The following is a 57,671-nucleotide window of genomic DNA, read 5'->3' on the forward strand; positions in this document are numbered from 1 at the left end:
AACGCAGGTGCTGTTATGGGGGTGGCGCGGCAGGACGCCGCGCCAGCCGCGATGGGCCATGGATGGCCCGTCGCGGCGTGCCCCCATAACAGTGCCGGAGTGAGGGCACCGGCGAGCCTGGGCGAGGCGGCCGTATGGTAGGGCGAGGACTTTTTGGTTCCTTTTTGGTCCTTCAAAAAGGGACTCGCCGTAAGGGCGAAACCACTATTTCAGTTGGACGCGGATGCTGGATATGTACGCTGTGGGTCAGTTGTTTTGCAACGTTTACTTACCGTAACACCGCGCCGTCTGCATCGCAGGCAAGCCAGCTCCCACAGGTTTAGCGTCGCATAGAAATCCTGAGTATTTACAACTTCCACATGATTTGTGGTGCAACAAAAAACCCCGTGAAGGCCAGGCCTCCACGGGGTTTTGGGTACAGCCGCTAACGCTTAGCCAACCAGGCCCAGGGTTGCCTGTTGCACCAGCTGCAGCATCGGCTGCGGGTAGACACCCAGGAAGAACACCAGTACCGAGACCGCCAGCAGCATCACGCCGCCCGCTTTCTGTTCCCAGTTCAGCGGTGCATCGTGGCGATGCAGTTTCGGCTCGACCAGGTACAGGGTCACCATCACACGCAGGTAGTAGAACACGCCAATGGCGCTACCCAGGATCAGGGAACCCACCAGCCACCATTGGTGAGCTTCAACACCGGTGGCAATGATGTAGAACTTGCCGATAAAGCCGGCGGTCAGCGGGATACCCGCCAGCGACAGCATCATCACGGTCATCACCGCAGTCAGGTACGGACGACGCCAGAACAGGCCGCGGTACTCGTACAGTGCGTCGGCGTCACGGCCTTTGTACGGCGAGGACATCAACGTGATCACACCGAATGCACCCAGGCTGGTCAGCACATAGGTGATCAGGTACACGCCGATGGCTTCCATGGCCATGCCTTTGCTCGCCACCAGGGCGATCAGCAGGTAGCCGAAGTGGGCGATGGACGAATAACCCAGCAGACGCTTGAGGTTGTTCTGGGTCAGGGCCAGCAGGTTACCGAACAGGATCGAGGCAATCGCGATCACGGTCAGGACATCGCTCATCACACCGGTGGTTGCCGATGGGGTGATCTGGAACAGACGCACCATCACGGCAAACACGGCAACTTTCGACGCGGTAGCCAGGAACGCGGCGACCGGAGCCGGAGCACCTTCGTATACGTCCGGCGTCCAGAGGTGGAAAGGCACCAAAGACAATTTGAAGGCCAGGCCTACCAGCATCATGCCCAGGCCCAGTTGGGCAATGGCGCTAGGAGCGCCAGTGGCCGCCAGGGCGTGACCGATACCGCTGAAGCTCAAGCTGCCGGCTTCGGCGTACAGCAAGGCCATGCCGAACAACAGGAACGCGGAACCGGCTGCCGACAGCACCATGTACTTGATGCCGGCTTCCAGGGAGCGCTTGTTGAAGAAGGCATAGGCCACCAGGCCGTAAACCGGTACCGAGAGCAGTTCCAGACCGATAAACAAACCGGCCAGGTGTTGCGCGCTGACCAGTACGATACCGCCGGTCGCTGCCAGCAGCATCAGCAGGTACAGCTCTTCGCGGTTGCCCGGGTAGCCCGTGCCGCCTTCACCCAGGTAGGCGTGCGCCAGGGTGACGCAGGCCAGGGTCGCGACCAGGATCAGGCCGATATACAGATAGGCGAAGTTGTCCATCATCAACAGCGGGGTGACAGCCAGTGGAACAACTTTCAACGCCGGGAAGATCGACAACAGGGCCAGGTTAAGACCCGCCACCGAAAGCAGGAAGGTCTGTGAATGGTTGCGGCGCCACGCGATTGCCAGCATCACCACAACAACGGTGAGGCTGGTAATCAGCAGTGGAGCAAGCGCGATAAAGTGTTGGATCGTGAATTCCATAGCGCTCTTACCGGGCCGAAGCGAGTTGAGTGAAGGCGGTGCCGAGCCATTGCTGCACGCCATGCATGGTCGCAGCGGAGGTATCGAGGAACGGTTGTGGGTACACGCCGATAAACACCAGCAGTACCGCCAGACCGAGCACCATGATCAGTTCACGTGCATCCATACCGGCCAGTACATCGTCCGATTTGGATGGGCCGAAGTAGGCACGGTGAATCATGATCAGCGAGTAGACCGAACCAAACACCAGGCCGGTTGTGGCGATCGCGGTGACCCAAGGGAAGCTGGCAAACGAGCCAATCAGGATCAGGAACTCGCCGACAAAGTTGCCGGTGCCCGGCAAGCCCAGGGACGCCGCCGCGAAGAACAGGCTGATGGCTGGCAGGTAAGCGATCTTCGACCACAAACCACCCATTTCACGCATGTCACGGGTATGCAGACGCTCATACAACTGGCCGCTGAGGATAAACAGCGCAGCTGCCGAAACACCGTGGGCCAGCATCTGGATCACGGCGCCTTGCAGGGCCAGCTGGCTGCCGGAGTAGATACCGATCAGCACGAAACCCATATGGGAAACGCTGGAGAACGCGATCAGACGCTTGATATCGGTTTGTGCGAACGCCAGGAAAGCACCGTAGAAAATCCCGATCAGACCCAGGGTCATGGCGATCGGCGCAAACTCGGCCGAGGCATTCGGGAACAGCGGCAAGGCGAAACGCAGCAAGCCATACGCAGCGGTCTTCAACAGGATACCGGCCAGGTCCACAGAACCTGCGGTAGGTGCCTGTGCGTGAGCATCCGGCAGCCAGGAGTGGAACGGTACGACCGGCAGCTTCACGGCGAAAGCAATGAAGAAGCCCAGCATCAGGATGTACTCGGTGGTGAGCGACATCTTGGTTTTCAGCAACTCGGCGTAGCTGAAGGTAATCACGCCGGTGTTGTTGAAGTTGACCAGCACCAGACCCAGGATCGCCACCAGCATGATCAGGCCGGAAGCCTGAGTGAAGATGAAGAACTTGGTGGCGGCGTAGATACGGGTTTTCTTGCCGTCCGACGAGCTATGACCCCAGAGCGCGATGAGGAAATACATCGGCACCAGCATCATTTCCCAGAAGAAGAAGAACATGAACAGGTCGATGGCGAGGAACACGCCAACCACACCGCCCAGGATCCACATCAGGTTCAGGTGGAAGAAGCCCACGTGACGCTGGATTTCTTTCCACGAACACAGCACCGACAGCACACCGAGCAAGCCGGTGAGCAGGATCATCAGCAGCGACAGGCCGTCCAGCGCCAGGTGCACGCTGATACCGAAGCGGGCAATCCAGGTGTGCTGGAACTCAAGGGCCCAGGTCGGATCGGCGCCAGGCGCCGGTGCAAATGAGTAGTTCCCCTGGGACCACAGCCAAAGGCCGAGGGCAAGCTCAAGGGACATGGTCAGCAACGCAATCCAGCGTGGCAGGGTAGAGCCGAAGCGCTCACCCAGCCAGCACAGCAGGCCGCCGATAAAGGGGATCAGGATTAGCCAAGGCAGAATCATGACGGGCTCAATTCCTTTCGCAAAGTCGAAGGTTCATATCAGACCGCTACCAGCACGATGGCGCCCATGACCAGTACAGCACCGGCGGCCATGGATGCAGCGTACCAACGCAGTTGACCGGTTTCGCTGCGGCTCAGGGCGTTATGCCCGGCCTTGGCCATCTTCGGGATCAAACCAATGGTCTGGTCCAGAGGATCTTTGGCCAGCAAGCGGCAGATCAACAGGTACGGTTTGACGAACAGTTTGTCGTACAGCCAGTCGAAGCCCCAGGCAGCGAACCACCAGGCTGACAGGAAGCGACCGATGCCGCTGTTGGCGACGGCGCTTACAAAGCGACGCTTGCCCAGGTACAGCAGGGCAGCTAGCAGGATACCGGCCAGGGCGATGGCACCCGAGGCGATTTCCAGGCTGTGCTTGGCTTCACCGCCAGCATGGCCAACGCTTTGTGGCAGTACACCGGCCAGTGGCGGGGTGATCATGGCGCCGATAAAAGTCGACAGTACGATCAGCACGCTCAGTGGCAGCCAGTAGGTCACGCCGTGGCCTGCATGGGCTTCAGTCTTGGCTTCACCGTGGAACGTGACGAAGATCAGGCGGAAGGTGTACAGCGAGGTCATGAACGCACCGACCAGACCGGCGTACAACAGTTCGTTGTTACCGCTGGCGAAGGCTTCCCAGAGGATTTCGTCCTTGGAGTAGAAACCGGCCGTCAGCAATGGCAAGGCAGACAGCGCCGCGCCACCGACGATAAAGCTGGCGTAGGCCAATGGCAGTTTTTTCCACAGGCCGCCCATCTTGAAGATGTTCTGCTCGTGATGGCAGGCAACGATGACCGCACCGGAGGCAAGGAACAGCAGCGCCTTGAAGAAGGCGTGGGTCATCAGGTGGAAGATCGCGCCGTCCCAGGCACCCACGCCCAATGCCAGGAACATGTAGCCGATCTGGCTCATGGTCGAGTAGGCAAGGATACGTTTGATGTCGGTTTGTACCAGTGCGGCGAAACCGGCCAGTACCAGGGTCACACCGCCGACGATGCCCACCAGGTGCAGCACTTCAGGTGCCAGGGTGAACAGGCCGTGGGTACGGGCAATCAGGTACACACCGGCGGTTACCATGGTTGCGGCGTGGATCAGTGCCGAAACCGGGGTAGGGCCGGCCATCGCGTCTGCCAACCAGGTTTGCAGCGGCAGTTGCGCGGATTTACCGACAGCACCACCCAGCAGCATCAGGGTTGCCAGCACGATCCAGAAATCACCGGCCTGGAACTTCTGCGGTGCCAGCACCAGCAGTTCCTTGATGTTCAGCGTGCCCAGTTGCTGGAACAGGATAAACAGGCCGATGGCCAGGAACACGTCGCCGACGCGGGTCACGATAAAGGCTTTGAGTGCCGCGTTGCCGTTGTTGCGGTTGCTGTAGTAGAAACCGATCAACAGGTACGAGCACAGGCCCACGCCTTCCCAGCCGAAGTACACGAACAGCAGGTTATCGGCCAGGATCAGGAACAGCATGCTGGCGATAAACAGGTTGGTGTAGGCAAAGAAGCGCGAGTAGCCGTCTTCACCGCGCATGTACCACGAAGCGAAGACATGGATCAGAAAGCCCACGCCGACCACGACACCGAGCATGGTGACCGACAGGCCGTCCAGGTGCAGGGCGAAGTTGGGCTTGAAGCCTTCTACCGAGATCCACTGCCACAGTACTTGTGTGTACTCGCCGCCGGGTGGCGGTGCGACATTGAATTGCCAGATCACAAACGCGGCCACGATGGCCGACAGGCCAATGGAGCCGACGCCGATCAGCGCCGAGAGGTTTTCGCTGAAGCGTCCACGGGAGAACGACAGCAGCAAAAAGCCGATCAGGGGGAATACGAAAGTCAGAAAGAGAAGGTTCATCCGCGCATCTCACTGGCAGCATCGATATCAAGCGTATGGAAGCGGCGATACAGCTGCAGCAGGATCGCCAGGCCGATACTGGCCTCGGCGGCTGCCAGGGTGATCACCAGGATGAACATGACCTGTCCATCCGGCTGCGCCCAGCGTGCACCGGCAACGATGAAGGCCAGAGCAGCGGCGTTCATCATGATTTCCAGACTCATCAATACGAAGAGAATGTTGCGACGTACCATCAGGCCAACCAGACCGAGGCAGAACAGGATGCCGGCAACGGCCAAACCATGTTCGAGAGGTATTCCTGGCATGTTATTGCTCCTTCGCCTCAGTACGGCCCAAGTGGAACGCCGTCACAGCTGCAGCAAGCAGCAGCATCGAGGCGAGTTCGACCACCAGCAGATACGGGCCGAACAGGCTGATGCCCACGGCTTTTGCATCAATGGTGGTTTGACCGATTGCCGCACCGCTCGGGTGAGCGAACAGCACGTACAGCAATTCGGCCAGCAGGATGGCGGACAGAATGCTCGGCCCGATCCAGATGCCCGGCTTGAGCCAGTGGCGTTCTTGCGTCACCGAGGCGGGGCCCTGGTTGAGCATCATCACCACGAACACAAACAGCACCATGATGGCACCGGCGTAGGCGATCACTTCGAGCACACCGGCAAAGGGTGCGCCCAGGCTAAAGAACGTCATCGCCACGGCAATCAGCGAAATAATCAGGTAGAGCAGGGCGTGCACAGGGTTGGTGTTGGTGATCACGCGTAGCGTGGACACGACAGCGACACCCGATGCGAAATAGAAAGCGAATTCCATCGTTCTTCCTTAAGGCAGCAAGCTCTTCACGTTGATCGGCTCGGCTTCGTTCTGGGCAGCGCCTTTCGGCTTGCCTTCCACGGCCATACCCGCAACACGATAGAAGTTGTAATCAGGGTTCTTACCGGGACCGGAGATCAGCAGATCTTCTTTCTCGTACACCAGATCCTGACGTTTGAACTCGGCCATCTCGAAATCCGGTGTCAGCTGGATCGCGGTGGTCGGGCAGGCTTCCTCACACAGGCCGCAAAAAATGCAGCGTGAGAAGTTGATGCGGAAGAACTCCGGGTACCAACGGCCATCTTCGGTTTCGGCTTTTTGCAGCGAGATGCAGCCGACCGGGCACGCCACGGCGCACAGGTTGCAGGCTACACAGCGCTCTTCGCCGTCCGGGTCGCGGGTCAGGACAATCCGGCCACGGTAGCGCGGCGGCAAGTACACCGGTTCTTCCGGATACTGCAGCGTGTCACGCTTGCGGAAGGCATGGCCAAACACCATCACCAAGCTGCGAAGCTGGGTGTAGGTGCCATGCACGATGTCAAACAGATACTTGAACATGGGTCTCTATCCTCACTGAACCGCGCCGGCAGGCGTGTTCAACAACACGACTGCGGCGGTCACCAGCAGATTGATCAGGGTCAGCGGCAGGCAGAACTTCCAGCTGAAGTCCATCACTTGGTCATACCGTGGGCGCGGAATGGAAGCGCGCAGCAGGATGAAGATCATGATGAAAAACGCGGTCTTCAGGGCAAACCAGATAAACGGAATCTGTGGCAGCAGACCGAAAGGTCCGTGCCAGCCACCGAAGAACAAAGTCACCAGCAACGCCGAGATCAACACGATCCCGATGTACTCACCCACGAAGAACATGCCCCATTTCATGCCGGCGTATTCAATGTGGTAACCATCAGCCAGTTCCTGTTCCGCTTCCGGCTGGTCGAAGGGGTGACGGTGAGTCACGGCCACGCCAGCGATAAAGAAGGTCAGGAAACCGAAGATCTGCGGGATGATGAACCACAGGTTCTGCGCTTGATATTCAACGATGTCGCGCATGTTGAACGAGCCAACCTGCACCACGATGCCCATCAGCGCCAGGCCCATGAACACTTCGTAGGACACGGTTTGCGCCGAGGCACGCAAGGCACCCAGCAGGGCGAACTTGTTGTTGCTCGACCAGCCGGCGAACAGCACCGCATAGACCGACAGACCGGCCATGGCGAAGAAGAACAGGATACCGACGTTCAGATCCGCCACACCCCAGGTCGGGGTGATCGGGATAATCGCAAAGGCGATCAGCAAGGCACTCATGGCCACAACCGGCGCCAGGGTGAAAATCGCCTTGTCGGCAAACGGTGGGGTCCAGTCTTCCTTGAAGAACATCTTGATCATGTCGGCTGCGATCTGGAACGCACCGAACGGGCCCACGCGGTTCGGACCGTAACGGTCCTGCCACAGGGCCAGCAGGCGACGTTCAACCCAGCTCAGCAGCGCGCCGCACACCACTACGGCGAGCAGGATTACCACGGCTTTGACCACCGAGATAATCACGTCGATCACTTCAGGCGTAAACCAGGTCATTGGGCTGCCTCCTGCAAACCGTCAACGGTAAGGCCAAAGATCGCTGGCGGGATACCGGCCAGGCCTGCTGGCAGTGCTACCAGGCCTGCACCCAGCTCTTCATTGATACGCAGTGGCAGACGCAGGGTCACACCGGCAACGTTGAGGCTGAGCAGGGCGCCATCGTTGACACCCAGGCGGTCGGCTTCGGATTTGGCCAGTGCGATATAAGCGGCTGGAATGCGTTCTTGCACCGGTGCGGCTTTCGAAGAGTTCTCTTCGCTGCCCAGCAGATGGTAGAACGGCACGACTTGCCAGGTGCCGCGAGCCGGGTTGAACGCGCCCGGAATGCTGGCGAACCAATTCAGCGAGTCGCCCTTGCTTTCGATCAGGCGGATGCCCGGGTCGCCCGCACGGATATGACCACCCACTTCGTCCTGGAACTTGTTCCAGGCTTGTGGCGAGTTCCAGCCCGGCGACCAGGCGAACGGCACTTGTTGGCGCGGTTCGACGGAGCCCGAGTAACCTTCCATGGAGAAGGCGAATGCGGTGTCCGGGTCTTGCGGGGTGCGCGGTTCGTGCACGCTGATATTGGCGCGCATGGCAGTACGGCCGCTGTAGCGCAAAGGTTCGCGCGCCAGCTTCATGCCTTTGATACGGAATGCTGCCGACGGTGCTGCATCAACGATGCCGGCCAGTTCTGGCGTGCTTGCCGCTGTTTGCTGTGTCACGTGATCGAGCAGGGTCCAGTCAACCGCCTTGTTCAGCAGGGTGCTGCGCAGGGCGTGCAACCAGCGCCAGCCTTCGTGGATCAAGTTGCTCGAATCGAGGTAGCGCGGCTCGAACACCTGGAAGAAGCGTTGGGCACGACCTTCCTGACTCACCAGCGTACCGTCGCCTTCAGCAAAGCTTGCCGCTGGCAGAACCAGATCGGCACGGTCGGTGGTTGCGGTCTTCTGATGATCGGCAACGATCACCACTTTGGCCGCGTCCAGTGCTGCGTTGACCTTGACCGCATCGACACGGGTAAACAGATCGTTTTCCAGTACCACGATGGCGTCTGCTTTACCGTCGATCACTGCTTGCAATGCAGCGTCTACCGATTCGCCGCCGAGCATGGCCAGACCGAGGCTGTTGGCTTCCGGCACGACCAGGCTGATGGAGCCGGCTTTCTCACGCAGGTGCAGCGCCTTGGCGATGTTACCTGCGGCTTCGATCAGGGCCTTGGAGCCCAGCGAGGTACCGGCAATGATCAATGGGCGTTTGGCTGCAAGCAGGGCGTCGGCGATGCGTTTGGCCAGCTCCAGGGCTTCAGCGTCCAGGCCGGCAACGGCAGGGGCGCTGGCGTCGATGGCGTGAGCCACGGCGAAACCGATACGGGCCAGGTCATCCGGCGCAGCGTGTACGCATTCTTCAGCCACGTCGTCGAGCTTGGTTTCAGCCAGGCTGGCAATAAACAGCGGGTTCAGCGCGTGCTGACCGATGTTTTTCACCGCAGCGTCGAGCCACGGCTGAACGCGCATGGCGTCGGCCATTTCTTCAGCTTTGCCCTTGACCGACTGACGCAGCGACAGCGCCATACGGGCGGCGGTCTGGGTCAGGTCTTCACCCAGTACGAAGATGGCGTCGTGATCTTCGATCTCGCGCATGTTCGGGACGGGCAGCGGGCTGTCTTTCAAGACTTGCAGCACCAGGCGGATGCGCTCCAGCTCACCGGCTTCGATACCCGAGTAGAAGTGCTCGGCACCGACCAGCTCGCGCAACGCGTAGTTGCTTTCGAGGCTGGCGCGCGGCGATCCGATACCGACGATGTTACGACCGCGCAACAGATCGGCGGCTTTATCCAGTGCAGCGTCAACGCTCAGTTTGCTGCCGTCGGCCAACAATGGCTGACGTGGGCGGTCGGTGCGGTTGACGTAGCCATAGCCAAAACGGCCACGGTCACACAGGAAGTACTGGTTAACCGAACCGTTGAAACGGTTTTCGATGCGACGCAGTTCACCGTAACGCTCGCCCGGGCTGATGTTGCAGCCGCTGGAACAACCGTGGCAGATGCTTGGTGCAAACTGCATGTCCCATTTGCGGTTGTAACGCTCGGAGTGAGTTTTGTCGGTGAACACACCGGTCGGGCAGACTTCTGTGAGGTTGCCCGAGAACTCGCTTTCGAGCACGCCGTCTTCAACGCGACCGAAGTACACGTTGTCGTGGGCGCCGAATACACCGAGGTCAGTGCCGCCCGCGTAGTCTTTATAGAAACGCACACAGCGATAGCAGGCGATGCAGCGGTTCATTTCGTGGGAAATGAACGGGCCGAGTTCCTGGTTCTGGTGAGTACGCTTGGTGAAGCGATAACGGCGCTCGTTGTGGCCGGTCATCACGGTCATGTCTTGCAGATGGCAGTGGCCGCCCTCTTCGCACACAGGACAGTCGTGCGGGTGGTTGGTCATCAGCCATTCAACAACGCTGGCGCGAAACACTTTCGCTTCTTCGTCGTCGATGGAAATCCAGCTACCGTCGGTGGCCGGGGTCATGCATGACATGACGATACGACCACGCTTGTCGTTCTCGTCGGTGTACTGCTTGACGGCGCATTGGCGGCAGGCGCCAACACTGCCCAGGGCAGGGTGCCAGCAGAAATACGGGATATCGAGGCCCAGCGACAGACATGCCTGTAACAGGTTGTCTGCCCCATCGACTTCGAGATCTTTGCCGTCTACGTGGATAGTGGCCATGGTTCAAAGGTCTTCGTTGGCCCGGTGTCAGCGGGCGTGGCTAATGGAATCTTGTTATGCGTTCGAAGCAACCCAGCCTTACGGCGTTATCGAACGATCAGAAGGGGGCACGGACCCCCTTCATTCAGAGCGTTACGCGCCGATAACAATCGGGCGTGCCAGAGGTGGAACACCGGGTTTTGCTTGCGCAATACCGGCTTCGAACTCTGGACGGAAGTACTTGATCGCGCTGCCCAACGGTTCCACGGCGCCCGGTGCGTGAGCACAGAACGTCTTGCCAGGGCCGAGGAAACCGACCAGACCCAGCAGGGTCTCGATATCGCCAGGCTGACCTTCGCCGTGTTCGATCGCCATCAGCAGCTTGACGCTCCACGGCAGACCATCACGGCAAGGGGTGCAGAAACCGCACGACTCACGGGCAAAGAACTGTTCCATGTTGCGCAGCAAGGAGACCATGTTGACGCTGTCGTCCACGGCCATGGCCAGGCCAGTACCCATACGGGTGCCAACCTTGGCGATGCCGCCGGCGTACATTTGTGCGTCCAGGTGCTCGGGCAACAGGAAGCCGGTACCGGCGCCGCCTGGCTGCCAGCACTTGAGCTTGAAGCCGTCGCGCATGCCGCCGGCGTAGTCTTCGAACAGCTCGCGAGCGGTCACGCCGAATGGCAGTTCCCACAGGCCAGGGTTCTTCACTTTGCCGGAGAAGCCCATCAGCTTGGTGCCGTGGTCTTCGCTGCCTTCGCGGGCGAGGGATTTGTACCAGTCAACGCCGTTGCCGATGATGGCCGGTACGTTGCACAGGGTTTCCACGTTGTTCACGCAGGTCGGCTTGCCCCATACGCCCACAGCGGCCGGGAACGGCGGCTTGGAGCGCGGGTTGGCGCGACGGCCTTCGAGGGAGTTGATCAGTGCGGTTTCTTCACCGCAGATGTAACGCCCGGCGCCGGTGTGCACGAACAGTTCGAAGTCGAAACCCGAACCGAGGATATTCTTGCCCAGCAGGCCTGCTGCCTTGGCTTCTTCGACGGCACGGCGCAGATGCACCGCTGCAGTGGTGTATTCGCCACGCAGGAAGATATAGCCACGGTAGGTTTTCAGTGCGCGGGCACTGATCAGCATGCCTTCGATCAGCAGATGGGGCAGTTGCTCCATCAGCATGCGGTCTTTCCAGGTGTTGGGTTCCATTTCATCGGCGTTACACAACAGGTAACGGATGTTCATGGATTCGTCTTTGGGCATCAGCCCCCACTTCACACCCGTCGGGAAGCCGGCACCGCCGCGACCCTTGAGGCCTGCGTCTTTCACGGTCTGGACGATATCGTCCTGGGCCATGTCGGCGAAGGCCTTGCGCGCAGCGGCGTAGCCGTCCTTGGCCTGGTACTCGTCGAGCCACACGGGCTCGCCGTCGTCACGCAGGCGCCAGGTCAGCGGGTGGGTTTCTGCCGAACGCTTGATCAGGTTGGCAGGGCCGAATGAAGTCAGGCTCATGGGTAGGCCTCCAACAACGTGGCGACGCCAGCAGGCTGCACGTCACCGAATGTGTCGTCGTCGATCATCAACGCCGGCGCCTTGTCGCAGTTGCCCAGGCAGCACACCGGCAGCAGCGTAAAGCGGCCGTCCGGGGTGGTCTGACCGAGGCCGATGCCCAGCTTGTTCTGGATTTCGCCGACCACGGATTCGTGGCCACCGATGTAGCAGACCATGCTGTCGCACACGCGGATGATGTGGCGGCCGACCGGCTGACGGAAGATCTGGCTGTAGAACGTAGCCACGCCTTCAACGTCGCTGGCAGGGATGCCCAGCAGTTCGCCGATGGCGTAAATCGCGCCGTCCGGTACCCAGCCGCGTTCCTTCTGAACGATCTTCAGGGCTTCGATCGACGCCGCGCGCGGGTCTTCGTAGTGATGCATCTCATGCTCGATGGCCGAGCGCTCGGTTTCGCTCAGGGCGAAACGGTCTGTCTGGATAAGCGTGCTGTTCATGCTTAGCGGTCCACGTCGGCCATAACGAAATCGATACTACCCAGGTACGCAATCAAGTCCGCGACCATTTCACCTTTGATCACCGAAGGGATCTGTTGCAGGTGCGGGAAGCTTGGGGTGCGAATCCGGGTGCGGTAGCTCATGGTGCCGCCATCGCTCGTCAGGTAATAACTGTTGATGCCCTTGGTCGCTTCGATCATCTGGAAGGATTCGTTGGCCGGCATCACCGGGCCCCACGAAACTTGCAGGAAGTGCGTGATCAAGGTCTCGATATGCTGCAGCGTGCGTTCTTTAGGCGGCGGCGTGGTCAGCGGGTGATCCGCCTTGTACGGGCCGGCCGGCATGTTGCGCATGCACTGTTCGATGATTTTCAGGCTCTGGCGCATTTCTTCGACGCGCACGATGCAACGATCGTAGGCATCGCCGTTGGCTGCCAGCGGGACTTCGAATTCGAAGTTCTCGTAGCCGGAATACGGGCGCGCCTTGCGGATATCGAAGTCACAACCGGTGGAGCGCAGGCCGGCACCGGTGACGCCCCATTCCAGGGCCTCTTTGGTGTTGTAGGCGGCAACGCCGATGGTACGACCACGCAGGATGCTGTTGTCCAGAGCGGCTTTCTGGTACTCGTCCAGACGCTTGGGCATCCAGTCGATGAATTCCTTGACCAGGCGATCCCAGCCGTTCGGCAGATCGTGGGCAACGCCGCCGATGCGGTACCAGGCCGGGTGCAGACGGAAACCGGTGATGGCCTCGATCACCTTGTAAGCGCGCTGACGGTCGGTGAACGTGAAAAACACCGGGGTCATGGCGCCCACGTCCTGGATATAGGTACCCAGGAACAGCAGGTGGCTGGTGATACGGAAGAATTCGGCCATCATGATGCGGATGGTGTCGACCCGGTCCGGCACTTTGATACCGGCCAGCTTCTCGACCGAGAGCACGTACGGCAGGTTGTTCATCACGCCGCCGAGGTAATCGATCCGGTCGGTGTACGGGATGAAACTGTGCCAGGACTGGCGTTCGGCCATTTTCTCGGCGCCACGGTGGTGGTAACCGACGTCAGGCACGCAGTCGACGATCTCTTCACCGTCCAGCTGCAGGATGATGCGGAAGGCACCGTGAGCCGAAGGGTGGTTCGGCCCCAGGTTGAGGAACATGTAGTCCTCGTTTTCACCGGAGCGTTTCATGCCCCAGTCTTCCGGGCGGAAGCGCGCAGCTTCCTCTTCCAGCTGCACCTTGGCCAGGGTCAGGCTGTACGGATCGAACTCGGTAGCACGGGCCGGGAAGTCCTTGCGCAGCGGGTGACCTTCCCAGGTCGGCGGCATCATGATGCGCGACAGGTGCGGGTGGCCTTTGAAATCGATGCCGAACATGTCCCAGACTTCACGCTCGTACCAGTTGGCGTTCGGCCAGATACCGGTCACGGTAGGGACACTCAGGTCTTTTTCAGACAGGGCCACCTTGATCATGACGTCGCTGTTACGTTCCAGCGACATCAGGTGGTAGAAGACGGTGAAGTCTGCACCCGATGGCAGGCCCTGACGCTTGGTACGCAGACGTTCGTCCACGCCGTGCAGGTCATAGAGCATGACGTAGGGTTTTGGCAGGTTGCGCAGGAAGGTCAGTACTTCGACCAGTTTTGCGCGGCTAACCCAAAGCACCGGCATGCCGGTGCGCGTGGCCTGGGCGGTGAACGCCTCAGGGCCAAAACGGGTATTGAGTTCGACAACCACATCTTGGTCGTCAGCCTTGTAAGGCGGGATGTACAGAGCGGAGCCTGCAGTCATGGTTTTTTATCGCTTTCGGTCAACGTAAAGAATGAAGCCAGTGATTCGTTCTATTGAGTAGAAACGGCGCTGGATCAGACTTCGTCGGGGCTGCGCAGGTTGGTTACCTGAATACGCTGTTCGCGGCGCTGTTCCTTTTGCGATGGCATCTCGGCGCGGTACACGCCTTGTTCGCCAACGACCCAGGAAAGTGGGCGACGCTCCTGGCCAATCGACTCTTGCAAGAGCATCAAGCCTTGCAGAAAAGCCTCAGGGCGGGGCGGGCAGCCGGGTACGTAAACGTCCACAGGCAAGAACTTGTCGACCCCTTGAACCACGGAGTAGATGTCGTACATGCCACCGGAGTTGGCGCACGAACCCATGGAAATGACCCATTTAGGTTCAAGCATTTGCTCGTAGAGACGCTGGATGATCGGCGCCATCTTGATAAAGCAGGTCCCGGCAATAACCATGAAATCCGCCTGACGCGGCGAAGCCCGGATAACCTCGGCGCCAAAGCGCGCGATGTCGTGGGGCGCCGTGAAGGCGGTGGTCATTTCCACATAGCAGCACGACAGGCCGAAGTTGTACGGCCACAGGGAATTTTTACGTCCCCAGTTGACCGTGCCGTTCAGCACGTCTTCGAGCTTGCCCATGAAAATGTTTTTGTGGACTTGATCTTCTAACGGATCGGCAACGGTTTCCCGTGTGCCGATCGGGTATTGCTCGTTAGGAGCATCCGGGTCGATCCTGGTGAGTTCGTATTGCATCGCCAAAGCCTCATTGTTTCAGCTTGGCCTGCCGCTTACGACGAGCTTCCGGTGCCCAATCAAGAGCACCCACCCGAAATAGGTAGACAAGGCCTGCCAACAGAATTGCTATGAAAACGAGAGCTTCGACGAATCCGGTCCAGCCGCTTTCGCGAACAGACACAGACCAGGCAAAGAGAAAGAGGGCTTCGATATCGAAGATCACGAACAGCATCGCGACCAGATAGAATTTGGCTGAGAGCCGCAAGCGGGCGCCACCGGTAGGTAGCATGCCGGACTCGAACGGTTCATTTTTGCTGCGACCCCAGGCTTTTGACCCAAGGAGGCTGGAGACGCCAAGCATGAAGGCACAGAGGCCGACAACGCCGAGAAGGAAAATGGCAAAGCCCCAGTTGTGGGCTATGAGTCCTGTCGCTTCGGGCATGCTGGAAATCCTTAACAGAGAGCAAAGGTCTCTGAGCTAGAAAAGGTGATAAAGCAGTGACGTTATGTCGCAGTGCTATTGATTGCCGGGATTTTATGGCTAAACACCCAGCAAGTAAATTTTCTAAGATGAATTAATTCAGTCCTTTAGTTGTAGAACCTCCATCAATGTCTATGCAGGCCTTGAACTGTGGGCGTTACAGCGTTTTCCAGTGTTTGTTTTTCAGTGTTCATGTATTCAACAAAAGCAACTCGTAATGATAATTAATATCGTTTGAGTGGTTATTTGTTGTGTCGCTATGTCGCAGGCCTGTAGAACTTGGCTTATATAAGCGCTGTTAGCAAGTTTGGAACTTGGCTTTTTAACCCGGTCTGGCGATCGAAGCATGGATCTGGGTCAGTGTTTTGTCGGATGGGCAGGGCAGCGGGATGTCTTTCTGTGGGAGCGGGCTTGCTCGCGATGCTGATAACTCGGTCCTCCAGGCAGGCGCGGTGATGCCATCGCGAGCAAGCCCGCTCCCACAGGGGAGGGGTGAACAAGTCGCCGGGCAAAAAAACGCCCCGAACCAGTCGGGGCGTCATGGGCATGGCATTGCGTTTGTTCTTTACAGGCTGGGCAATGGCCGTGGTTCCATTATCAGTGGAACTGTTCTTCTTCTGTAGAGCCGGTCAGGGCGGTAACCGAAGACGAACCACCCTGGATCACGGTGGTCATGTCGTCGAAGTAGCCAGTGCCCACTTCCTGCTGGTGCGCCACAAAGGTGTAGCCTTTGGCTGCGTCAGCAAATTCCTGCTCTTGCAGTTTCACGTAGGCGGTCATGTCGTTGCGGGCGTAGTCGTGCGCCAGGTTGAACATGCTGTGCCACATGTTGTGGATACCCGCCAGGGTGATGAACTGGTGTTTGTAGCCCATTGCCGACAGCTCGCGCTGGAATTTGGCGATGGTCGCGTCGTCCAGGTTTTTCTTCCAGTTGAAGGAAGGCGAGCAGTTGTACGACAGCAACTGGTCCGGGTATTCCTTTTTGATTGCTTCGGCAAAGCGGCGCGCCTCTTCCAGATCCGGCTTGGCGGTTTCACACCAGATCAGGTCGGCATACGGCGCGTAAGCCAGGCCACGGGCAATGGCTTGATCAAGGCCGGCACGTACTTTATAGAAGCCTTCCTTGGTGCGCTCGCCAGTCACGAATGGCTGGTCGTACGGGTCGCAATCGGAAGTCAGCAGGTCAGCCGCGTTGGCGTCGGTACGAGCCAGAATGATGGTCGGCGTACCGGCAACGTCAGCTGCCAGACGTGCTGCTGTCAGTTTCTGCACAGCTTCCTGAGTCGGAACCAGTACCTTGCCACCCATGTGACCGCATTTTTTCACCGAGGCCAGCTGGTCTTCGAAGTGAACGCCTGCAGCGCCCGCTTCGATCATGCTTTTCATCAGCTCGTAAGCGTTGAGTACGCCGCCGAAACCGGCTTCAGCGTCAGCCACGATCGGTGCGAAGTAGTCGATATAACCCTGGTCGCCCGGGTTTTTACCGGCTTTCCACTGAATCTGGTCTGCACGACGGAATGAGTTGTTGATGCGCTTGACCACGGTTGGAACGGAGTCCACCGGGTACAGCGACTGATCCGGGTACATGGATTCGGCAGAGTTGTTGTCTGCCGCCACTTGCCAACCCGACAGGTAGATAGCCTGGATACCGGCTTTAACCTGTTGTACCGCTTGGCCCCCGGTCAGGGCGCCCATGCAGTTGACGAAATCTTTCTCAGGACGGAAGGACGGGTGTGCGCCCTGTGTCACCAGTTTCCACAGCTTGTCGGCACCCATTTTTGCAAAGGTGTGCTCGGGTTGAACCGAGCCGCGCAGGCGGACCACGTCAGCAGCGGAGTAATCGCGAGTCACGCCTTTCCAGCGTGGGTTTTCGGCCCAGTCTTTCTCAAGGGCTGCAATTTGCTGTTCGCGTGTCAGTGCCATGGTGATAAACCTCGTCGCATAGGTCTGGGTTGAAAAATGGTTGCTCCACCAGGCACACAACACTGTTGTTTGTATAAGTGCGTGAATGGCGGCTCGCTACGGGCAGTACACGCCCCAGGGCCTTTGCGGGGCCTCTGATCAGCGGGAGCGGGGCCATCATGCCTTTGCATTTTTGAGGCGTCAAATGTTTTGTAGTGCTTTTTTTATAACACTACATAATTTGCGAAAAACGACTCGTCGGTCAGTTTTGGCCCTTTTGGTCGAGTACATCGACTTTGACCCGAATGGTCATGTCATCCCGGCTTTGCGTAGAGTAGCTGCGGGTTTGCGGCGGATTGTCAGTCTGGTTAAGAGCGTTGTTGCCCGCCACGGTTATCCATTGCCCCAGAGGGCCGCTGACTTGTGTGTCGGTACTTTGCGTGTTCACTACATCGGGTTGCTCCTGGCTCATGCGATCGCGAGTCGTACTGATCGCCAGGTGTACCGTTTCACCTGTGACGCTGGCGGTCACGTAAAAACCCCGGGTGACGTTGCGGTAGTCGGTCTGGGTAAGCAAGCGGCCGTAGGCGTCGGTCTGGGTGCTGGTCAGCGGTACGCTCTGGCCGATCTGGATAAATGCCGGGGTGCCTTCGCTGGTCTGGATTTGCTGGGTGCCGCCGTCGCGGCTGGCGGTGCTGATCACCCGGGTGTCCGGATCATTAGTGGCCAGGTTGTTGTCACTGGTATCGACCGTGATCAGCAGGCGCCGGGCGGGTGTGTCGAGTTGCGCCAGCAGGTCTTCGAGGTTCTGGATTTTCGAGGCGCCTGCCTCGACGATCAGTTGGTTGCCATAGGCGCTGACTTTGCCGTTTTTGCCGATAAAGTTCTGCGCGATGGGCAGCAATTCTGCACTGGTGCGGTTTTGCAGGGTGATGACGCGGGTGTCGGCGATCGCGCTGAAGCTAGCGATCAGCAGCAGGCCAGCGATGAAGGGGCGTAGGGACATGTCCATTATCTCCGCAATGCTTGAAAGGGCTGGGTCTGAGTGTGCCAGATAGCAAAACGCCCTGCGATCCGGGGATGGCAGGGCGTTTTGCAAAACTGCTGTGGGAGCAAGCCTGCTCGCGAAGTTCTCAAGAGTGCCGCGCTAGCAGCCTTCGCGAGCAGGCTCGCTCCCACAGAGATGGGCGTGGCAGTTAGCTCACCCGCACCATATCAACGTGGGGAATCCCTGCTTCGAGGAATTCATCGCTGACGATCTTGAAGCCAAGGCGCTCGTAGAAGGGTGTGGCATGCACTTGGGCGCTGAGCATTTGTTGCTTGAGGCCACGTTTTTCGGCTTCAAGAATCGTGGCCTGCATCAGTGCGTCGCCAACCTTCAGGCCGCGCCAGTCCTTGAGAACCGATACGCGGCCGATATGGCCGTCCGGCAGGAGCCGGGCGGTACCAATCGGGAAGTCGCCTTCATAGGCCAGAAAATGCACGGCATCGGCATCGTCTGCATCCCACTCCAGTTCTGGAGGTACAGATTGTTCGGCAATAAATACCGCCTCACGAATGCGTCGAAGTTCGGCGTTGTCCTTTTGCCAGTCGGCGACACGTACGTGAATGCTATTCATCAGCGAACCCCAGGCTTCCTTGTTTAACCAGCTCGCAGAGCAGGTTGCGTCCATCTTCATCGGCCAGCCATGTGCCGAGGTTGTCACTGTGCAGCGCGTCGGCGGCACAGATCATTTTCAGCAGTTCGCGCAGCTTGCCCGGCAGCAGGCGGCTTTGGCCGCTGGCGAACAACAACAGGTCGTCATCGACCTCGGACCATGCCAGGCGTGCGCTCGGGTTGCGGATCAGGATCGCGCCCTGTTCCAGGCTACCCAACAGGTCTTCTTCTTCGAGTTCAGGGCCGACCACGAGTTCCGGATAACGTGGCTCGGTCATGAACTGGCCGAACCAGGTCAGCAGCATGCGCTCGTCGCTCATGTGCTCGGTCAGCAGGCTCTTGAGGCGATCAAGGGCGTCGTGCTGGATCTGGTGCGGGTCGCTGGCCGGTTGCGCGTCAGCGTCGGTGTAGCGATCTTCGTCCGGCAGGTACTGGCTGAGGAAGTCGGTGAAGTGGGTCAGTACTTCAGCGGCGCTCGGTGCACGGAAGCCCACCGAGTAGGTCAGGCAGTCGTCTACGGCTACGCCACAGTGGGCCAGGCGCGGTGGCAGGTAGAGCATGTCGCCGGGCTCAAGGGTCCACTCGTCGGTGGCCTGGAAATCAGCGAGGATACGCAGGTCCGCGTGCTCCAGCAGCTTGCTGTCGGAGTCGCACATCTGGCCGATCTGCCAGTGACGCTTGCCATGACCCTGCAGCAGGAACACGTCGTAGTTGTCGAAGTGCGGACCAACACTGCCACCTGGGGCGGCGTAGCTGATCATCACGTCGTCGATACGCCAGCTCGGCAGGAAGCGGAAGTTTTCCAGCAGTTCATTGACTTCAGGCACGAACTGATCAACGGCCTGCACCAGCAGAGTCCACTCGCGCTCTGGCAGTTTGCCGAATTCGTCTTCGGCGAACGGACCGCGGCGCAGTTCCCATGGGTGCTCGCCGTGTTCGATGATCAGGCGCGATTCGACTTCTTCTTCAAGGGCCAGACCGGCCAGTTCGTCGGCGTCGATCGGGCTTTCGAAGTCAGGAATTGCCTGGCGCACCAGCAGCGGTTTTTTCTGCCAGTAGTCGCGCATGAACTCGCGCGCAGTGATGCCGCCCAGAAGTTGAAGAGGAATGTCAGGATTCATGTGTAACCTATTGAAAAATTGCACTTTGTAATCGGGAATAAAAACGCCCGGCACGGCCGGGCGTTAATAGGTCGTTGCAGCGATCAGATGCGCTTGGCTTGCTCGACGGCGTTGCCAATGTAGTTGGCCGGAGTCAGCAGCTTCAGCTCGGCTTTGGCCGCTTCCGGCATTTCAAGGCCGTCGATGAAAGTTTGCAGTGCTTCAGGGCTGATGCCCTTGCCGCGGGTCAGCTCTTTGAGCTTTTCGTACGGGTTTTCGATGTTGTAACGACGCATCACGGTCTGGATCGGCTCGGCCAGGACTTCCCAGCAGGCGTCCAGGTCAGCAGCGATTTTCTGTGCATTCAGTTCAAGCTTGCTGATGCCCTTGAGGCTGGCTTCGTACGCGATCACGCTGTGAGCAAAGCCCACGCCGAGGTTGCGCAGTACGGTGGAGTCGGTCAGGTCGCGCTGCCAGCGGGAGATTGGCAATTTGCTGGCCAGGTGCTGGAACAGGGCGTTGGCGATACCCAGGTTGCCTTCGGAGTTTTCGAAGTCGATCGGGTTGACCTTGTGCGGCATGGTCGAGGAACCGATTTCGCCGGCAATGGTGCGCTGCTTGAAGTAGCCCAGGGAGATGTAGCCCCAGATATCGCGATCGAAGTCGATCAGGATGGTGTTGAAGCGGGCGATGGCGTCGAACAGCTCGGCAATGTAGTCGTGCGGCTCGATCTGGGTGGTGTACGGGTTGAAACCCAGGCCCAGCTCGTCTTCGATAAAGGCGCGGGCGTTTTCTTCCCAGTCGATCTGCGGGTAGGCCGACAGGTGGGCGTTGTAGTTGCCCACGGCGCCGTTGATCTTGCCCAGCAACGGTACACCAGCGACTTGAGCGATTTGACGCTCCAGACGGTAGACCACGTTGGCCAGCTCTTTGCCCAGGGTGGTCGGCGAAGCCGGTTGACCGTGGGTGCGGGACAGCATGGGTACGTCGGCGAACTTGATCGCCAGTTCGCGGATGGCTTCTGCGGTTTGACGCATCAGCGGCAGCATCACGTCATCACGACCTTCACGCAGCATCAGGGCGTGGGACAGGTTGTTGATGTCCTCGCTGGTGCAGGCAAAGTGGATGAACTCACTGACGTTGGCCAGTTCAGGCAGCTTGGCGGCCTGTTCTTTGAGCAGGTACTCAATGGCTTTGACGTCGTGGTTGGTGGTGCGCTCGATCTCTTTGACGCGTTCGGCGTGCTCAAGAGAGAAGTTCTCGGCCAGTTCATTCAGAACGGCGTTGGCTTCGGCAGAGAAGGCCGGGACTTCAGGGATGGCAGCGTGGGCGGCCAGGCGCTGGAGCCAGCGAACTTCAACCAGAACGCGAGCACGGATCAAGCCGTATTCGCTGAAAATTGGGCGCAGGGCCTGGGTTTTGCCGGCGTAGCGGCCGTCAACAGGGGAAACCGCAGTGAGCGAAGAGAGCTTCATGGGGTGTTCTCGGACAGTCGGGCAACGAAATGGGGCGCGTATCATACATGAAAAAACGGCCGGTCCGTTGCCAAGTGACCGGCGTCATACGCGTATCGATTTTAAATTCTGTGCCTGCCGGCGTGTTTCAGTTGCCGCGCAGCATCGGGTAAAGCTCTTTGAGCAGCTTGCGTCGGCTGATGACCAGCTGCCAGCGGTGGCCGCCCAATTGGCGCCACAGCCTTGCGCAGCGGATACCGGCCAGCAGCAGGGCGCGAATTTTTGCCGCGTTGTTCGGTTGTTGCAGGTTGCGCATGTCGCCGTGTACCTGGATACGCTGGCGCAGGGTGCTCAGGGTGTCCTGGTACAACGCGCCACAGGCGGCCACCACGTTTTCATGGGCCGGGCCGAAATGCTCGACCTGGGACTGGATCTGCGGCAGGCGCTTGCCGATCAGCTCCAGCATGTCGTCCCGCTTGGCCAGTTGGCGCTCAAGGCCGAGCATCGACAGTGCGTAACGCAGGGGCTCGCGCTGCAGGGTGTTGGGATCGCGCTCAAGAGCACCGATCAGGGCACGATAGCCTTCGCGCAGGTTGATGTCGTCGCCGCCAAAGACTTCCAGGGTGTCCTTGGGGTCACGCACCAGCAGGCTGCCGAGCATGCAGCTCAGGTCGGCTTCGCTGACCTGGCCGGTCTTGGCAATTTTATCCACCAGCACTGCGGCCAGAAATACGCCGCCGAGGGCTACCAGTTGCTCCTGAGTGGCGTTCATGGGCGTTTGCCCTTGCTCGACCAGGGCTCGGCCACTTCGATCACGCCGCCGCCCAGGCAGACTTCGCCGTCGTAGAACACCACGGACTGGCCGGGGGTGACCGCGCGTTGCGGGTCGTCGAAGGTGGCGCGGTAGCCGTTGGCGGTTTTTTCCAGGGTGCAGGGTTGATCGCTCTGACGATAGCGAACCTTGGCCGTCAGGCGCAGCGGGGTGCTCAGGTCGATCGGATTGACCCAGTAGATCTCGGAGGCGAGGAGGGCGCCGGAGAACAGCCACGGGTGGTCATTGCCCTGGCCGACGATCAGCTCGTTGTGCTCCAGATCCTTGACCAGCACGTACCACGGCTCGTCGCTGGCGTCCTTGAGGCCGCCAATGCCCAGGCCCTGGCGCTGACCGATGGTGTGGTACATCAGGCCATGATGGCGGCCGATCACTTCACCTTCTGTGGTCTTGATCTCGCCCGGCTGTGCCGGCAGGTATTGCTTCAGGAAATCGCTGAAGCGGCGTTCGCCGATAAAGCAGATCCCGGTGGAGTCTTTTTTCTTCGCGGTGGCCAGATCGTGTTTTTCCGCAATGCGGCGCACTTCCGGTTTTTCCAGCTCGCCTACCGGGAACAGGGTGCGGGCGATCTGTTCGCCGCCGACGGCGTGCAGGAAGTAGCTCTGGTCTTTGTTCGGGTCCAGGCCCTTGAGCAGCTCGGTACGGCCGTCAATGTCGCGACGGCGCACATAGTGGCCGGTAGCAATCAGGTCGGCGCCCAGCATCAGGGCGTAGTCCAGGAAAGCCTTGAACTTGATTTCGCGGTTGCACAGGATGTCCGGGTTCGGCGTGCGACCGGCCTTGTATTCGGCCAGGAAGTGCTCGAACACGTTGTCCCAGTACTCGGCGGCAAAGTTGGCGGTGTGCAGCTTGATGCCGATTTTGTCGCACACGGCCTGGGCGTCTGCCAGATCATCCATGGCGGTGCAGTAATCCGTTCCGTCGTCTTCCTCCCAGTTCTTCATGAACAGGCCTTCCACCTGGTAGCCCTGCTCCATAAGCAGAACGGCGGAAACGGAAGAGTCGACACCGCCGGACATGCCGACGATGACGCGCTGTTTTTCGGGGGCGACTAGGGCTGGATCACGCATAAGGATTCAATGAGTGTCTTGAAAAAGGACGCGATTCTAGCAGGCCCGAGCGCTCAAGGCTAAACCGAAGGGCGGATTAACGTCAGGTCGAACAGTTTGCCGCCCAGATAATCATCGATGCACTGCAGGGTCAGCTCGCTGCGCCAGCGTTCGCGCTGTGCAAGCAATTCGTCGCGAGTCAGCCACAGCGGGCCAATGATGCCGGTGTCCAGCTGGTAGTCGGGGTGGTGCTTGAGCGCCTTGCCGGCAAAGCAGATGCGCTGGTAGGTCACGCCGTTGCTGGGAGCGGTGTAGAGGTAAATGCCGATCACACCGGTCAGTTCGACGTCATAGCCGGTTTCTTCGAGGGTTTCGCGGATGGCGGCCTCGATCAGGCTTTCGTCGGGGTCCAGATGACCGGCCGGTTGATTGAGCACGGCGCGGTCGCGCTTGAGTTCTTCGACCATCAGGAAGCGGCCATTGTCTTCGACGACAGTGGCGACGGTGATGTGGGGTTTCCATTCCATGGGGTGGGTCTCGGTTTATAGGTGGATGCATATCCCCTGTGGGAGCGGGCTTGCTCGCGATGCAGGCGCTTCGGTCTGTGCTTTTTACGCGGTGATGCTATCGCGGGCAAGCCCGCTCCCACCGGGTTTGTGTAGGCCGTAAAAACACAAACCCCGGCGTCGTGGGCCGGGGTCTGTGGTGTTGCCTGTTGCCCTTATACCGAAGCGATGATCGCGTTCAGTGTGGCGCTAGGGCGCATTACCTTGCTTACCTTGTCGGCATCGGCGTGGTAGTAACCACCGATATCGACCGGCTTGCCCTGCACGGCGTTGAGTTCGGCAACGATTTTTGCCTCGTTCTCGGCCATGGCTTTTGCTACTGGAGCAAATTGGGCTTGCAGCTCTTTGTCTTCAGTCTGGGCAGCCAGGGCTTGTGCCCAGTACAGCGCCAGGTAGAAGTGGCTACCGCGGTTGTCGATGTTGCCGACTTTGCGCGATGGCGATTTGTTGTTGTCGAGGAACTGACCGGTAGCCTGGTCCAGGGTCTTGGCCAACACCAACGCTTTCGGGTTGTTGTAGGTTGTGCCCAGGTGCTCCAGGGATGCCGCCAGTGCCAGGAACTCACCCAGCGAGTCCCAGCGCAGGAAGTTTTCTTCCAGCAACTGTTGAACGTGTTTCGGGGCCGAGCCGCCGGCGCCGGTTTCGAACAGGCCGCCGCCATTCATCAGCGGTACGATCGACAGCATTTTGGCGCTGGTGCCCAGTTCCATGATCGGGAACAGGTCGGTCAGGTAGTCACGCAGCACGTTGCCGGTTACCGAGATGGTATCCAGGCCAGCGCGGGTGCGCTCCAGAGTGAACTTCATGGCCTCTACCGGCGCCATGATGCGAATGTCCAGGCCGCTGGTGTCGTGATCTTTCAGGTAGGTTTCAACCTTTTTGATCATTTCGGCGTCGTGGCTACGCTTTGGATCGAGCCAGAACACGGCTGGAGTGTTGCTGGCGCGGGCACGGTTGACGGCCAGCTTGACCCAGTCGCGGATCGGCGCGTCTTTGGCCTGGCACATGCGCCAGATATCGCCTTCCTCGACGTTCTGTTCCATCAGCACGTTGCCGTTGCTGTCAGTTACCCGCACAACGCCCGGGGTCTTGATCTGGAAAGTCTTGTCGTGGGAACCGTACTCTTCGGCTTTTTGCGCCATCAGGCCAACGTTTGGCACGCTGCCCATGGTGGTCGGATCGAAGGCGCCGTGTTTCTTGCAGTCTTCGATGGTGGCCTGGTAGATGGTGGCGTAGCAGCGATCCGGGATCACGGCCTTGGTGTCTTGCAGCTGGCCTTCGGTGTTCCACATCTTGCCGGAATCACGAATCATGGCCGGCATCGAGGCGTCGACGATTACGTCGCTCGGCACGTGCAGGTTGGTGATGCCTTTGTCGGAGTTGACCATGGCCAGCGCAGGGCGGTTGGCGTACACGGCTTCGATGTCGGCTTCGATTTCAGCCTGCTTCTCGGCTGGCAGCGCCTTGATGCGGGCGTACAGGTCGCCGATACCGTTGTTCAGGTTGAAACCGATTTCTTTGAGGACGTCAGCGTGTTTTTCCAGCGCATCCTTGTAGAACTCGGCCACGATCTGACCAAACATGATCGGGTCGGAAACCTTCATCATGGTGGCTTTCAGGTGAACCGAGAACAGTACGCCCTGCTTTTTGGCGTCTTCGATTTCGGCCGCTACGAACTCGCGCAGGGCTTTTTTGCTCATGACCGAGCAATCGATGATCTCACCGGCCTGGACGGCGGTTTTTTCTTTCAGGACGGTGGTGGTGCCGTCTTGAGCGATCAGTTCGATTTTAACGCTGCCCGGTGCTTCGATCAGGGCGGCTTTTTCGCTGCCGTAGAAGTCGCCTTCGCTCATGTGAGCAACGTGGGACTTGGAGTCTGCAGCCCAGGCGCCCATTTTGTGCGGGTGCTTGCGCGCGTAGTTCTTGACCGACAGCGGTGCGCGGCGGTCGGAGTTGCCTTCGCGCAGTACCGGGTTTACGGCACTGCCCATCACTTTGCTGTAACGCGCCTTGATTTCTTTTTCAGCGTCAGTGGTGACGGTTTCCGGGTAGTCCGGGATGTTGAAGCCCTGCGCTTGCAGTTCTTTGATCGCGGCCTGCAACTGCGGGACCGAGGCGCTGATATTGGGCAGCTTGATGATGTTGGCTTCAGGGGTAACGGCCAGGGCGCCCAGTTCGGCGAGGTGGTCTGCTACAGCCTTGTCACCCAATTGCTCGGGGAAGCTTGAGAGGATGCGGCCAGCCAGAGAGATGTCGCGCGTTTCAACGGCGATATCGGCGCTGGCGGTAAACGCCTCGATGATAGGCAGCAGTGAATAGGTGGCGAGCGCCGGAGCTTCGTCGGTGAAGGTATAGATGATCTTCGAACGGTTGGGCATTTCGGATTAACTCTCTTCTTTGCTGAGCGTGCTCAGATACTCGAGATGCGCAGGGTAGGCGCTTTCGTTCACAGTGAACAATGAGCCGAAAGTCGAGGTTCTTCGCGGTGATGTGAATGCATCAGTAGAGCGTCAAGCGGTCGGGCCGGGGTAACGGCCCAGCCTTTCTAGGCCTGAAAGACTCATTCCAGCATGTGTTTGCAGGTGACTCCATGGTCACCGGCGCAGTATACATAGGTCACCAAGGTTGCTGCGAGGGGGGCGGCCTAACACGAATCATCCATTGGTCTAAGTCCCTGCGGCAAAATGCCCTGATTTTTCGCGGTTTGCCCCGTGATTACGGGGTTTTTCGGCAACCTCAATTTTTCCTCGTGATGGCGCGGGCATAAAAAAACCGGCCGATTCGCATGATCGAATCGGCCGGTTTCTTGGGCAGCGGGTCAGACCGGGAGGCTGGTCACCTCTTGCGCGGTCGCTGAAGCGCTGGCTGGAACTTGAGCGTTGGTGATTGCAACAGCATGCAGGCCCTTGGGGCCCTGGATTATTTCGAAGCTCACGGGTTGGCCTGCCTTGAGCGTCTTGTAACCGTCCATCTGGATTGCCGAAAAATGCGCAAAAAAGTCGATCGGGTTTCCGTGTTCATCGATGCCTTCCTTGGCCTGCGTATTAATGAAGCCGAAGCCTTTGGCGTTGTTGAACCACTTGACCTTGCCTTGCATACTCATATCCCTCTGCTGCAAACAACTCCATCACTGGAGTATCATCCAGTCAACTCGCACAGAAACCAGTAAAAGTGGTTGACTGCGCGGACCATTTTTCCCCACTGTGGGTACTATATGGTTGTAACACCGTTTTACCGATAGTCAAGGTCACGCGGCGGCGGTGTTGAAATTTGACACCTTTGCCTCCATCACTGTAGTTGCACAACCAACGACGAACCTTTCTTTCCATGCATGCAATCAGCCAGACTCGACTAACATTTAATCAGGATCACCCCGATTTTGATGACGAAGACTCCGCTGGCTTGGCTGTGCAAGAGGCTAAGCCTGCGCTTCAGGCGCCGCCGATGTACAAGGTGGTTTTGTTTAATGATGACTACACGCCAATGGATTTCGTTGTAGAGATCCTTGAGGTGTTTTTTAACTTGAATCGCGAATTGGCGACCAAGGTCATGCTGGCCGTCCATACAGAAGGACGGGCTGTGTGCGGCATCTATACCCGCGACATTGCCGAGACCAAGGCAGCGCAGGTAAATCAGTACGCACGTGAAAGCCAGCATCCGCTACTCTGTGAAATCGAGAAGGACGGTTAACGCCGACCACTTGGGTATGAGGTGAAGCCATGTTAAATCGCGAGCTCGAAGTCACCCTCAATCTTGCCTTCAAGGAAGCCCGCTCCAAACGTCATGAATTCATGACGGTTGAGCACCTCCTTTTAGCGCTTCTGGATAATGAGGCGGCCGCAACCGTTCTACGCGCCTGTGGCGCAAACCTCGAAAAACTCAAGCATGACCTGCAAGAGTTTATTGATTCCACAACTCCCCTGATCCCCGTCCACGACGAAGACCGCGAAACGCAGCCAACCCTGGGTTTTCAGCGGGTCTTGCAGCGTGCCGTGTTCCACGTGCAGAGCTCTGGCAAGCGTGAAGTCACCGGCGCCAATGTGCTGGTAGCCATCTTCAGCGAACAGGAAAGCCAGGCCGTATTCCTGCTCAAGCAACAGAGCGTGGCGCGCATCGATGTGGTCAACTTTATTGCCCACGGCATCTCCAAGGTGCCCGGGCATGGCGAGCACAGCGACAGCGATCATGAGATGCAGGATGAAGAGGGCGGCGAATCGTCGTCTTCCAGCAATCCTCTGGACGCTTATGCCAGTAACCTGAATGAACTGGCCCGCCAGGGCCGGATCGATCCGCTGGTGGGTCGGGAAATGGAAGTTGAGCGTGTCGCCCAGATCCTGGCGCGTCGGCGCAAAAACAACCCGTTGCTGGTGGGTGAGGCAGGCGTGGGTAAAACCGCGATTGCCGAGGGTCTGGCCAAGCGCATCGTCGATAACCAGGTGCCTGACCTGCTGGCTAACAGCATCGTCTACTCCCTGGATCTCGGCGCCTTGCTGGCAGGTACCAAGTACCGTGGCGATTTCGAGAAGCGCTTCAAGGCGCTGCTGGGCGAGCTGAAGAAACGCCCGCAAGCGATCCTGTTTATCGACGAAATCCATACGATCATCGGTGCCGGTGCGGCTTCGGGCGGGGTGATGGATGCGTCCAACCTGCTCAAGCCGCTGCTGTCTTCGGGTGACATTCGCTGCATCGGTTCCACCACGTTCCAGGAATTTCGCGGGATCTTCGAAAAAGACCGCGCCCTGGCGCGCCGTTTCCAGAAAGTCGACGTATCCGAACCTTCGGTTGAAGATACCATCAGCATTCTGCGCGGGCTTAAAGGTCGTTTCGAGCAGCACCATGGCATCGAGTACAGCGATGAAGCCCTGCGCGCAGCGGCGGAGCTGGCCTCGCGCTATATCAATGACCGGCACATGCCCGACAAGGCCATTGATGTGATCGACGAGGCGGGTGCCTTCCAGCGTCTGCAACCGGTTGAAAGCCGGGTTAAACGCATTGAAGTCGCGCAGGTTGAAGATATCGTGGCGAAAATCGCCCGTATTCCGCCTAAACACGTCTCGGTCTCGGACAAGGAGCTGTTGCGCAACCTTGAGCGCGACCTGCGCCTGACCGTGTTCGGCCAGGATGCGGCGATCGATTCGTTGTCCACGGCAATCAAGTTGTCCCGTGCGGGGCTCAAGTCGCCGGACAAACCGGTCGGTTCGTTCCTGTTCGCAGGGCCCACCGGTGTCGGTAAAACCGAGGCAGCACGCCAGTTGGCCAAAGCTTTGGGTATCGAGCTGATTCGCTTCGACATGTCCGAGTACATGGAGCGCCACACCGTATCGCGTCTGATCGGTGCGCCTCCGGGCTATGTCGGTTTCGATCAGGGCGGTTTGCTGACCGAGGCCATCACCAAGCAACCTCACTGCGTACTGCTGCTCGATGAAATCGAGAAGGCGCACCCTGAAGTCTTCAACCTGCTGCTGCAGGTCATGGACCACGGCACGCTGACCGACAACAACGGGCGCAAGGCGGACTTCCGCAACGTGATCGTCATCATGACCACCAACGCCGGTGCCGAAACCGCCTCTCGGGCTTCGATGGGCTTTGCCCATCAGGATCATGCTTCCGATGCCATGGAAGCGATCAAGAAGAGCTTCACCCCCGAGTTCCGTAACCGTCTGGACACCATTATCCAGTTTGGTCGCCTCAGCCATGAGGTTATCAAGCATGTGGTGGACAAGTTCCTTACCGAACTGCAGGCGCAGCTGGAAGACAAGCACGTGCAGCTCGAGGTGTCGGATGCGGCGCGTGGCTGGCTTGCAGCGGGTGGTTATGACGCGCTGATGGGGGCACGGCCGATGGCCCGTTTGATCCAGGACAAGATCAAGCGTCCGTTGGCTGAGGAGATTCTCTTTGGTGAACTGGCCGATCATGGCGGTGTGGTACACATCGACCTGGAAAACGGCGAGTTGACCTTCGAGTTTGAAACCGCAGTCGAAATGGCTTGATGTAACACCCTAGTCATAAAAGGCGCCTTCGGGCCAGTGACGATCAGTTGGGCGGGATGCAAAATCCCTGTGGGAGCGGGCTTGCTCGCGATTGGAACAGCGCGGTTTGATAGTTGAACCGCGTCGTCTGGATCGCGGGAAAGCCCGCTCCCACAATGCCCATGACTGGTTTGCATTGGTGCTTGGGCGCCTTTTTGCTGTCTGCGATCAAGCGGCCTGGGCCGACGCGGTATTGCGCTCCAGTACCGTATAGCCGAGTGCGGCAATATGATGATGGACGCGTCGGTAGTCGCGCAGCACCCGCTGGAAGATATCCCCGGATTCGGCCCAGGCCGTCTTGTCGTTCTGCAGCTTGCGAAAGTGCTCGCGGCTGGCGCTGGCTTCCAGCTTGCGCACGGTCTCCTTGTGGCCGATCAGAGCCTTGGCAGCGCTCACGTCCTCACGCAAAAACGCGGTAATGGCCAGGTTCAGGCTGTCCAGCAGGGCCAGGTGCATGGCCTGGATCTGGATCAGTTCGAATGAGGAAAAGCGTTCGCCACGGCGTGTGCGGCGAACAGCCAGTTGCGCGAGGTTGCCGAGGATGTCGCCGGCGTGCTCAAGGTTGATCACGAACATCAGCACTTCCTGGGCGCGATCGGCATCGTCATCGCTCAGGCCATCCTGGCCAATGTCTGCAAGATAGGCGCGGATCGCGGCACTTAGCAGGTCGATGGAGTGATCCAGTTGGCGCACCTTGTCCGCTGTGTCCGGATCGGGTTTCTCGAACAGCTGCAACACCTGGTTGAGCATCAGCGAGGTCATGTCCGCCAGGCGCAGGGCTTCGCGTACGGCATTGGACAGGCCGATATTGGCCACTTCAAGCCCGGCCTCGTCCAGGTATTGCGGCATGCCGGGGTCTGCTGGTGGCTCCTGCTGGGGAAACAGGTAAGTCAGCAGGCGTGCGCAAGGTTCGGTCAGGCCGATAAACACCACGGCCAGCAGCAGATTGAACGCGGTATGCAGGTAAACCACCCAATGTGCCAGGCCGATATCGCTGCGAGCCAGCAAGTTGGCTATCAGCGGCAGGCAGGGCAGCAGCGCCAAGGAGCCCAGCAGGCGCGCCAGCAAGTTGCCCATAGGCAGACGTCGCGCCACTGGCGAACTGGCGCTCATCACGGAGGGCAAGGCGCCGCCGATATTGGCGCCGAGCATCAAGGCGATGGCGGTGGCGGGCGTCATCAGGCCAGCACCTGCCAGCGAGGCGATCAACAGCACCACGGCGACACTGGAGTGGCAGATCCAGGTCAGCAGTACGGCAGCGACCACCGCGATGATCACATCGCCTTCCAGGCTTTGCATGATGGCGCGAAACGCCGAGGTGGCTTCCATATGCCCCAGAGTGGCGCTGAGCAAGCCCAGGGCCAGCAGCATCAGGCCCAGGCCTATCAGTGCGCAGCCGACGCTTTCAAACCGCGAATCATCGCGCAGGCGAAAGACGATATAACCTGTCAGCAAAATCACCGGCATTGCCAGCGATGTATCAAAACTCAGCAGTTGTACCACCAGGGTCGAGCCGATATTGGCCCCCAGCATCACGGCCAGGGCGGGCGCCAGGCCCAGGGTGCCGGCGGCGGTAAAGGACGTGGCCATGAGGCTGACCGCCGTACTGCTTTGCAGTACGCCGGTAATGCCGATGCCGCTCATCAGTGCCATCCAGCGGTTATTCAGATTGCGCCCCATCCAGTTGCGCAACTGGGTGCCAAACCCGCGCAGCAGGGCCGTGGAAATCATATGGGTGCCCCACAGCAAAAGTGCGATGGCGCCCGCGAGGTTGAGTAACAGAGTGGTTCCCGACATGAGGAATCTCCACAGAACACGCATTCATTTTTTGCGCGCGGGCTGGCGCGGTGTGGCGCCGGCCCGCGTTGTTTCAACTCAGTACCACTGCTTGAAACGGCGGATGTAGATCGTTTTCATCAGTTGCGCGACACAGCAATAGCTGAACAGGGTGGCCACCAGCCAAGGGAAATACGACAACGGCAGTGGTTCCAGGCCCACCATGGTGCCCAGGGGCGAGAACGGTACGTAGATACCCAGCACGATCACGATGAGGGTCATCATGATCACCGGCCATGCTGCAGTGCTCTGGAAGAACGGAATCTTGCGCGTGCGCAGCATGTGCACCACCAGGGTTTGTGACAGCAGTCCCTCAATAAACCAGCCGGACTGGAACAGGGTCTGCATTTCCACGCTGTTGGCCGAGAACACGTACCACATCAGGGCGAAGGTAGTGATGTCGAAGATCGACGACGTTGGCCCGATCCAGATCATGAAGCGGCCGATGTTCTTGGCGTCCCACTTGCGCGGTTTTTGCAGGTATTCCCTGTCCATCTTGTCCCACGGCAAGGCCAGCTGGGAGATGTCGTACATCAGGTTTTGCAGTAGCAGGTGGATCGACAGCATTGGCAGAAAAGGGATGAAGGCGCTGGCTACCAATACCGAGAACACGTTGCCGAAGTTGGAGCTGGCGGTCATGTTCAGGTACTTCATGATATTGCCGAAGGTCTCGCGCCCCTTGAGTACGCCTTCTTCGAGCACCATCAGGCTCTTTTCCAGGAGGATGATGTCAGCCGACTCCTTGGCGATATCCGTGCCGCTGTCTACCGAAATGCCTACGTCGGCATCGCGCAGGGCTGGCGCGTCATTGATACCGTCACCGAGAAAACCGACGGTATGGCCATTGGCTTGCAGCGCTTTCAGCACCCGGGATTTTTGCAGCGGGGTGAGCTTGGCAAACACCGTGCGCTGCTCAACCTCCAGTTGCAGTGCGGCGTCGTCCATTGTTTCGATTTGTGGCCCAAGCAGTGGCGTGCCTGGCTCCAGGCCCACCTGGCGGCAGATCTTGCTGGTGACAACTGCGTTGTCGCCGGTCAGTACCTTGACCGCTACGCCGATATCTTGCAGGGCGGCAATTGCCGGGCCGGCCGTTTCTTTTGGCGGATCGAGAAAGGTCAGCAGGCCGCGGATCACCAGGTCCCTTTCGTCAGCAGTGTTGTACTGCTTTTGCGCCTGAGTCTTGGGGATTTCACGGGTGGCTACCAGCAGCACGCGGAAGCCGTCCTCGTTGTACTCGCTGGCCAGGGCCAGCAATTGCTCACGACGTGTGGCATCCAGGGCAACACGGGTGTCGCCTTCCATGACATGGGTGGCGATGTCGAGCATCTCTTCGACAGCGCCCTTGCACACCAGCAGGTGATCGCCACGGGTGTCCTTGACGATGATCGACAGGCGTCGCCGCACGAAATCAAACGGCAGTTCATCTACCTTGCTGTAGTTGAGTGGCGCGTTGAACTTGGGGTCCTGGCGGGAAAACTGCACCACGGCCTGATCCATCAGGTTGCGAATGCCGCTCTGGTGATGGCTGTTGAGCCAGGCCAGCGCCAGTACCGACTCGTCGCGTTTGCCGCTGGCGTCGACATGATGCTCAAGGATGATGTGATCCTGGGTCAGGGTGCCGGTCTTGTCGGTGCACAGCACGTCCATCGAGCCCAGGTTCTGGATGGCATTGAGGCGTTTGACCACCACCTTGCGTTTGGCCATGGCGGTTGCGCCCTTGGCCAGGTTGGCGCTGACAATCATTGGCAGCATTTCCGGGGTCAGGCCCACGGCCACTGCCAGGGCAAACAGGAAGGCATCGCCCCAGTCGCCCTTGGAGAAACCATTGAGGAAAAACACAATGGGCACCATAACCAGCATAAAGCGGATCAACAGCCAGCTGACGCTGTTGACTCCGCGATCGAACGCGGTTTGCGTGCGCGAGCCGACGATGGCCTTGGCCAGCGAGCCAAAGTAGGTGCGCGGACCGGTGGCCACGACTACGGCGCGAGCAGTGCCACTGACCACGTTGGTGCCCATAAAGCAGATATTGGGCAGATCCAGCAGGTTGCTCTGGTCGGCGGCGGTGCTGGAGGCGGACTTTTGTGTCACATCGCCCAGGGTGTCGTACTTCTCCACCGGCAAGGCTTCGCCGGTCAGCACGGCCTGGCTGATAAACAGATCGCGGGATTCGATCAGGCGAATATCCGCCGGGATCATGTCCCCGGCCGACAGCTGCACGATATCGCCGGCTACCAGTTCGCGCATCGGTATTTCATGCACCGAGGTGCGGGTACCGCTGTTGTCGCGCCGCACCACGGTCGCGGTGGTGCGGACCATGGCCTTGAGGGCTTCGGCGGACTTGGCCGAGCGGTGCTCCTGCCAGAACCGCAGCAGGCTGCTGAGGCCAACCATCAGGCCAATGATGATCACTTTGGTCAGGTCGCCTTCTTCGCCATCGCGTTCTGGCAGCCAGTAGTCAGTGACAAAGCTGATCACGCCCAGGGTCAGCAGCACATAGATAAAAGGGTTATGCAGGGCCAGCAGAAACTGCACCAGTGCGTGAGGCGGCTTGTCGTGAGCCACTTCGTTGTAGCCATCGCTTTGCAGGCGTTCAGTGGCTTCCTGCTCGGTCAGGCCTGCGGTAGTGGCGCGTACATTGGCCAGGGTGGCCGAAAGGCCGTTTTGTGCTTCCCGAGCGGCACGCATGGACAGTTTATTGCTGTCGCTGGCGCTGTTCTTGTCCCGAACTTTAGTATTTTTTACGGCGCTCATGATGAGTACTCCTGTCGCCAACTCTTGACCGGGCATATATTGAATGGCCTTTTAAAAGGCGTGCCAATGTATGCCGAGTCGCAAACTTCGCAATCGGTTTAATTGAAGTGTTTAGTGCGCTTTAAAGTCCCGCTGCTGCGAAGTAATTAATACGCGGGCAGCGGGTGACTACTGGCTTCTTCCATAAGGAACTCCAGTGGGTTGGCAGGGTTTTAATTAATTGTGAATCAGCGCAAGAACCGACTCTGCGGGTCCTGGGTGTCGGCCATGCTCCAGCGCTGCTCCAGTTGGCCTGTGGCAGGGCTGACGCGCCAATGCACCTGGCGGTGCGCAGGTTTTGCCTCGGCAACGGTTGTGGAAAAGGGTGAGCGGGTCGAGCGGGCCAGGGTGGGCTCGCGTGAAAGTTTCACGCGCATGCTTGAGGCAAAGGCTTGAACGCCGGGTAGTACATGGGTTTTAAAGGTCATAACACACCTCGTGACCGGACTGTCGCCGGTGAGGTCGTTACGATGGAGCGTCAGGCTCTAGCGCAGTTGACCCCGCCGTGCAGGCGAGTCCTGTCAATGTCTGGATTTAGCGCCCGGATCGCCGTAGTGACGGTGACCGGACAGCGACTAGATACTGTGTCCATTGGCTTCTTTTGTGAAGTTTATAGGCGGCCTGAATGACCGGCCTGTGCAATCTACTCAGGCCGCGGGTGCAAGTCAATGTTTAAACCCGGCAAGTGTGGCTGGTACAGCCAGGGTTCAGGAAGTTTGGAAGTTAGGTTTGGGTATATAGCTAATAAGACAAAACAGTTACAGGAGTTCAAACTTTATATGTTGAGCCCTGATTGTGGGAGCGAGCCTGCTCGCGAAGGGATTACTGCGGTTTGCCCGAAAAATTGCGTCGTTTGCTTCGCGAGCAGGCTTGCTCCCACAGCAGACTCAAATCGCAGACAAACAAAAACGCCCGGCAGAGCCGGGCGTTTTGTATTGACTTGCTTAGCGAGCGCGGTAAGTGATGCGCCCTTTGCTCAAGTCATAGGGCGTCAGCTCGACGCGCACTTTGTCACCGGTAAGAATACGAATGTAGTTCTTGCGCATCTTGCCGGAGATATGCGCGGTTACGACGTGCCCATTTTCCAACTCCACACGAAACATGGTGTTGGGCAGGGTGTCGACGACAGTGCCTTCCATTTCGAAGCTGTCTTCTTTCGACATGCAGTAAAGCCCTCGGTGTCCAATGAATGGCCCGGTGCAACTGCGCCAGGCAAAAGCGGCGTGCATTGTGCCCGAAAAATGGGGGTTAAGCCAAGGGTTCAATCAAGAGAGCTCCATCTCTGATTGATTAAGAGCTCAATGGGCCGATATTCGGTCTTGTAATTCATCTTCTTGCAGTTCTTGATCCAGTACCCCAGATACAGCGCATCCAGCTCCAGGCGGCGCGCTTCGGCGATTTGCCAGAGGATTGCATAGCGCCCCAGGCTGCGCCGCTCTTCGTCGGGATCGTAGAAGGTGTAGACCGCCGACAGGCCATTGGGCAGCACGTCCGTGACGGCGACCGCCAATAAACGGCCATCAAGGCGGAATTCGTAAAACCTGGAAAACGCCAGGTCGCGCACCAGGAAGGTCGAAAATTGATCGCGACTGGGCGGGTACATATCGCCATCGGCATGGCGCTGCTCGATATAGCGCTGGTAAAGATCAAAGTTCTCTTCACTGAACGCCGGTTTTACCGCCTCTACCTGCAAGTCGGCATTGCGCTTGAAAATGCGTTTTTGCTGGCGGTTGGGCAGGAAGCGGGCAACAGGGATGCGCGCCGGGGTGCAGGCATCGCACTTCAGGCAATGCGGGCGATAAAGATGGTCGCCACTGCGCCGGAAACCCATCTCGGACAAATCGGCATAAACCTGCACATCCATCGGCTGGCTGGGGTCGAGGAACAGCGTGGTGGCCTGTTCGCCAGGCAAGTAGCTGCATGCGTGAGGTTGAGTGGCATAAAACTTCAAGCGCGCCAACTCGGTCATGATGAACCCTCGGAAAATCTTTAAATTAAGTGTAAGCCAGCGCGCAAAAGTCGCCTACTAAACCCACTGCGCAGTTGTGGGAAGATCCAGATGTTTTTGCAAATACTCGGCAAATATCTGGCGCGGGATTGAACGCGCTCCCAGGCTTTGCAGGTGATCTGTGGGCATCTGGCAGTCAATCAGCACAAACCCCCAGGCCTGCAGCTGTCTGACCAGCGTGGCGAAGCCGAACTTTGAGGCGTTGTCGGCACGGCTGAACATGGACTCGCCAAAAAACAACTGGCCCATGGCCAGGCCATACAATCCGCCCACCAGCTCACCGTTGTCCCAGACTTCCACCGAATGGGCATGGCCGCGGGCATGCAGTTCGATATAGGCGTTTTGCATGTCGTCGGTAATCCAGGTGCCATCCGCATAGTCTCGTGGAGCGGCACAGGCCTGGATCACGGCTGCGAAGTCGCGGTCAAAACTCACCTGGTAGCGTTGCTTGCGCAGCAGTTTGCCCAAACTGCGGGAGATATGCAGCTCTTCGGGAAACAGCACCGTGCGCGGATCAGGCGACCACCACAGGATTGGCTGGCCCTCGCTGAACCACGGAAAACAGCCATGGCGATAGGCCTGGATCAGCCGGTCGGCGGACAGGTCACCGCCAGCGGCCAGCAGGCCATTGGGTTCGCGCATGGCGTTGGCCAGTGGCGGAAATGTCAGGGTGTCGCGTTTTAACCAGGTCAGCATGGCATTGAGTCTTGCACAAGAAGGGGAGGGCGGCTGCAACTCTGTCACGCAAGTGCGGTCTCAGTCGATCTGCCAGTTAATTACAAGCTGTGTTTTGGTGGTGGTATAAGTCTTTGTCACAAAAGGTAATACATGCTCAAATTGGCGCTTCCCGGCGAGTTATGGCCAGCATGGCATCAGCGGCTCAAACCCGTACAATGGCCTGCCTGTATGAGCTGATCTAAACTGCTCCACGTTGCAGCACGCAATAATAAGGGCAGGGCTCATTTCAAGTCCGAACTTGTCGTCTGCTCGCTATGAGCAGTATTTTGCAGTCACATTAGTCAATTAATAGTTGGGCGCGCCACAGGCGCAGGAAAAGACCCGTTTTGAAGAAATCCACAGCAGCACCCAAAGCAGTTCCTCTCTGGCGTCAGCAATTGCACTACCGGCTCAAGGAAGGTGCATTGATCGCTATCGGCGCCCTGTGCCTGTTCCTGATGATGGCCCTGCTGACCTATGGCAAGGATGACCCCGGCTGGAGCCATAACAGCCGGGTTGTCGATGTACAGAACTTCGGCGGACCAGCCGGCTCCTACAGTGCCGACATCCTGTTTATGGTGCTGGGTTACTTTGCCTATATTTTTCCGCTGCTGCTGGCGGTCAAGGCCTACCAGATCTTCCGCGAGCGGCATCAGCCCTGGCAGTGGAGCGGCTGGCTGTTTTCGTGGCGTCTGGTCGGCCTGATTTTTCTGGTGCTCTCCGGTGCGGCGCTGGCCCATATCCATTTTCACTCTGCCTCGGGTCTGCCTGCGGGGGCGGGCGGTGCGCTGGGCGAAAGCCTGGGCGACCTGGCCAGGAATGCACTGAATATCCAGGGCAGTACCCTGCTATTGATTGCCTTGTTCCTGTTTGGCCTGACGGTGTTTACCGACCTGTCATGGTTCAAGGTCATGGACGTGACGGGCAAGATCACCCTCGACCTGTTCGAGCTGATCCAGGGCGCGGCCAACCGTTGGTGGGCCGAACGTAACGAGCGCAAGCAACTGCAGGCCAAGCTGCGCGAAGTGGATGCCCGGGTCAATGAAGTGGTCGCGCCAAGCGTTTCCGACAAGCGTGAGCAGGCCAAGGCCAAAGAGCGCCTGATCGAGCGCGAGCAGGCGTTGAGCAAGCACATGTCCGAGCGTGAAAAACACGTGCCGGCAGTGATTGCCCCGGCACCGCCCAAGGCGCCCGAGCCGAGCAAGCGCGTGCAAAAAGAGAAACAGGCGCCGTTGTTTGTGGACAGCGCGGTTGAAGGTACCTTGCCGCCGATCTCGATTCTGGATCCGGCCGAGAAAAAACAGCTCAATTATTCCCCCGAATCCCTAGCGGCCGTTGGCCACTTGCTGGAAATCAAGCTCAAGGAATTCGGCGTCGAAGTGACGGTGGATTCCATCCACCCGGGCCCGGTGATTACCCGTTACGAAATTCAACCTGCTGCTGGCGTAAAGGTCAGCCGCATTGCCAACCTGGCCAAGGACCTCGCGCGCTCGCTGGCCGTGACCAGTGTGCGGGTGGTTGAGGTCATTCCTGGCAAAACCACCGTCGGTATCGAGATTCCCAACGAAGACCGCCAGATCGTGCGCTTCTCCGAAGTGTTGTCGACCCCTGAGTACGATAACGCCAAGTCGCCGGTAGCTCTGGCCCTGGGCCATGACATTGGTGGGCGGCCGGTGATCACCGACCTGGCGAAAATGCCGCACTTGCTGGTAGCCGGTACTACCGGTTCTGGTAAGTCTGTAGGCGTTAACGCCATGATCCTGTCGATCCTGTTCAAGTCTGGCCCGGAAGACGCCAAGCTGATCATGATCGACCCGAAAATGCTTGAATTGTCGATCTACGAAGGCATCCCGCACCTGCTGTGCCCGGTTGTAACGGACATGAAGGACGCCGCCAACGCCCTGCGCTGGAGCGTTGCCGAGATGGAGCGCCGCTATAAGCTGATGGCCAAGATGGGCGTGCGTAACCTCGCCGGCTTCAACCAGAAGGTCAAGGACGCCCAGGATGCCGGCGAGCCACTTGTCGATCCGCTGTACAAGCGCGAAAGCATTCACGACGAAGCACCGTTGCTGGTGAAGTTGCCGACCATCGTGGTAGTGGTCGACGAATTTGCCGACATGATGATGATCGTCGGCAAGAAAGTTGAAGAATTGATCGCCCGTATTGCCCAGAAGGCTCGGGCTGCGGGCATCCACTTGATCCTCGCGACCCAGCGCCCGTCGGTGGACGTGATTACCGGCCTGATCAAGGCCAACATCCCGACCCGCATGGCGTTCCAGGTATCGAGCAAGATCGACTCGCGTACCATCATCGATCAGGGTGGCGCCGAGCAACTGCTGGGTCACGGTGACATGCTCTATATGCCGCCAGGTACCAGCTTGCCGATCCGGGTTCATGGCGCGTTTGTGTCCGACGATGAAGTTCACCGCGTGGTTGAAGCCTGGAAGCTGCGCGGCGCTCCGGACTACAACGAAGATATCCTCAACGGTGTTGAAGAGGCGGGCAGCGGCTTTGAAGGCGGTGGTAGCGAAGGAGGGGACGACCCTGAAACGGATGCCTTGTATGACGAAGCCGTACAGTTTGTACTGGAAAGCCGTCGTGCCTCCATTTCTGCTGTACAACGCAAATTGAAGATCGGTTACAACCGCGCTGCGCGAATGATTGAATCCATGGAAATGGCCGGGGTCGTAACATCTATGAACACTAATGGCTCGCGCGAAGTACTGGCGCCGGCCCCGATGCGCGATTGATCAGCCCCAGGGCTTCTAACTAATCAATGAGGATGTCCATGCGTTTTGTCAGCATGCTGTTGCTACCGGTACTGGCCTTTTCCTCGCTGTCGGCCCATGCCGACGCCGAGAGTGTGAAGCGTCTTGGCCAACTGTTGGGCTCTGATACCATCACGGCCCGTTTTTCCCAGCTGACCCTCGACGGCAGTGGCACCCAGTTGCAGGAAACTGCCGGCGAAATGTCGGTAAAGCGTCCTGGGCTGTTCTACTGGCACACCGATGCTCCCCAGGAGCAATTGATGGTCTCCGATGGGCAGAAAGTCTCGCTGTGGGACCCGGACCTGGAGCAGGTCACGATCAAGAAACTCGATCAGCGCCTGACCCAGACCCCGGCCCTGTTGCTGTCCGGTGATGTGTCGAAGATCAGTGAAAGTTTTGACATCACCTCCAAACAGGCCGGTGATGTAATGGACTTCACCCTCAAGCCCAAGACCAAGGACACCTTGTTCGACTCCCTGCGCCTGTCGTTTCGCGGCGGCAAGATCAACGACATGCAGTTGATCGACAGCGTGGGTCAGCGCACCAACATCCTGTTCACCGGGGTCAAGGTCAATGAGCCGATCCCGGCTTCCAAGTTCAAGTTCGATATCCCGAAAGGGGCTGATGTTATCCAGGAATAAGCCCTGGAAGAGGTTTCAAACGCTGCCCATGGATCTGTTTCGAAGTGCCCCGATAGCCCAGCCACTGGCTGCCCGTTTGCGTGCGGCCAACCTGGACGAGTATGTCGGCCAGCAGCACCTGCTCGCCCGCGGCAAGCCCTTGCGTGAGGCACTGGAGCAGGGTGCACTGCACTCCATGATCTTCTGGGGCCCGCCGGGCGTGGGCAAGACCACCCTGGCGCGGCTGCTGGCGGAAGTCTCGGATGCCCACTTTGAAACGGTCTCGGCGGTCCTGGCCGGGGTCAAGGAGATTCGCCAGGCCGTCGAAATCGCCAAGCAGCAGGCTGGCCAGTATGGGCGCCGCACCATCCTGTTTGTTGACGAAGTGCATCGCTTCAACAAGTCGCAGCAAGATGCCTTTTTGCCCTATGTCGAAGATGGCACCCTTATCTTTATCGGTGCCACCACGGAAAACCCCTCGTTCGAACTGAACAACGCCTTGCTCTCGCGGGCGCGGGTCTATGTGCTCAAAAGCCTGGACGAAGCGGCGCTACGCAAGCTGGTGCAGCGTGCGCTGACCGAAGACAAGGGCCTGGGCAAGCGCGGTCTGACCCTTGGCGAAGAAAGCTTTCAGATTTTGCTGCGGGCGACTGACGGCGATGGCCGGCGCATGCTCAATCTGCTGGAAAACGCTTCGGACCTCGCCGAAGACCACAGCGAAATCGGCACCGAGCTGCTGCACAACCTGCTGGGTGATACCCAGCGTCGTTTCGACAAAGGCGGCGAAGCCTTTTATGACCAGATCTCTGCCTTGCACAAGTCGGTGCGCGGCTCGAATCCTGACGGTGCCCTGTACTGGTTTGCACGCATGATCGACGGCGGCTGCGATCCGCTTTACATCGCCCGGCGCGTGGTACGCATGGCCAGTGAGGATATCGGCAACGCCGACCCGCGAGCTCTGAGCCTGTGCCTGTCGGCCTGGGATGTGCAAGAGCGGCTCGGCAGCCCGGAAGGCGAACTGGCAGTGGCCCAGGCCATCACTTACCTGGCCTGCGCACCGAAAAGCAACGCGGTGTACATGGGTTTCAAGGCCGCACTGCGCAGCGCGGCAGAATACGGCTCGCTGGAAGTGCCGCTGCATTTACGCAATGCGCCGACCAAGCTGATGAAGCAACTGGGTTATGGCGACGAGTATCGCTATGCCCATGACGAGCCTGACGCGTACGCGGCCGGGGAAGACTATTACCCGGACGAACTTGAACCCTTGAACCTGTATCAGCCGGTGCCACGGGGCCTTGAGCTCAAAATCGGCGAAAAGTTGAAATACCTCGCCGCACTGGACCGGGCCAGCCCCAAACAGCGGAGAAAACCGTGATTCCATTGATTGCAGCGGTCTCGGTGGGTGGCATTGCAGGTACATTGTTGCGCTTCGCTACGGGTAACTGGATCAACGCCAATTGGCCGCGGCACTTTTATACCGCGACATTGGCCGTTAATATCGTGGGCTGCCTGCTGATTGGCGTCCTGTACGGACTTTTTCTGATACGCCCGGAAGTACCGATTGAAGTCCGCGCCGGGCTGATGGTCGGTTTCCTGGGTGGCTTGACCACTTTTTCATCCTTTTCACTGGATACGGTGCGCCTGCTGGAAAGCGGGCAGGTGCCACTGGCATTGGGCTATGCGGCCCTCAGCGTATTCGGCGGGCTGCTCGCAACCTGGGCTGGCCTGTCCTTGACCAAACTTTGATAAACGAGAAACCGACATGCTTGATTCCAAACTGTTACGTAGCAACCTGCAGGACGTAGCGGATCGCCTGGCATCCCGTGGCTTCAAGCTGGACGTGGCGCGCATTGACGCGCTGGAAGCCAAGCGTAAAGAAGTCCAGACCCTGACCGAGAAGCTGCAGGCCGAGCGCAATGCCATCTCCAAAAGCATTGGCCAGGCCAAGGCTCGCGGCGAAGACATCGCGCCACTGATGGCCAGCGTCGAGACCATGGGCAGCGACCTGGCCAATGGCAAGGTTGAACTGGAAGCCATCCAGACTGAGCTGGACGCCATCCTGCTGGGCCTGCCGAACCTGCCGGATGCGTCCGTGCCGGTAGGCGCTGACGAAGACGGCAACGTCGAAATCCGTCGCTGGGGCACCCCGACTGCCTTTGATTTCGAAATCAAGGACCACGTCGCCCTGGGCGAGCAGCACGGCTGGCTGGACTTTGAAACCGCCGCCAAACTGTCCGGTGCCCGTTTTGCCTTGCTGCGCGGCCCGATTGCCCGTCTGCATCGTGCTCTGGCACAGTTCATGATCAACCTGCACACCGGTGAGCATGGCTACGAAGAGGCCTACACGCCTTATCTGGTACAGGCCCCGGCGCTGCAAGGTACTGGCCAGTTGCCGAAGTTTGAAGAAGAACTGTTCAAGATCAGCCGTGAAGGCGAAGCCGATTTCTACCTGATCCCGACCGCTGAGGTCACCCTGACCAATATCGTTGCCGGCGAAATCGTTGAACACAAGGCCCTGCCTATCAAGCTGGTGGCGCACACGCCGTGCTTCCGCAGCGAGGCCGGTGCATCGGGGCGCGATACCCGCGGCATGATCCGTCAGCACCAGTTCGACAAGGTCGAGATGGTCCAGATCGTTGAGCCGTCCACCTCGATGGACGCCCTTGAAGGCCTGGTCGGCAATGCCGAGAAGGTTCTGCAACTGCTGCAACTGCCTTACCGCACCCTGGCGCTGTGCACCGGTGACATGGGTTTCAGCGCAGTTAAAACCTACGATCTGGAAGTGTGGGTCCCGAGCCAGGACAAGTACCGCGAAATTTCGTCGTGCTCCAACTGCGGTGATTTCCAGGCCCGTCGCATGCAGGCGCGTTTCCGTAACCCGGAAACCGGCAAGCCGGAACTGGTACACACCCTTAACGGTTCCGGTCTGGCGGTAGGCCGCACCCTGGTAGCCGTGTTGGAAAACTACCAGCAGGCTGACGGTTCGATCCGTGTGCCGGACGTGCTCAAGCCTTACATGGGCGGTATTGAGGTCATCGGCTAAATGGAGTTTCTGCCGCTGTTTCATAACCTGCGTGGCAGCCGTGTACTGGTGGTTGGCGGTGGGGAGATTGCCTTGCGCAAATCCCGCCTGCTGGCCGATGCCGGTGCCGTGCTGCGGGTGGTCGCACCCGCCATGGAGCCACAGTTGTGCGAGTTGATAAACAGCAGCGGTGGCGAACAGGTGCTGCGCGGATATGCCGAGGCCGACCTTGAAGGGTGCGTCCTGATCATCGCCGCCACCGACGATGAGCCACTTAACGCTCAGGTTTCCGCCGACGCCCATCGCCGTTGCGTGCCGGTCAACGTGGTCGACGCGCCCGCCTTGTGCAGCGTGATCTTCCCGGCGATTGTCGACCGTTCGCCGCTGGTAATTGCCATTTCAAGTGGTGGTGATGCGCCCGTGCTGGCGCGGTTGATCCGGGCCAAGATCGAAACCTGGATTCCGTCGACCTACGGCCAGTTGGCGGGCCTTGCGGCGCGCTTCCGTAGCCGGGTCAAAGGCTTGTTTCCGGATGTGCAGCAGCGTCGCGGGTTTTGGGAAGATGTGTTCCAGGGCCCGATTGCCGATCGTTTGCTGGCCGGGCAGGGCGCTGAAGCCGAGCGCTTGCTGCTGGCCAAGATTGAAGGTCAGGCTGTCGAAACCACCGGTGAGGTGTATCTGGTGGGTGCCGGGCCGGGTGATCCCGATCTGCTGACGTTCCGTGCACTGCGCCTGATGCAACAGGCAGACGTGGTGCTCTACGACCGTCTGGTGGCCCCGGCGATTCTTGAACTGTGCCGTCGCGATGCCGAACGTATTTATGTGGGCAAGCGTCGCGCTGAGCATGCGGTGCCACAAGACCAGATCAACCAGCAACTGGTCGATCTGGCCAAGCAGGGCAAGCGCGTGGTGCGGCTCAAAGGTGGCGATCCGTTCATCTTTGGCCGTGGCGGTGAAGAAATCGAAGAGCTGGCCGCCCACGGGATTCCGTTCCAGGTGGTGCCGGGTATTACCGCCGCCAGTGGTTGCGCGGCGTATGCCGGTATTCCGTTGACCCATCGCGACTACGCGCAGTCTGTGCGCTTTGTTACCGGTCACCTGAAAGACGGCACCAGCAACCTGCCCTGGAGCGACCTGGTTGCTCCGGCGCAAACTCTGGTGTTCTACATGGGCCTGGTGGGCTTGCCGATCATCTGCGAGCAGTTGATCAAGCATGGTCGTTCGGCAGATACCCCGGCTGCGTTGATTCAGCAGGGCACTACGTCCAACCAGCGCGTGTTTACCGGTACCCTGGCCGACTTGCCGACATTGGTGGCGGAGCATGAAGTGCATGCGCCTACGCTGGTGATCGTGGGCGAAGTGGTTTTGCTGCGTGAGAAACTGGCGTGGTTTGAAGGGGCTCAGGTCTGACGTCTGCCCTCACCCCAACCCTCTCCCTCTGGGAGAGGGTTAGGGCTTTGCTTCAGCTCCGATTTTCCCCCACCAGACTCTCTACCGACGGCACTCGCGTATCGCTTTCCATCTGCGCATCATGTTCGATCTGATGGCTGAAGCGGTCCAGTGAGCCCTGCGCCGGCTGGGCATCGCTGGCAAACACCGGCGGGCTGAGGATGTAGGCACCCAGCAAACGACTCAACGCCGCCAGGCTATCAATATGGGTGCGCTCATACCCGTGGGTGGCATCACAGCCAAACGCCAGTAACGCACAGCGAATATCATGCCCCGCGGTCACGGCCGAATGAGCATCGCTGAAGTAATAACGGAACATGTCCCGGCGCACCGGCAACTCATTGTCACTGGCCAGCCCCAGCAAATGCCGCGACAGGTGATAGTCATAGGGGCCGCCCGAATCCTGCATCGCCACACTGACCGCATGCTCGCTGGAATGTTGGCCCGGAGCCACCGGAGCAATATCAATCCCGACAAACTCGCTCACATCCCACGGCAAGGCCGCTGCCGCACCATTGCCGATTTCTTCGGTGATGGTAAACAGCGGATGACAGTCGATAAGAGGCTGTTCGCCACTGTCGACAATGGCTTTCAGGGCGGCGAGCAGGGCCGCCACACCCGCCTTGTCATCCAGATGCCGCGCACTGATATGGCCACTTTCGGTAAATTCCGGCAGTGGGTCGAACGCTACGAAGTCACCGATATTGACCCCCAGGGAATCGCAATCCGCGCGGGTGGCGCAGTAGGCATCCAGGCGCAACTCGATATGGTCCCAACTGATCGGCAGTTCATCCACGCCGGTATTGAAGGCATGGCCAGAAGCCATTAATGGCAGGACACTGCCACGGATCACGCCGTTGTCGGTAAACAGGCTGACGCGGCTGCCTTCGGCAAACCGGCTCGACCAGCAACCAACAGGTGCCAGCACCAGCCGGCCGTTGTCCTTGATCGCCCGCACGCTGGCGCCAATCGTATCCAGATGCGCGGACACGGCGCGGTCCGGGCTGTTTTTCTGGCCCTTGAGGGTGGCGCGCAAGGTGCCGCGGCGGGTCAGTTCAAAAGGGATCCCCAATTCGTCGAGGCGTTCGGCGACATAGCGCACGATGGTGTCGGTAAAACCGGTGGGGCTGGGAATGGCGAGCATTTCCAGCAATACCCGTTGCAGGTAGTCGAGGTCGGGTTCAGGGAGGCTGCGGTTCATAAAAACTCCTGAGGGCCGGTCAGCTATTGAGCAGGCTGACTGTGGGGAAACAACAGATCGATAAAGCGCTCGGCGGTGGGCTGTGGTTCATGGTTGGCCAGCCCGGCGCGTTCGTTGGCTTCAATAAATACATAGTCGGGTTGGTCGGCGGCGGGCACCATCAGGTCGAGCCCCACCACCGGAATATCCAGGGCCCGGGCTGCGCGAATGGCGGCGTCGGCCAGCACCGGGTGCAGCACGGCGGTGACGTCTTCCAGGCAGCCGCCGGTGTGCAGGTTGGCGGTGCGGCGCACGGCCAGTACTTGCCCTGCGGGCAGGATGCTGTCGTAGTCATAGCCTGCGGCCTGCACGGTGCGCAGGGTTTCGGCGTCCAGCGGGATGCGGCTTTCGCCACCGGTGGCGGCCTGGCGTCGGCGGCTTTGCGCCTCGATCAGGCGCTGAATGCGGTGCTGGCCGTCGCCGATTACTTGCGCGGGACGGCGGATGGCGGCAGCCACCACTTCAAAGCCGATCACCACGATGCGCAGGTCGAGGCCTTCGTGAAAGCTCTCGAGCAGCACCCGGCTGTCGAACGCCCGCGCTGCCTCGATGGCCTGTTGCACCTGTTCGATGCTGTCCAGGTCCACCGCTACGCCATTGCCTTGCTCGCCATCCACCGGTTTGACCACCACCCGGCCGTGCTCTTCGACAAACGCCAGGTTGTCATCGGCATTGCCCGCCAGTTGCTGGGTCGGCACGATCAGGCCGGCCTGGCTGAGCACCTTGTGGGTCAGGCACTTGTCCTGGCACAGGCTCATGCTGATGGCGCTGGTCAGGTCGCTGAGGGACTCGCGGCAACGAATCCGTCGCCCGCCGTGGCTAAGGGTGAACAGGCCGGCGGCCGCGTCGTCAATTTGCACGTCGATGCCACGTTTGTAGGCTTCTTCAACGAGGATGCTGGCATAGGGGTTGAGTCCGACCTCGGGACCAGGCCCCAGAAACAGCGGCTGGTTGATGCCGTTCTTGCGCTTGATGGCAAAGGTCGACAGGGTGCGAAACCCCAGTTTGGCATACAGGTTCTTGGCCTGGGCATTGTCATGCAGCACCGACAGGTCGAGATAGCTCAGGCCGCGGCTCATAAAGTGCTCGACCAAATGCCGCACCAGCACTTCACCCACTCCCGGGCGTGAACAGAGCGGGTCGACCGCCAGGCACCAGAGGCTGCTGCCGTTTTCGGGGTCGTTGAATGCGGTGTGATGGTTCAAGCCCATGACACTGCCGATCACCGCGCCGCTGTCCTCGTCTTCGGCCATCCAGTACACCGGGCCGCCGTCGTGGCGCGAGGTCAGCAGGGTCGGGTCGATGGGCAGCATGGAGCGTGACAGGTACAGGGTGTTGATCGCGTTCCAGTCCGCCTCGCTTTGTGCGCGGCGGATACGGAAGCCGCGAAACACTCGGGTGGCCTGGCGGTAATCGGTAAACCACAGGCGCAGCGTATCCGAGGGGTCGAGAAACAGTTGTTGCGGCGACTGCGCCAGCACCTGCTGGGGCGCGGCGACATACAGGGCAATATCGCGCTCGCCGGGCTGCTCGTTGAGCAGCTCTTCGGCCAGGGTGGCGGGGTCGGGAAAGGTATGCCCGATCAACAGCCGGCCCCAGCCGCAGTGTACGGCCACGGGGCAGGCATTCAGTTCGCTGCCATCCTCGGCAAAGCGGGCTTGCAGGCGTTCATAAGAAGGCGTCTGGCCACGCAGTAAACGCTGGCTATAAGCCGTAGCGAGAGGTTTCATCGATCAGATTCCTTGTTCGCTCAGCCACAGGTTCAGGGCGGCCAGTTGCCACAGCTTGGAGCCGTTGAGGGGGGTCAGCTGGCTTTGCGGGTTGGTCAGCAACTGGTCAAGCATGGCTGGCTGGAACAGGCCGCGATCCTGGCTCGGGTCCAGCAGCAGGTCGCGCACCCAGTTGAGGGTGTTGCCCTGCAAGTGCTTGAGCCCCGGCACCGGGAAATAGCCTTTTTTGCGGTCGATGACTTCGCTGGGGATCACCAGTCGTGCGGCTTCCTTGAGTACCTGCTTGCCGCCGTCGGGCAGTTTGAAGCGCGCTGGAATCCGCGCTGACAGCTCGGCCAGGCGGTAATCGAGAAACGGCGTGCGGGCTTCAAGGCCCCAGGCCATGGTCATGTTGTCCACCCGTTTGACCGGGTCATCCACCAGCATCACGGTGCTGTCCAGGCGCAAGGCTTTGTCCACCCCGGCCTGGGCCCCCGGCTGTGCGAAATGCTCACGCACAAAGTCGCCAGCGGCGTCATTGGCTGTCAGCCATTGTGGCTGGACGGTGGCCTTGTACTCGTCGTAACTGCGGTCGAAAAAGGCTTCGCGGTACGCGGCATAAGGATCGCTGGCGCCATCCACTTGTGGATACCAGTGATAACCGGCAAACAGTTCGTCAGCGCCCTGGCCGCTTTGCACCACCTTGCAATGCTTGGCCACTTCACGCGACAACAGATAAAAGGCGATGCAGTCATGACTGACCATCGGCTCGCTCATGGCGCGGAAGGCCGCTGGCAGTTGCTCGATGATTTCGTGCTCGCCAATGCGCAGTTGGTGATGGCGCGTGCCGTAATGCCGGGCAATCAAATCCGAATACTGGAATTCATCCCCGCGCTCGCCGCCTGCGTCCTCAAAGCCGATGGAGAAAGTCGACAGATCCTGTACGCCCACATCGCGCAACAACCCCACCAACAAACTGGAGTCGACACCGCCAGAGAGCAGCACGCCGACATCCACCGCCGCCCGTTGGCGGATGGCCACGGCTTCGCGGGTGCTGTCGAGGACACGATCGCGCCAATCTTCCAGGGTCAGATTGACTTCATCGGCACGGGGGCCGTAGGGCAGGGTCCACCAGGTTTTTTGCTCGGTGTGGCCATTGGCGTCAATACGCAACCAGGTCGCGGGTGGCAGCTTTTCGATACCGGCAATCAGCGTGCGTGGTGCTGGTACAACGGCATGAAAATTCAGGTAGTGATTAAGCGCCACCGGGTCGAGCATGGGGCTGATATCACCGCCCTTGAGCAGCGCCGGCAGGGTCGAGGCAAAGCGCAAGCGCTCACCGGTACGCGACAGATACAGCGGCTTGACCCCCAGACGATCGCGGGCCAGAAACAGGCGCTGGGCATCGCGTTCCCAGATGGCAAAGGCAAACATGCCATTGAGCTTGGGCAGCAGCGCTTCGCCCCAGGCGTGATAGCCCTTGAGCAGAACTTCGGTATCGCCACCCGAATAAAAGCTGTAGCCCAGGGCTTCAAGCTCGGCGCGCAGCTCGGGGAAGTTATAGATCGCGCCGTTGAAGGCCAGCGACAAACCCAGCTGGCTGTCGATCATCGGTTGGGCTGAACCATCCGACAAATCCATGATTTTCAGGCGGCGATGGCCCAGGGCTATCGGCCCCTGGCTGTGAAAACCCCAGGCATCGGGGCCACGTGGTGCAAGGTGGTGGGTGATGCGTTCGATGGCTGCCAGGTCGGCAGGGTGTTGATCAAAACGTAACTCGCCAGCTAATCCGCACATGGTGTGTAAATCCTTGGTCTTTCGGCATGTGGTGCTACAGGGATGATTCAGCGTCTTTGCAGGACGCCTGGTAGCGCTTTGGGCCCGGTTTTAAAGGGCGATGCAGTTTTTGACTGCATCGCCAGCCCTTGCGGTGCAAGGCACAAGGCACTCGCTCCGGCATAAATGACCGTGTTTTATCGAGTGACCTGTGCCCGGATCGTTCAATAAAAGTTACAAGTGGTTGTTTTGTCGGGGCTTGGGAGGCCAGCAGGGTTTTGGCTGAAGAGCACTATTTATCTATGTCACATCCCCTGCGACGCCACGTTAGGTTAGGCGCTCTCTGACCTGCAGAAGACCGGATATGCCCCGCCATATGCCCCCGCTGGATGCTCGCGATACCACGCTCAGTGACCTGGAACCCCTGGAGCTGGTCCACAGCCATATGCCCAAATGGTTGTTGGGCGCTGATCCACAGGTCATTGCGGCCATGAATGCATCCATGGCCAGTAGCCGTTTCTATCATGGCCTGGTCGGCAAGAAGTTCGGTGAGCTGCAAAGTGTCGAGGTGTACTGCGGGGCATTGCTGGCAGCCGAGGTCAGGCGTGAGTTCGGGTCGTCACTGAATATTCACCGTGACTATCTGGCGGTGGTGCATGTTCACCTGATCCCCAATATCACGTTGTTCAGTTCCGTTCGCCATTACCTGGTGCATGACGAGCCGAAAACCCTGCTGTGGGCAGCCCTGCAGAATTTTTCGGCCGACGAGGCCCTTGCAAACGGCTTTAATCCGCAAAGCCATATCCGCTACGGTGGCCATCCTCAGCAGATCAGCCCTCTCGAGCCCTGCCACTTTGCCGCGCTATGCCGCAGGCTGGATCTGGGGCTCAAGTATCAACAGTATCTGGAGCACGCTTTGGGCGTTACGGCGTCGGGAACTCCCGGGCCCAGGCATTTGGCGACAGAGTCGAACCTCAGGCTTTTAAAAACCCATGACATGGCGGTCGACGCGCATGTCGCCTACCTCAAGAAACAAATCAGTCAGGCAGCCTATACCACACTGCTTGCCGCCCTGGCTCTGCCCACCAGTACTGTCCAGGTGCCCGGGGTGCAACTGGATGGCAAGCCGATGGTGCCAAGTTCCTTGTCGATACTGGACACGGCAATTGACGGGGTGGTGGTCTTCTCTTCCGACACCTTGTTGTTGCACCCCGGCAACCGCTTGATTGCCTATATCCCCAATGACCCGCGGGCACCCTTGTTCGAGTTCAGTTCATTGCAGGTATTCACCGATGAGTTGAAGCATCGCCTGCTGGATCCGGGGTATGCCAGGTTTTTCTCCCGCTTCACGGCCTTGAATGTACGGCCGCTGTTTATGCAAAAGGTCGCTGGCAGGCCCGAGCATCTGGCCCTTACCGCAACCCCTCTGACCATCAGCGCAGCGCATTACCTGTGCACGGTGCAGCTCAGGAACATGTTTGCCGATGCCCGGCAACTGGCCGTGCCCACCGGCGTGCTGGACGAGCGCGAACGCGAAGAGCGCTGGCAGATGTACAAAACGGCAGGGTTGTTTCTGGTAAACGTCGCGGCCCTTTTTGTGCCGGTGCTGGGCGATCTGATGCTGGCGGTGGCCATTGGGGAGATGCTCAAAGAAGTCTATGAGGGGGTGGAAGACTGGGCCCAGGGCGATGTTGACCATGCTCGCGAGCACTTGCTCAATGTCGCCACGGATCTGGCCGTCAACGCAGGGGTAGTGGTCGGGCTGGGAGCTGTCAAAGCCGCTGCCACTCGTTTGAGCGCAGCCACCCGGGCGCACTTTGAAGGCTTTCAACCCGTCAGTCGTGATGATGGCACCACCCGGTTATGGAATAAAAACCTGCAGCACTACGAGCATAAAGTAATGGGCGAGCATCGCTATACAGCTGATGCCCAAGGTTTACTCAGCCTTCATGGCAGGCAGTATGTAGACGTGGACGGCAAGCACTATCCTGTCGAATTCGACAGCGAGCGCAGGCAATGGCGCATACCTCATCCGCGCAGGGCCGATGCTTTCAAGCCTGCCTTGCTACATAACAACGAAGGGGCCTGGCAGCATGCCCATGAGCGGCCACTGGAGTGGCAAGACAGTGCGACGCTACTGGGCCGTTTGGGATCGGCAACAGCAGCACTGGACAGGCAGACACTGGAACGGATTCGGGAACTGACTGACACCGCACCGGGCGTCCTGCGCCGCATGCATCTGGAAAGTCTGGCGCCGCCTTCCTTGCTGAAAGTCAGCCTCAAGCGCTTTGAAATCAACCAGCTTATCGACACCTTTGTCGCACAGATGAGTACCGACCAGTATGCCTCCCGGCGCTGGAGCGAGCTGCAATTACAGCTCTTGCCGGCATTGCCGAAATGGCCAGCGGGCAAGGTGTTGACGGTTGCCGACGATACGGGAAACCGCCTTGCGCACTATGCCAGTGTGATGTGGCCGGCTACGTCCCATATCAACCTGACAAGCTCTGTCGTTGAGCAAGGCAAGTTGCTGGATGCTGTTCTTGCTGCCTTGTCCGACTCACAGGTCAGGGCACTGCTGGGCAATGACCTGCCTGCTCCGGGGGCACTGGCCCGCAGACTGGCCCTGGTATTGGGCAGTCATGCGCGGGACAACAAACGTCAGGTCTTCGAGAGGTTGTATGGGCTTTTCAATATCTCGTCTGCGGCAGAAGCTTTGCCCATCGAACGTGACTTTCCGGGGTTGCCCCGTACGGTAGCGCAAGCGTTGGTCGAGTCGGCCAGTAATCCGCAGCTTGAACATTTGCGCAGGGGCAGAGTGCCGCTGGAACTGGCCGAGCTGGCGCGTATGCACCTGCGTGAGGCCAGGATAAACCGGGCGATCGAAGGCTTTTATCTTGAGCATCAGGCCAATGACGACACTGAGCGGCTGGCCTTGCATTATCTGGATCAACTGCCCGGCTGGCCTGCTGACAAGGCGCTGGAGATTCGCGAAGATTCGATTTCAGGCGCCATGACTCATTACTGGGGCGGCGTACAGACGACCCCACCGCGTGTGCTGGTCAAAACGCCACGGGGCTACGAGCGTTACCGGCCTCGTGGTCATGTCCATTTGCTTGAGTCCGGCAGTCCTCTGCCATTATCCACTGCCGTGTTTGAATCCCTGACCGATCTTGAGCGCGATGCCATGGGCTTTGCTGCAAACGCGGGTGCCCCGGCGTTCAATGCGGCCCTGGCAAAGCGGGCGGCCAATGCCCGTCAGGAGTCCGCCCAGGTGTTGCGCATACAGCCGATCAAACCGGGGTTCAAACCGCCGATTACCCTGGCAGATGGTCAGGTGGGCTACCCCCTGTGCGGAATGACATCCGGTGAGCACTCCTGGGAATTGCAGCGCCGTGTGCGCAGGATTTACTCCGACTTTGAAGATGAGCAAGTCATTGAATACCTCGACACCCTGGTCGAGCGGGGGCTTGAACCGCTCAATATCCTGCGTGAGCGCAAGCGCGAGAGAAGGGCCTTGCTAACGAGCCTGCAAGCCTGGATCGATGCCACTCCGGGTGAAGTTGTTCCGACCGATACCCTATATGACTACCCCGAGAACCGATATCAGGCTGCAGGGCTGATTGAGCGTTGCTGGCGTAAAAACCCCGCTCATATTCCCTGGGCTCACAACGAAGAGTTGCACAGCCTGAGCCTGGACGGCTTTCGATTGGGCAACTTTCCGGATCTGCCAGCCATTGCCGACTTCAGCCATGTGCGGGAATTGAAACTCAGCAACATGAATTGCCGGGACACGGCCAATGCATTCCTTGAACATTTCAGCGGGCTGGTTGCCCTTGAAATGGATAACAATCGCATGGTCAACCTGCCCAGGCAGTTGGAGCGCATGCCCAATCTGCAGCGTTTGTCCCTGGCCCGTAACCTGTTGTATCTGAACCCGGGCAACCTGTCGGTATTGAACTCGCTGGGCAAGCTGCAAGTGCTCAACCTCAATGACAACCTGCTGGGTCCGAACCTTAGCCTCAGTAATCTGGGTTTTTTGCGTCGGGTCTATTTGCGTCGTACCTGGATCGACCAATGGCCGCAAGACCTGATATCCCGCCCGTTTCTTGAGTCGGCCGATCTGCGGGAAAACCGTATTATCGACATACCTGAACATGTCTATCAGGCCTCGCCCACTGTGACGCGCAATATTTCCCTGGCCGGCAACCCGTTGTCCGCCACCAGCCGCCTGCGTCTGGCCCGCTATGCCATGCAGGGTGGCAGCAGCATGGGCATCAACAGCGAACAGTTGATGAGCGAGGCGGCGGCGTTCGAGTTCTGGACGGCGGGTATTACTGCTCAGGAATTGCGAAGAAGAGAGCTGTTATGGAACAGCTTGCGAGCCGATGCGGCTTCAGACGATTTTTTTACGGTGCTCAGCCGTTTGACATCGACTGCGGACGCCCATGAAGTGCGTCAGGATCTCAGCCGACGTGTCTGGGAAATGATTGAAGCGGCCAACGAGAGCTCCTCCTTGCGCCGTGATGTGCTGGATATTGCGGCTTCGCCGCGTAGCTGTACAGACAGTGTGGCTTTTACGTTCAGCGAGATGGAAGTGCAAATGGAACTGTCCGGGCTTTCAGGCGCGGGCTCGCCTCAGAAGCAGCAACTGCTGACTTTGGGCAAAGGGCTTTTCAGGCTCGACAGGCTCGCCAGAATCGCCCACGAGCACTTTTTGTTACGCCTTGAGAGGGCAGGCCCGGCACCGGACGAGCTTGAGATGCACCTGGCTTACCGTGTGGGCCTGGCGCGAGCCCTTGAGCTGCCGGGGCAACCTGAAAGCATGGTGTTTAAATCACTGGCCGGGGTGACTCAGGCAGATCTGGACATTGCGCGGCTGGAAGTCGAAAAGGCCGAGAAAACGGCCTCGCTGAACATCTTTATCAGCACCCGCCAGTTTTGGCGGGAGTACTTGATACGTACCCACAGGACGCAATACGGCGCGCTGACCGAGCCGTACTTCGAGGCGTTAAGCAACTTGCTTAAAAGATCTCCAGAAATGAACAGTGAGCGCTATCTGCGCGAGGTCAGCGAAGTTCGCCATCAGATGGACGCGGCTGTCGATGTCTGGAGCCTGCAAAAGACCGAGGCGCTGCTGGCGCCCAAGTCCCTTGAGGGGTCGCCCTCTACAGCCCTTTGATCAGGGCCCGCAGCCCGAACCGGTTCGGCAGGCAGGCTTCGGCCACTGCTCTGGATACGGGCAGGGGTTCATCGTTGATCCAGGCGGCGAGTATTTCGCCAGACAGGGGTGCGGTGATGAGCCCGCGAGAGCCGTGGCCGCTGTTGACGTACAAGCCATCAAGCCACGGGCAGGGGACGTCAGGCACCTGTCGGGCATCCTTGCGCAACACGCCATAGGCGCTGGCGAACTGCTCCGGATCCGCGAGCGGGCCTACAATTGGCAAGTAGTCCGGGCTGGTGCAGCGGAACGCTGCCCATCCACGCAGGGTGTCAGGGTTGAGTTGTTCGTCACCGAGCCGATGGGCCAGGTCCGGTGAGATTTCCTCGAGCAGCTCGAGGTTACCTTGATGCCCCTGCGGGGTGGTGGTCAGGTCTTCGTTATCAAAGTCGAAGCTGGCGCCCAGCGTGTGCTCACCGAGGCGGCCAGGAGCCACATAGCCTTCGGCACACACTACGGTTTTCAATACGGCGCTGGCAGGGGTTTCTACCAGTTGAGTGATTTGCCCGCGAATCCGTTTGAGTGGCAGGCCGCTGCTGGCCGGGAAGCGCTTGACCTCGGCAGCGCCAGCCAGAATGACAACCGGAGCGCTGGCCAGTACCTGGTCGTTATGGCACGCCTGCCATTGCTCATTGACCTTGTGCAGTTGCAAAACGTCATGGTGGGTCAGCACCCGAACCTTGGGGTGCAAGGCCTGGTAGTGGCAAAGCGCTGGAGGGTGAACCCAGCCGCCTTCGGGGTAGAACAGGCCGCCGTGGGCCAGTTCGATCCCGGCCAGGGCTTGTGCCCGGGGTTGGTCAAGCAGATGCACCAGCGCCGGGGGAAAGGCTGCGGCCAGTTGGGCCTGTCGTGCGGCTTCCTTGGCGTTGAAAGCCAATTGCAGGACCCCGCAATCATCCCAGTCGCGCCCGCGCTGCAGGTGTTCCAGCAGACGACGGGTGTAGCCAAAGCCGCTGACGATCATCTGCGACAAAGTCGTACCGTGTGCCGAGAGCTTGAGGTACAGAACGCCTTGCGGGTTGCCCGACGCTTCCTTGGCCAGTCTTTCGTGGCGCTCCAGCAATATCACCGTCCAGCCGCGGCGGGCCAGGCTATTGGCGCTGGCGCAACCCGACAGGCCGCCACCGATGACCAGTGCTGTACGCGGGCCTTTGACCCGGGGCGGGCGGGCAAACCAGGGTTTGACTGTGGGTGCTGTTGAAGCGGTGTCCGGCAAGCCGACAAAGGTGCCGCGCAGGATTTCCCACTTATGGCCTATGCCTGGCGTGCGGCGCATCTTGAATCCGGCGTCATTCAGCGCGCGGCGTACCCAGCCGGTGCTGGTGAATGTGCTGATTGTCGAATCGGGTGCCGCCAGGCGTGCCAATTGCGCGAACAGTTCCGGGGTCCACATGTCGGGGTTTTTCGCCGGGGCAAAACCGTCGAGAAACCATGCATCAACTTTGGCGTCGAGTTGCGGCAACTGTTCAAGTGCATCGCCGATCAACAACGTGAGCGTGACCCGGCCTTCGGCCAGGGTCAGGGTCTGAAAGCCCGGATGGATTGCAAAATACACGGCCAGCAATTGTTCGCTGAGGGGCGTCAGCTCCGGCCACAGGGCCAGCGCGCGTTGCAGGTCGTTGCGGGTCAGCGGGTATTTTTCGACGCTGATGAACTGCAGGCGCGCATCGGGGTGGGCATGTTGCTCGAACAGCTGCCATGCGCACAAAAAATTCAGCCCGGTGCCGAAACCGGTTTCGCCAATAACCAGATGGCCGTCAGCGGGCAGGGCGGCGAAACGCTCTGCAAGGGCGTTCTGTTCGATAAAGACATAGCGGGTTTCTTCAAGGCCCGACTTGTCCGAAAAATACACGTCATCAAACACCCGTGAGTGGGGGCGACCTTGGTCATCCCAGTCGATCTGGGCATTGGCAGTTTCAGTAGTCATGTGTGGCTCGGCAACGGCAAGGCAGCCATTCTAGCCGATCAGTCAGGCCGGGACTGATCCATGACAGGTTTGCTCGGTTTCTTCCTGCATATTGCAGAGCAATCCGCTAGGCTTGGTTCATCTTGCCAGGGAGCATTCCATGTTCGAATCAGCTGAAATCGGCCATTTCATCGATAAAGAAACCTACGACAGGGAAGCCCCCGCTTTACGTGAAGCGTTGCTTGAAGCCCAGTTTGAGCTCCATCAGCAAAAGCGTGCTTCGGTCATTGTGCTGATCAATGGCATTGAAGGCGCCGGCAAGGGTGAAACGGTCAAACTGCTTAGTGAATGGATGGATCCGCGCCTGATCGAAGTGCGGACTTTTGATAGCCAGACCGATGAAGAGCTGGCTCATCCGCCGGCCTGGCGTTACTGGCGTCAATTGCCCGCCAAGGGGCGGATGGGTGTGTTTTTTGGCAATTGGTACAGCCAGATGCTCCAGGGCCGGGTTCACGGCCTGTTCAAGAATGCCGTGCTTGATCAGGCGATCACGGGCGCCGAACGTCTGGAAAAGATGCTGTGCAATGAGGGCGCAGTGATCTTCAAG

The 57,671-nt window shown here is 59.2% G+C and carries 43 protein-coding genes (1 of these 43 running past the window's edge); 10 read left to right on the plus strand and 33 right to left on the minus strand.

What is annotated here, in order from left to right; genetic code table 11:
• Positions 1-431: 431 nt before the first annotated feature.
• From nuoN to ACP7BE_RS00115, 23 genes are all read right to left on the minus strand, one after another.
• Positions 432-1,901: an NADH-quinone oxidoreductase subunit NuoN gene (gene nuoN / locus ACP7BE_RS00005; protein ID WP_095003304.1), complete on the minus strand. Its 1,470-nt coding sequence runs from the start codon at positions 1,899-1,901 to the stop codon at positions 432-434.
• A gap of 7 nt (positions 1,902-1,908) precedes the next feature.
• Complete coding sequence (nuoM, locus tag ACP7BE_RS00010) at positions 1,909-3,441, minus strand: NADH-quinone oxidoreductase subunit M (protein WP_095003303.1); 1,533 nt, start codon at positions 3,439-3,441, stop codon at positions 1,909-1,911.
• 38 nt (positions 3,442-3,479) lie between these two features.
• On the minus strand, positions 3,480-5,333 hold the full coding sequence (gene nuoL / locus ACP7BE_RS00015) for an NADH-quinone oxidoreductase subunit L (RefSeq protein ID WP_095003302.1): 1,854 nt from the start codon (positions 5,331-5,333) through the stop codon (positions 3,480-3,482).
• Positions 5,330-5,638 carry an NADH-quinone oxidoreductase subunit NuoK gene (gene nuoK / locus ACP7BE_RS00020; RefSeq protein ID WP_019412103.1) on the minus strand — a complete coding sequence of 103 codons (309 nt, stop codon included), beginning with the start codon at positions 5,636-5,638 and terminating at the stop codon, positions 5,330-5,332. The genes nuoL and nuoK overlap by 4 nt, the downstream gene beginning before the upstream one ends.
• Before the next feature lies 1 nt (position 5,639).
• Entirely contained in the window at positions 5,640-6,143 is a 504-nt protein-coding gene (gene nuoJ / locus ACP7BE_RS00025) for an NADH-quinone oxidoreductase subunit J (RefSeq protein WP_019412102.1), read from the minus strand.
• 9 nt (positions 6,144-6,152) lie between these two features.
• The gene (gene nuoI / locus ACP7BE_RS00030) at positions 6,153-6,701 is read right to left on the minus strand and encodes an NADH-quinone oxidoreductase subunit NuoI (RefSeq protein WP_016780194.1); all 549 of its coding nucleotides are present in this window, start codon (positions 6,699-6,701) and stop codon (positions 6,153-6,155) included.
• Between the two features lie 12 nt (positions 6,702-6,713).
• Positions 6,714-7,721, minus strand: a complete 1,008-nt coding sequence (gene nuoH / locus ACP7BE_RS00035; protein ID WP_016780195.1) for an NADH-quinone oxidoreductase subunit NuoH — start codon at positions 7,719-7,721, stop codon at positions 6,714-6,716.
• Positions 7,718-10,432: an NADH-quinone oxidoreductase subunit NuoG gene (gene nuoG, locus ACP7BE_RS00040; protein ID WP_095003301.1), complete on the minus strand. Its 2,715-nt coding sequence runs from the start codon at positions 10,430-10,432 to the stop codon at positions 7,718-7,720. Before nuoG ends, nuoH begins: the two co-directional genes overlap by 4 nt.
• Positions 10,433-10,564: 132 nt before the next feature.
• Complete coding sequence (nuoF, locus tag ACP7BE_RS00045) at positions 10,565-11,920, minus strand: NADH-quinone oxidoreductase subunit NuoF (RefSeq protein WP_086796175.1); 1,356 nt, start codon at positions 11,918-11,920, stop codon at positions 10,565-10,567.
• Complete coding sequence (gene nuoE, locus ACP7BE_RS00050) at positions 11,917-12,414, minus strand: NADH-quinone oxidoreductase subunit NuoE (protein ID WP_088379405.1); 498 nt, start codon at positions 12,412-12,414, stop codon at positions 11,917-11,919. The genes nuoF and nuoE overlap by 4 nt, the downstream gene beginning before the upstream one ends.
• A gap of 2 nt (positions 12,415-12,416) precedes the next feature.
• Positions 12,417-14,201 (minus strand): NADH-quinone oxidoreductase subunit C/D, encoded by a 1,785-nt coding sequence (gene nuoC, locus ACP7BE_RS00055; RefSeq protein ID WP_095003300.1) that lies wholly within the window; start codon positions 14,199-14,201, stop codon positions 12,417-12,419.
• Between the two features lie 74 nt (positions 14,202-14,275).
• Entirely contained in the window at positions 14,276-14,950 is a 675-nt protein-coding gene (locus ACP7BE_RS00060) for a NuoB/complex I 20 kDa subunit family protein (RefSeq protein WP_016780200.1), read from the minus strand.
• Positions 14,951-14,960: 10 nt separating this feature from the next.
• Positions 14,961-15,374 carry an NADH-quinone oxidoreductase subunit A gene (locus tag ACP7BE_RS00065; RefSeq protein WP_003446990.1) on the minus strand — a complete coding sequence of 138 codons (414 nt, stop codon included), beginning with the start codon at positions 15,372-15,374 and terminating at the stop codon, positions 14,961-14,963.
• 636 nt (positions 15,375-16,010) lie between these two features.
• Entirely contained in the window at positions 16,011-17,336 is a 1,326-nt protein-coding gene (gene aceA / locus ACP7BE_RS00070; protein WP_048365296.1) for an isocitrate lyase, read from the minus strand.
• Positions 17,337-17,577: 241 nt separating this feature from the next.
• Complete coding sequence (locus tag ACP7BE_RS00075; protein WP_169872679.1) at positions 17,578-18,321, minus strand: secretin N-terminal domain-containing protein; 744 nt, start codon at positions 18,319-18,321, stop codon at positions 17,578-17,580.
• 190 nt (positions 18,322-18,511) lie between these two features.
• Positions 18,512-18,934: a GNAT family N-acetyltransferase gene (locus ACP7BE_RS00080; RefSeq protein ID WP_095003299.1), complete on the minus strand. Its 423-nt coding sequence runs from the start codon at positions 18,932-18,934 to the stop codon at positions 18,512-18,514.
• Positions 18,927-20,093, minus strand: a complete 1,167-nt coding sequence (locus ACP7BE_RS00085) for a JmjC domain-containing protein (RefSeq protein ID WP_426104186.1) — start codon at positions 20,091-20,093, stop codon at positions 18,927-18,929. The genes ACP7BE_RS00080 and ACP7BE_RS00085 overlap by 8 nt, the downstream gene beginning before the upstream one ends.
• 83 nt (positions 20,094-20,176) lie before the next feature.
• Complete coding sequence (gene purB / locus ACP7BE_RS00090) at positions 20,177-21,547, minus strand: adenylosuccinate lyase (protein ID WP_271350297.1); 1,371 nt, start codon at positions 21,545-21,547, stop codon at positions 20,177-20,179.
• A 127-nt stretch (positions 21,548-21,674) separates the two neighbouring features.
• Positions 21,675-22,298: a high frequency lysogenization protein HflD gene (gene hflD, locus ACP7BE_RS00095; RefSeq protein WP_095003297.1), complete on the minus strand. Its 624-nt coding sequence runs from the start codon at positions 22,296-22,298 to the stop codon at positions 21,675-21,677.
• Positions 22,295-23,428, minus strand: a complete 1,134-nt coding sequence (gene mnmA, locus ACP7BE_RS00100; protein WP_095003296.1) for a tRNA 2-thiouridine(34) synthase MnmA — start codon at positions 23,426-23,428, stop codon at positions 22,295-22,297. Before mnmA ends, hflD begins: the two co-directional genes overlap by 4 nt.
• Positions 23,429-23,487: 59 nt before the next feature.
• A complete protein-coding gene (locus ACP7BE_RS00105) occupies positions 23,488-23,934 on the minus strand; it encodes an NUDIX hydrolase (protein ID WP_095003295.1) in 447 nt (148 codons plus the stop codon).
• A gap of 194 nt (positions 23,935-24,128) precedes the next feature.
• Complete coding sequence (locus tag ACP7BE_RS00110; protein WP_095003294.1) at positions 24,129-26,351, minus strand: NADP-dependent isocitrate dehydrogenase; 2,223 nt, start codon at positions 26,349-26,351, stop codon at positions 24,129-24,131.
• Between the two features lie 440 nt (positions 26,352-26,791).
• Positions 26,792-27,070 (minus strand): cold shock domain-containing protein, encoded by a 279-nt coding sequence (locus ACP7BE_RS00115; protein WP_095003305.1) that lies wholly within the window; start codon positions 27,068-27,070, stop codon positions 26,792-26,794.
• Positions 27,071-27,300: 230 nt separating this feature from the next.
• On the opposite strand from ACP7BE_RS00115, the gene clpS reads away from it, so the two are divergent.
• Both clpS and clpA read left to right on the plus strand, forming a co-directional pair.
• A complete protein-coding gene (gene clpS / locus ACP7BE_RS00120) occupies positions 27,301-27,663 on the plus strand; it encodes an ATP-dependent Clp protease adapter ClpS (protein ID WP_016780211.1) in 363 nt (120 codons plus the stop codon).
• A gap of 29 nt (positions 27,664-27,692) precedes the next feature.
• Positions 27,693-29,963 carry an ATP-dependent Clp protease ATP-binding subunit ClpA gene (clpA, locus tag ACP7BE_RS00125; RefSeq protein ID WP_095003293.1) on the plus strand — a complete coding sequence of 757 codons (2,271 nt, stop codon included), beginning with the start codon at positions 27,693-27,695 and terminating at the stop codon, positions 29,961-29,963.
• 207 nt (positions 29,964-30,170) lie between these two features.
• On the opposite strand, the gene ACP7BE_RS00130 is transcribed toward clpA, so the two are convergent.
• The 6 genes from ACP7BE_RS00130 to aat all read right to left on the minus strand — a co-directional run bounded on the left by ACP7BE_RS00130 (position 30,171) and on the right by aat (position 37,335).
• Positions 30,171-31,799 (minus strand): Na/Pi cotransporter family protein, encoded by a 1,629-nt coding sequence (locus tag ACP7BE_RS00130; RefSeq protein ID WP_426104191.1) that lies wholly within the window; start codon positions 31,797-31,799, stop codon positions 30,171-30,173.
• Positions 31,800-31,877: 78 nt separating this feature from the next.
• Positions 31,878-34,592: a magnesium-translocating P-type ATPase gene (gene mgtA / locus ACP7BE_RS00135; RefSeq protein WP_426104193.1), complete on the minus strand. Its 2,715-nt coding sequence runs from the start codon at positions 34,590-34,592 to the stop codon at positions 31,878-31,880.
• 227 nt (positions 34,593-34,819) lie between these two features.
• A complete protein-coding gene (locus tag ACP7BE_RS00140) occupies positions 34,820-35,059 on the minus strand; it encodes a hypothetical protein (RefSeq protein ID WP_426104195.1) in 240 nt (79 codons plus the stop codon).
• A 516-nt stretch (positions 35,060-35,575) separates the two neighbouring features.
• Positions 35,576-35,794 carry a translation initiation factor IF-1 gene (gene infA / locus ACP7BE_RS00145; protein WP_002553999.1) on the minus strand — a complete coding sequence of 73 codons (219 nt, stop codon included), beginning with the start codon at positions 35,792-35,794 and terminating at the stop codon, positions 35,576-35,578.
• Between the two features lie 98 nt (positions 35,795-35,892).
• Positions 35,893-36,600, minus strand: a complete 708-nt coding sequence (locus ACP7BE_RS00150) for an arginyltransferase (RefSeq protein WP_095003289.1) — start codon at positions 36,598-36,600, stop codon at positions 35,893-35,895.
• A gap of 57 nt (positions 36,601-36,657) precedes the next feature.
• On the minus strand, positions 36,658-37,335 hold the full coding sequence (gene aat, locus ACP7BE_RS00155) for a leucyl/phenylalanyl-tRNA--protein transferase (RefSeq protein ID WP_095003288.1): 678 nt from the start codon (positions 37,333-37,335) through the stop codon (positions 36,658-36,660).
• A 368-nt stretch (positions 37,336-37,703) separates the two neighbouring features.
• Here aat and ftsK point away from each other — a divergent pair, with 368 nt between their 5' ends.
• Genes ftsK through cysG form a run of 6 tightly spaced genes read left to right on the plus strand, consistent with a single transcriptional unit; the run spans position 37,704 to position 45,176 of the window.
• The gene (gene ftsK, locus ACP7BE_RS00160; protein ID WP_095003287.1) at positions 37,704-40,106 is read left to right on the plus strand and encodes a DNA translocase FtsK; all 2,403 of its coding nucleotides are present in this window, start codon (positions 37,704-37,706) and stop codon (positions 40,104-40,106) included.
• Positions 40,107-40,144: 38 nt separating this feature from the next.
• Positions 40,145-40,765 carry an outer membrane lipoprotein chaperone LolA gene (gene lolA, locus ACP7BE_RS00165; protein WP_046809214.1) on the plus strand — a complete coding sequence of 207 codons (621 nt, stop codon included), beginning with the start codon at positions 40,145-40,147 and terminating at the stop codon, positions 40,763-40,765.
• 28 nt (positions 40,766-40,793) lie between these two features.
• Positions 40,794-42,119 carry a replication-associated recombination protein A gene (locus ACP7BE_RS00170; RefSeq protein WP_095003286.1) on the plus strand — a complete coding sequence of 442 codons (1,326 nt, stop codon included), beginning with the start codon at positions 40,794-40,796 and terminating at the stop codon, positions 42,117-42,119.
• Positions 42,116-42,490 carry a fluoride efflux transporter CrcB gene (gene crcB, locus ACP7BE_RS00175; RefSeq protein ID WP_095003285.1) on the plus strand — a complete coding sequence of 125 codons (375 nt, stop codon included), beginning with the start codon at positions 42,116-42,118 and terminating at the stop codon, positions 42,488-42,490. The genes ACP7BE_RS00170 and crcB overlap by 4 nt, the downstream gene beginning before the upstream one ends.
• A 16-nt stretch (positions 42,491-42,506) precedes the next feature.
• The gene (serS, locus tag ACP7BE_RS00180; RefSeq protein WP_130871748.1) at positions 42,507-43,787 is read left to right on the plus strand and encodes a serine--tRNA ligase; all 1,281 of its coding nucleotides are present in this window, start codon (positions 42,507-42,509) and stop codon (positions 43,785-43,787) included.
• Positions 43,788-45,176, plus strand: a complete 1,389-nt coding sequence (cysG, locus tag ACP7BE_RS00185; protein WP_426104199.1) for a siroheme synthase CysG — start codon at positions 43,788-43,790, stop codon at positions 45,174-45,176.
• Between the two features lie 52 nt (positions 45,177-45,228).
• Here the strand turns inward: cysG and ACP7BE_RS00190 are convergent, their stop codons facing one another.
• The 3 genes from ACP7BE_RS00190 to ACP7BE_RS00200 are packed head-to-tail and all read right to left on the minus strand — an operon-like array spanning position 45,229 to position 49,961.
• Positions 45,229-46,416, minus strand: coding sequence for an osmoprotectant NAGGN system M42 family peptidase (locus ACP7BE_RS00190; protein WP_095003282.1), 1,188 nt, complete (start codon positions 46,414-46,416; stop codon positions 45,229-45,231).
• A 23-nt stretch (positions 46,417-46,439) separates the two neighbouring features.
• Positions 46,440-48,185, minus strand: coding sequence for an N-acetylglutaminylglutamine synthetase (ngg, locus tag ACP7BE_RS00195; RefSeq protein WP_426104201.1), 1,746 nt, complete (start codon positions 48,183-48,185; stop codon positions 46,440-46,442).
• A gap of 3 nt (positions 48,186-48,188) precedes the next feature.
• Positions 48,189-49,961, minus strand: a complete 1,773-nt coding sequence (locus ACP7BE_RS00200; RefSeq protein WP_095019129.1) for an N-acetylglutaminylglutamine amidotransferase — start codon at positions 49,959-49,961, stop codon at positions 48,189-48,191.
• A 343-nt stretch (positions 49,962-50,304) separates the two neighbouring features.
• Between ACP7BE_RS00200 and ACP7BE_RS00205 the strand changes: the two genes are divergently transcribed.
• Positions 50,305-55,119, plus strand: a complete 4,815-nt coding sequence (locus ACP7BE_RS00205) for an NEL-type E3 ubiquitin ligase domain-containing protein (protein ID WP_426104203.1) — start codon at positions 50,305-50,307, stop codon at positions 55,117-55,119.
• Here the strand turns inward: ACP7BE_RS00205 and mnmC are convergent.
• Positions 55,106-57,085, minus strand: a complete 1,980-nt coding sequence (mnmC, locus tag ACP7BE_RS00210) for a bifunctional tRNA (5-methylaminomethyl-2-thiouridine)(34)-methyltransferase MnmD/FAD-dependent 5-carboxymethylaminomethyl-2-thiouridine(34) oxidoreductase MnmC (RefSeq protein ID WP_426104205.1) — start codon at positions 57,083-57,085, stop codon at positions 55,106-55,108. The genes ACP7BE_RS00205 and mnmC overlap by 14 nt on opposite strands.
• A 139-nt stretch (positions 57,086-57,224) precedes the next feature.
• On the opposite strand from mnmC, the gene pap reads away from it, so the two are divergent.
• On the plus strand, positions 57,225-57,671 hold the 5' end (the start) of the coding sequence (gene pap / locus ACP7BE_RS00215) for a polyphosphate:AMP phosphotransferase (RefSeq protein WP_095002821.1). Its footprint extends 1,071 nt past the window's final position; 447 of the gene's 1,518 nt are visible here — the first part of the coding sequence; its start codon is at positions 57,225-57,227; the stop codon falls past the right edge of the window.

It is taken from the genome of Pseudomonas sp. TWR1-1-3, assembly GCF_049896805.1.
Taxonomy (GTDB): Bacteria; Pseudomonadota; Gammaproteobacteria; order Pseudomonadales; family Pseudomonadaceae; genus Aquipseudomonas; species Aquipseudomonas bubulae.

What these genes read in the sequence shown, in the direction of transcription:
- nuoC (WP_095003300.1), bottom strand. Translation starts at nt 14,201, where the DNA reads ATGACTGCAGGCTCCGCTCTGTACATCCCGCCTTACAAGGCTGACGAC.
- nuoI (WP_016780194.1), bottom strand. Translation starts at nt 6,701, where the DNA reads ATGTTCAAGTATCTGTTTGACATCGTGCATGGCACCTACACCCAGCTT.
- infA (WP_002553999.1), bottom strand. Translation starts at nt 35,794, where the DNA reads ATGTCGAAAGAAGACAGCTTCGAAATGGAAGGCACTGTCGTCGACACC.
- ACP7BE_RS00150 (WP_095003289.1), bottom strand. Translation starts at nt 36,600, where the DNA reads ATGACCGAGTTGGCGCGCTTGAAGTTTTATGCCACTCAACCTCACGCA.
- ACP7BE_RS00060 (WP_016780200.1), bottom strand. Translation starts at nt 14,950, where the DNA reads ATGCAATACGAACTCACCAGGATCGACCCGGATGCTCCTAACGAGCAA.
- ACP7BE_RS00105 (WP_095003295.1), bottom strand. Translation starts at nt 23,934, where the DNA reads ATGGAATGGAAACCCCACATCACCGTCGCCACTGTCGTCGAAGACAAT.
- mgtA (WP_426104193.1), bottom strand. Translation starts at nt 34,592, where the DNA reads ATGAGCGCCGTAAAAAATACTAAAGTTCGGGACAAGAACAGCGCCAGC.
- aat (WP_095003288.1), bottom strand. Translation starts at nt 37,335, where the DNA reads ATGCTGACCTGGTTAAAACGCGACACCCTGACATTTCCGCCACTGGCC.
- mnmA (WP_095003296.1), bottom strand. Translation starts at nt 23,428, where the DNA reads ATGCGTGATCCAGCCCTAGTCGCCCCCGAAAAACAGCGCGTCATCGTC.
- nuoL (WP_095003302.1), bottom strand. Translation starts at nt 5,333, where the DNA reads ATGAACCTTCTCTTTCTGACTTTCGTATTCCCCCTGATCGGCTTTTTG.
- ACP7BE_RS00205 (WP_426104203.1), top strand. Translation starts at nt 50,305, where the DNA reads ATGCCCCGCCATATGCCCCCGCTGGATGCTCGCGATACCACGCTCAGT.
- clpA (WP_095003293.1), top strand. Translation starts at nt 27,693, where the DNA reads ATGTTAAATCGCGAGCTCGAAGTCACCCTCAATCTTGCCTTCAAGGAA.
- ACP7BE_RS00190 (WP_095003282.1), bottom strand. Translation starts at nt 46,416, where the DNA reads ATGAACCGCAGCCTCCCTGAACCCGACCTCGACTACCTGCAACGGGTA.
- mnmC (WP_426104205.1), bottom strand. Translation starts at nt 57,085, where the DNA reads ATGACTACTGAAACTGCCAATGCCCAGATCGACTGGGATGACCAAGGT.
- hflD (WP_095003297.1), bottom strand. Translation starts at nt 22,298, where the DNA reads ATGAACGCCACTCAGGAGCAACTGGTAGCCCTCGGCGGCGTATTTCTG.
- ACP7BE_RS00200 (WP_095019129.1), bottom strand. Translation starts at nt 49,961, where the DNA reads ATGTGCGGATTAGCTGGCGAGTTACGTTTTGATCAACACCCTGCCGAC.
- ACP7BE_RS00075 (WP_169872679.1), bottom strand. Translation starts at nt 18,321, where the DNA reads ATGTCCCTACGCCCCTTCATCGCTGGCCTGCTGCTGATCGCTAGCTTC.
- clpS (WP_016780211.1), top strand. Translation starts at nt 27,301, where the DNA reads ATGCATGCAATCAGCCAGACTCGACTAACATTTAATCAGGATCACCCC.
- ACP7BE_RS00140 (WP_426104195.1), bottom strand. Translation starts at nt 35,059, where the DNA reads ATGACCTTTAAAACCCATGTACTACCCGGCGTTCAAGCCTTTGCCTCA.
- ACP7BE_RS00170 (WP_095003286.1), top strand. Translation starts at nt 40,794, where the DNA reads ATGGATCTGTTTCGAAGTGCCCCGATAGCCCAGCCACTGGCTGCCCGT.
- nuoK (WP_019412103.1), bottom strand. Translation starts at nt 5,638, where the DNA reads ATGCCAGGAATACCTCTCGAACATGGTTTGGCCGTTGCCGGCATCCTG.
- ACP7BE_RS00080 (WP_095003299.1), bottom strand. Translation starts at nt 18,934, where the DNA reads ATGAATAGCATTCACGTACGTGTCGCCGACTGGCAAAAGGACAACGCC.
- serS (WP_130871748.1), top strand. Translation starts at nt 42,507, where the DNA reads ATGCTTGATTCCAAACTGTTACGTAGCAACCTGCAGGACGTAGCGGAT.
- ACP7BE_RS00130 (WP_426104191.1), bottom strand. Translation starts at nt 31,799, where the DNA reads ATGTCGGGAACCACTCTGTTACTCAACCTCGCGGGCGCCATCGCACTT.
- nuoH (WP_016780195.1), bottom strand. Translation starts at nt 7,721, where the DNA reads ATGACCTGGTTTACGCCTGAAGTGATCGACGTGATTATCTCGGTGGTC.
- nuoF (WP_086796175.1), bottom strand. Translation starts at nt 11,920, where the DNA reads ATGAGCCTGACTTCATTCGGCCCTGCCAACCTGATCAAGCGTTCGGCA.
- ngg (WP_426104201.1), bottom strand. Translation starts at nt 48,185, where the DNA reads ATGAAACCTCTCGCTACGGCTTATAGCCAGCGTTTACTGCGTGGCCAG.
- nuoG (WP_095003301.1), bottom strand. Translation starts at nt 10,432, where the DNA reads ATGGCCACTATCCACGTAGACGGCAAAGATCTCGAAGTCGATGGGGCA.
- cysG (WP_426104199.1), top strand. Translation starts at nt 43,788, where the DNA reads ATGGAGTTTCTGCCGCTGTTTCATAACCTGCGTGGCAGCCGTGTACTG.
- lolA (WP_046809214.1), top strand. Translation starts at nt 40,145, where the DNA reads ATGCGTTTTGTCAGCATGCTGTTGCTACCGGTACTGGCCTTTTCCTCG.
- purB (WP_271350297.1), bottom strand. Translation starts at nt 21,547, where the DNA reads ATGAAGCTCTCTTCGCTCACTGCGGTTTCCCCTGTTGACGGCCGCTAC.
- ACP7BE_RS00085 (WP_426104186.1), bottom strand. Translation starts at nt 20,093, where the DNA reads ATGAATCCTGACATTCCTCTTCAACTTCTGGGCGGCATCACTGCGCGC.
- ACP7BE_RS00115 (WP_095003305.1), bottom strand. Translation starts at nt 27,070, where the DNA reads ATGCAAGGCAAGGTCAAGTGGTTCAACAACGCCAAAGGCTTCGGCTTC.
- nuoM (WP_095003303.1), bottom strand. Translation starts at nt 3,441, where the DNA reads ATGATTCTGCCTTGGCTAATCCTGATCCCCTTTATCGGCGGCCTGCTG.
- nuoN (WP_095003304.1), bottom strand. Translation starts at nt 1,901, where the DNA reads ATGGAATTCACGATCCAACACTTTATCGCGCTTGCTCCACTGCTGATT.
- ACP7BE_RS00065 (WP_003446990.1), bottom strand. Translation starts at nt 15,374, where the DNA reads ATGCCCGAAGCGACAGGACTCATAGCCCACAACTGGGGCTTTGCCATT.
- nuoJ (WP_019412102.1), bottom strand. Translation starts at nt 6,143, where the DNA reads ATGGAATTCGCTTTCTATTTCGCATCGGGTGTCGCTGTCGTGTCCACG.
- ACP7BE_RS00110 (WP_095003294.1), bottom strand. Translation starts at nt 26,351, where the DNA reads ATGCCCAACCGTTCGAAGATCATCTATACCTTCACCGACGAAGCTCCG.
- nuoE (WP_088379405.1), bottom strand. Translation starts at nt 12,414, where the DNA reads ATGAACAGCACGCTTATCCAGACAGACCGTTTCGCCCTGAGCGAAACC.
- aceA (WP_048365296.1), bottom strand. Translation starts at nt 17,336, where the DNA reads ATGGCACTGACACGCGAACAGCAAATTGCAGCCCTTGAGAAAGACTGG.